General features: G+C 62.2%; 51 protein-coding genes (2 of these 51 running past the window's edge). 16 read left to right on the top strand and 35 right to left on the bottom strand.

Annotation, left to right across the window (positions count from 1 at the left end; all coding sequences use genetic code 11):
* The 13 genes from AOP79_RS06780 to rho form a co-directional block, all read right to left on the bottom strand.
* On the bottom strand, positions 1-661 hold the 5' portion of the coding sequence (locus tag AOP79_RS06780) for a F0F1 ATP synthase subunit gamma (RefSeq protein WP_062071821.1). The gene continues 230 nt to the left of window position 1, outside the view; 661 of the gene's 891 nt are visible here — the first part of the coding sequence; it begins with the start codon at positions 659-661; the stop codon falls past the left edge of the window.
* Between the two features lie 3 nt (positions 662-664).
* Positions 665-2,299 (bottom strand): F0F1 ATP synthase subunit alpha, encoded by a 1,635-nt coding sequence (gene atpA, locus AOP79_RS06775; RefSeq protein ID WP_062071819.1) that lies wholly within the window; start codon positions 2,297-2,299, stop codon positions 665-667.
* Between the two features lie 42 nt (positions 2,300-2,341).
* Entirely contained in the window at positions 2,342-3,154 is an 813-nt protein-coding gene (locus AOP79_RS06770) for a F0F1 ATP synthase subunit delta (protein ID WP_062071817.1), read from the bottom strand.
* Positions 3,155-3,160: 6 nt separating this feature from the next.
* On the bottom strand, positions 3,161-3,727 hold the full coding sequence (locus tag AOP79_RS06765; RefSeq protein ID WP_062071815.1) for a F0F1 ATP synthase subunit B: 567 nt from the start codon (positions 3,725-3,727) through the stop codon (positions 3,161-3,163).
* Between the two features lie 3 nt (positions 3,728-3,730).
* On the bottom strand, positions 3,731-3,961 hold the full coding sequence (gene atpE / locus AOP79_RS06760) for an ATP synthase F0 subunit C (RefSeq protein WP_061961789.1): 231 nt from the start codon (positions 3,959-3,961) through the stop codon (positions 3,731-3,733).
* 68 nt (positions 3,962-4,029) lie between these two features.
* Positions 4,030-4,896, bottom strand: a complete 867-nt coding sequence (atpB, locus tag AOP79_RS06755; RefSeq protein ID WP_236683296.1) for a F0F1 ATP synthase subunit A — start codon at positions 4,894-4,896, stop codon at positions 4,030-4,032.
* Between the two features lie 92 nt (positions 4,897-4,988).
* Entirely contained in the window at positions 4,989-5,399 is a 411-nt protein-coding gene (locus tag AOP79_RS06750; protein ID WP_062071813.1) for a Cg1360 family ATP-synthase-associated protein, read from the bottom strand.
* On the bottom strand, positions 5,399-6,652 hold the full coding sequence (locus AOP79_RS06745; RefSeq protein ID WP_082093435.1) for an MraY family glycosyltransferase: 1,254 nt from the start codon (positions 6,650-6,652) through the stop codon (positions 5,399-5,401). Before AOP79_RS06745 ends, AOP79_RS06750 begins: the two co-directional genes overlap by 1 nt.
* Positions 6,649-7,311: an L-threonylcarbamoyladenylate synthase gene (locus AOP79_RS06740; protein ID WP_152648054.1), complete on the bottom strand. Its 663-nt coding sequence runs from the start codon at positions 7,309-7,311 to the stop codon at positions 6,649-6,651. The genes AOP79_RS06745 and AOP79_RS06740 overlap by 4 nt, the downstream gene beginning before the upstream one ends.
* Positions 7,312-7,326: 15 nt before the next feature.
* Positions 7,327-8,226 carry a peptide chain release factor N(5)-glutamine methyltransferase gene (gene prmC, locus AOP79_RS06735; RefSeq protein WP_062071808.1) on the bottom strand — a complete coding sequence of 300 codons (900 nt, stop codon included), beginning with the start codon at positions 8,224-8,226 and terminating at the stop codon, positions 7,327-7,329.
* Between the two features lies 1 nt (position 8,227).
* Positions 8,228-9,313 (bottom strand): peptide chain release factor 1, encoded by a 1,086-nt coding sequence (gene prfA / locus AOP79_RS06730; protein WP_062071806.1) that lies wholly within the window; start codon positions 9,311-9,313, stop codon positions 8,228-8,230.
* A 21-nt stretch (positions 9,314-9,334) separates the two neighbouring features.
* Positions 9,335-9,544, bottom strand: a complete 210-nt coding sequence (gene rpmE, locus AOP79_RS06725) for a 50S ribosomal protein L31 (RefSeq protein WP_062071804.1) — start codon at positions 9,542-9,544, stop codon at positions 9,335-9,337.
* Positions 9,545-9,847: 303 nt separating this feature from the next.
* On the bottom strand, positions 9,848-11,830 hold the full coding sequence (rho, locus tag AOP79_RS06720) for a transcription termination factor Rho (RefSeq protein ID WP_062071801.1): 1,983 nt from the start codon (positions 11,828-11,830) through the stop codon (positions 9,848-9,850).
* Positions 11,831-12,125: 295 nt separating this feature from the next.
* On the opposite strand from rho, the gene AOP79_RS06715 reads away from it, so the two are divergent.
* From AOP79_RS06715 to AOP79_RS06705, 3 genes are all read left to right on the top strand, one after another.
* Positions 12,126-12,569 carry a DUF6325 family protein gene (locus AOP79_RS06715; RefSeq protein ID WP_062071798.1) on the top strand — a complete coding sequence of 148 codons (444 nt, stop codon included), beginning with the start codon at positions 12,126-12,128 and terminating at the stop codon, positions 12,567-12,569.
* A gap of 1 nt (position 12,570) precedes the next feature.
* Positions 12,571-12,885, top strand: a complete 315-nt coding sequence (locus AOP79_RS06710; protein ID WP_062071796.1) for an SHOCT domain-containing protein — start codon at positions 12,571-12,573, stop codon at positions 12,883-12,885.
* A 178-nt stretch (positions 12,886-13,063) separates the two neighbouring features.
* The gene (locus AOP79_RS06705; protein WP_062071793.1) at positions 13,064-14,260 is read left to right on the top strand and encodes an ROK family transcriptional regulator; all 1,197 of its coding nucleotides are present in this window, start codon (positions 13,064-13,066) and stop codon (positions 14,258-14,260) included.
* 219 nt (positions 14,261-14,479) lie between these two features.
* On the opposite strand, the gene AOP79_RS06700 is transcribed toward AOP79_RS06705, so the two are convergent.
* From AOP79_RS06700 to AOP79_RS06690, 3 genes are all read right to left on the bottom strand, one after another.
* Positions 14,480-15,481 (bottom strand): sugar phosphate isomerase/epimerase family protein, encoded by a 1,002-nt coding sequence (locus AOP79_RS06700; RefSeq protein WP_062071791.1) that lies wholly within the window; start codon positions 15,479-15,481, stop codon positions 14,480-14,482.
* Positions 15,482-15,512: 31 nt separating this feature from the next.
* Positions 15,513-16,679, bottom strand: coding sequence for a Gfo/Idh/MocA family protein (locus AOP79_RS06695; protein WP_236683294.1), 1,167 nt, complete (start codon positions 16,677-16,679; stop codon positions 15,513-15,515).
* 95 nt (positions 16,680-16,774) lie between these two features.
* Entirely contained in the window at positions 16,775-17,839 is a 1,065-nt protein-coding gene (locus AOP79_RS06690; protein WP_062072004.1) for a substrate-binding domain-containing protein, read from the bottom strand.
* A gap of 317 nt (positions 17,840-18,156) precedes the next feature.
* Here AOP79_RS06690 and AOP79_RS06685 point away from each other — a divergent pair, with 317 nt between their 5' ends.
* Positions 18,157-19,677, top strand: a complete 1,521-nt coding sequence (locus tag AOP79_RS06685) for a sugar ABC transporter ATP-binding protein (RefSeq protein WP_236683285.1) — start codon at positions 18,157-18,159, stop codon at positions 19,675-19,677.
* Complete coding sequence (locus tag AOP79_RS06680; protein ID WP_062071788.1) at positions 19,674-20,726, top strand: ABC transporter permease; 1,053 nt, start codon at positions 19,674-19,676, stop codon at positions 20,724-20,726. The genes AOP79_RS06685 and AOP79_RS06680 overlap by 4 nt, the downstream gene beginning before the upstream one ends.
* 76 nt (positions 20,727-20,802) lie before the next feature.
* On the opposite strand, the gene AOP79_RS06675 is transcribed toward AOP79_RS06680, so the two are convergent.
* Positions 20,803-22,398 (bottom strand): MFS transporter, encoded by a 1,596-nt coding sequence (locus tag AOP79_RS06675; protein WP_161794237.1) that lies wholly within the window; start codon positions 22,396-22,398, stop codon positions 20,803-20,805.
* A 143-nt stretch (positions 22,399-22,541) separates the two neighbouring features.
* Between AOP79_RS06675 and AOP79_RS06670 the strand changes: the two genes are divergently transcribed.
* From AOP79_RS06670 to AOP79_RS06655, 4 genes are all read left to right on the top strand, one after another.
* Entirely contained in the window at positions 22,542-23,255 is a 714-nt protein-coding gene (locus AOP79_RS06670; RefSeq protein WP_062071784.1) for a trimeric intracellular cation channel family protein, read from the top strand.
* Positions 23,256-23,459: 204 nt separating this feature from the next.
* On the top strand, positions 23,460-25,145 hold the full coding sequence (locus AOP79_RS06665) for an MFS transporter (protein WP_062071782.1): 1,686 nt from the start codon (positions 23,460-23,462) through the stop codon (positions 25,143-25,145).
* A 28-nt stretch (positions 25,146-25,173) separates the two neighbouring features.
* On the top strand, positions 25,174-26,784 hold the full coding sequence (locus AOP79_RS06660) for an amidohydrolase (RefSeq protein WP_062071779.1): 1,611 nt from the start codon (positions 25,174-25,176) through the stop codon (positions 26,782-26,784).
* Positions 26,785-26,848: 64 nt separating this feature from the next.
* Positions 26,849-28,462 (top strand): amidohydrolase, encoded by a 1,614-nt coding sequence (locus AOP79_RS06655; RefSeq protein ID WP_062071776.1) that lies wholly within the window; start codon positions 26,849-26,851, stop codon positions 28,460-28,462.
* Between the two features lie 37 nt (positions 28,463-28,499).
* Here AOP79_RS06655 and AOP79_RS06650 read toward each other — a convergent pair whose 3' ends face one another.
* The 7 genes from AOP79_RS06650 to AOP79_RS06620 all read right to left on the bottom strand — a co-directional run bounded on the left by AOP79_RS06650 (position 28,500) and on the right by AOP79_RS06620 (position 37,122).
* Positions 28,500-30,500: an ABC transporter ATP-binding protein gene (locus tag AOP79_RS06650; RefSeq protein WP_304512070.1), complete on the bottom strand. Its 2,001-nt coding sequence runs from the start codon at positions 30,498-30,500 to the stop codon at positions 28,500-28,502.
* The gene (locus tag AOP79_RS06645) at positions 30,497-32,284 is read right to left on the bottom strand and encodes an ABC transporter ATP-binding protein (protein ID WP_062071774.1); all 1,788 of its coding nucleotides are present in this window, start codon (positions 32,282-32,284) and stop codon (positions 30,497-30,499) included. Before AOP79_RS06645 ends, AOP79_RS06650 begins: the two co-directional genes overlap by 4 nt.
* A 168-nt stretch (positions 32,285-32,452) precedes the next feature.
* The gene (locus AOP79_RS06640) at positions 32,453-33,046 is read right to left on the bottom strand and encodes a GNAT family N-acetyltransferase (protein WP_062071772.1); all 594 of its coding nucleotides are present in this window, start codon (positions 33,044-33,046) and stop codon (positions 32,453-32,455) included.
* 25 nt (positions 33,047-33,071) lie between these two features.
* Positions 33,072-33,767 (bottom strand): ThuA domain-containing protein, encoded by a 696-nt coding sequence (locus AOP79_RS06635; RefSeq protein WP_369401064.1) that lies wholly within the window; start codon positions 33,765-33,767, stop codon positions 33,072-33,074.
* A gap of 81 nt (positions 33,768-33,848) precedes the next feature.
* Positions 33,849-34,748, bottom strand: coding sequence for a homoserine kinase (thrB, locus tag AOP79_RS06630; protein WP_236683283.1), 900 nt, complete (start codon positions 34,746-34,748; stop codon positions 33,849-33,851).
* A 29-nt stretch (positions 34,749-34,777) separates the two neighbouring features.
* Positions 34,778-35,836 (bottom strand): threonine synthase, encoded by a 1,059-nt coding sequence (gene thrC / locus AOP79_RS06625; RefSeq protein ID WP_062071767.1) that lies wholly within the window; start codon positions 35,834-35,836, stop codon positions 34,778-34,780.
* Positions 35,836-37,122, bottom strand: a complete 1,287-nt coding sequence (locus tag AOP79_RS06620; RefSeq protein WP_201774441.1) for a homoserine dehydrogenase — start codon at positions 37,120-37,122, stop codon at positions 35,836-35,838. Before AOP79_RS06620 ends, thrC begins: the two co-directional genes overlap by 1 nt.
* 176 nt (positions 37,123-37,298) lie before the next feature.
* Between AOP79_RS06620 and AOP79_RS06615 the strand changes: the two genes are divergently transcribed.
* On the top strand, positions 37,299-37,853 hold the full coding sequence (locus AOP79_RS06615; RefSeq protein ID WP_062071763.1) for an arsenate-mycothiol transferase ArsC: 555 nt from the start codon (positions 37,299-37,301) through the stop codon (positions 37,851-37,853).
* Between the two features lie 96 nt (positions 37,854-37,949).
* Here the strand turns inward: AOP79_RS06615 and AOP79_RS06610 are convergent, their stop codons facing one another.
* The 8 genes from AOP79_RS06610 to AOP79_RS06575 all read right to left on the bottom strand — a co-directional run bounded on the left by AOP79_RS06610 (position 37,950) and on the right by AOP79_RS06575 (position 47,970).
* On the bottom strand, positions 37,950-38,183 hold the full coding sequence (locus AOP79_RS06610; protein WP_062071761.1) for a hypothetical protein: 234 nt from the start codon (positions 38,181-38,183) through the stop codon (positions 37,950-37,952).
* Positions 38,184-38,314: 131 nt separating this feature from the next.
* Positions 38,315-39,652: a diaminopimelate decarboxylase gene (gene lysA, locus AOP79_RS06605; protein ID WP_062071759.1), complete on the bottom strand. Its 1,338-nt coding sequence runs from the start codon at positions 39,650-39,652 to the stop codon at positions 38,315-38,317.
* A 6-nt stretch (positions 39,653-39,658) separates the two neighbouring features.
* Complete coding sequence (gene argS, locus AOP79_RS06600; protein WP_062071998.1) at positions 39,659-41,335, bottom strand: arginine--tRNA ligase; 1,677 nt, start codon at positions 41,333-41,335, stop codon at positions 39,659-39,661.
* Between the two features lie 89 nt (positions 41,336-41,424).
* Entirely contained in the window at positions 41,425-42,663 is a 1,239-nt protein-coding gene (locus AOP79_RS06595) for an AGE family epimerase/isomerase (protein WP_201774440.1), read from the bottom strand.
* A gap of 129 nt (positions 42,664-42,792) precedes the next feature.
* Positions 42,793-44,769, bottom strand: coding sequence for a right-handed parallel beta-helix repeat-containing protein (locus AOP79_RS06590; protein ID WP_062071996.1), 1,977 nt, complete (start codon positions 44,767-44,769; stop codon positions 42,793-42,795).
* 69 nt (positions 44,770-44,838) lie between these two features.
* Complete coding sequence (locus tag AOP79_RS06585; protein ID WP_082093431.1) at positions 44,839-45,723, bottom strand: carbohydrate ABC transporter permease; 885 nt, start codon at positions 45,721-45,723, stop codon at positions 44,839-44,841.
* Between the two features lie 4 nt (positions 45,724-45,727).
* Positions 45,728-46,633: a carbohydrate ABC transporter permease gene (locus AOP79_RS06580; protein WP_062071755.1), complete on the bottom strand. Its 906-nt coding sequence runs from the start codon at positions 46,631-46,633 to the stop codon at positions 45,728-45,730.
* Entirely contained in the window at positions 46,630-47,970 is a 1,341-nt protein-coding gene (locus tag AOP79_RS06575; protein ID WP_062071753.1) for an ABC transporter substrate-binding protein, read from the bottom strand. Before AOP79_RS06575 ends, AOP79_RS06580 begins: the two co-directional genes overlap by 4 nt.
* Before the next feature lie 206 nt (positions 47,971-48,176).
* On the opposite strand from AOP79_RS06575, the gene AOP79_RS06570 reads away from it, so the two are divergent.
* A complete protein-coding gene (locus AOP79_RS06570) occupies positions 48,177-49,199 on the top strand; it encodes a LacI family DNA-binding transcriptional regulator (protein ID WP_062071751.1) in 1,023 nt (340 codons plus the stop codon).
* Positions 49,200-49,214: 15 nt separating this feature from the next.
* Here the strand turns inward: AOP79_RS06570 and AOP79_RS06565 are convergent, their stop codons facing one another.
* The 3 genes from AOP79_RS06565 to AOP79_RS06555 form a co-directional block, all read right to left on the bottom strand.
* Complete coding sequence (locus AOP79_RS06565; protein WP_152648043.1) at positions 49,215-49,589, bottom strand: MmcQ/YjbR family DNA-binding protein; 375 nt, start codon at positions 49,587-49,589, stop codon at positions 49,215-49,217.
* Positions 49,590-49,656: 67 nt separating this feature from the next.
* Entirely contained in the window at positions 49,657-50,415 is a 759-nt protein-coding gene (locus tag AOP79_RS06560; protein ID WP_062071746.1) for an MBL fold metallo-hydrolase, read from the bottom strand.
* Between the two features lie 35 nt (positions 50,416-50,450).
* Entirely contained in the window at positions 50,451-51,464 is a 1,014-nt protein-coding gene (locus tag AOP79_RS06555; RefSeq protein ID WP_062071743.1) for a LacI family DNA-binding transcriptional regulator, read from the bottom strand.
* A gap of 192 nt (positions 51,465-51,656) precedes the next feature.
* Between AOP79_RS06555 and AOP79_RS06550 the strand changes: the two genes are divergently transcribed.
* The 5 genes from AOP79_RS06550 to rhaI form a co-directional block, all read left to right on the top strand.
* Positions 51,657-53,183 carry a sugar ABC transporter ATP-binding protein gene (locus tag AOP79_RS06550; RefSeq protein ID WP_062071741.1) on the top strand — a complete coding sequence of 509 codons (1,527 nt, stop codon included), beginning with the start codon at positions 51,657-51,659 and terminating at the stop codon, positions 53,181-53,183.
* A complete protein-coding gene (locus AOP79_RS06545) occupies positions 53,180-54,274 on the top strand; it encodes an ABC transporter permease (RefSeq protein ID WP_082093430.1) in 1,095 nt (364 codons plus the stop codon). Before AOP79_RS06550 ends, AOP79_RS06545 begins: the two co-directional genes overlap by 4 nt.
* Positions 54,267-55,388 carry an ABC transporter permease gene (locus AOP79_RS06540; RefSeq protein WP_236683282.1) on the top strand — a complete coding sequence of 374 codons (1,122 nt, stop codon included), beginning with the start codon at positions 54,267-54,269 and terminating at the stop codon, positions 55,386-55,388. Before AOP79_RS06545 ends, AOP79_RS06540 begins: the two co-directional genes overlap by 8 nt.
* Entirely contained in the window at positions 55,385-56,437 is a 1,053-nt protein-coding gene (gene rhaS / locus AOP79_RS06535; protein ID WP_062071740.1) for a rhamnose ABC transporter substrate-binding protein, read from the top strand. Before AOP79_RS06540 ends, rhaS begins: the two co-directional genes overlap by 4 nt.
* A gap of 139 nt (positions 56,438-56,576) precedes the next feature.
* A protein-coding gene (gene rhaI, locus AOP79_RS06530) for an L-rhamnose isomerase (protein WP_062071737.1) crosses the window boundary here: on the top strand, positions 56,577-57,671 show its 5' portion. The gene runs 72 nt beyond the window's last position; 1,095 of the gene's 1,167 nt are visible here — the first part of the coding sequence; the start codon lies at positions 56,577-56,579; its stop codon lies beyond the right edge, outside the window.

The raw sequence follows: 57,671 nt of genomic DNA, 5'->3' as shown, positions 1-57,671 counted from the left end.
CCTCTTCTGCGCCAGGCTCGAAGTCGTAGAGAGGCTCCACATCTTCGTCCGGCTCTGCCACGCCCTCAACAACTTCGAGGGGCAGTAGCCGGATGACGCGAGCTTCCTGCGAGACCATCGAAGTGAAGTGCGTGTAGACCACATGCACTTCACTGATGGCGTCTTCGCCATCTGACACATACGCCTTATACAGAGCGCGAGCGATCTCTTGTGCCGTGCCGAACTGAGGTGAGTCAGACTCACCCTGCCACGACGATGCGACCTCACGCTTACGGAACGAGTAGTACGAAGCGGCGCGACGGCCGAGTGCGTACGACACCACCGACTTGCCTTCGTTCTTCAACCGCTCGGTGAGGCGCTCAGCCTCACGCAGAGCGTTCGCCGAGTAGGCGCCCGCCATGCCGCGGTCCGCACTGATGACAAGAACCGCAACGCGGTCCGTGTCGGTGCGCTCGTTCGTCAGCGGGTGATCGACCTTCGAGTGCACTGCTACTGCACTGATGGCACGAGTGATCGCGTGCGCATAGGGCGCGGCTGCGGTCACACGGTCGCGAGCCTTACCAATGCGTGAAGCCGCGATCAGCTCCATCGCACGGAAGATCTTCTTAAGCGACTGTGTTGACCGGATCCGTTGCCGGTAAACGCGCTGCTGTCCACCCATCGGCTACTTCTTCTTCTTCGCGACGATCTGCTCTTGCGAGACCTGAGCGCCGCCACCACCATCGATGGAGGCGTCGGTGGTCAACTCGGTACCTTCAGTTGACAGGAACGTCGAGACAAAGTCGTCGACCTCGGTGTGCAGCGTCTCTTCAGCCTCGTCCGACAGCTTGCCGGTCTCGACAATGTCGGACAGCACGGAGGTGTTGCGACGTAGGTGATCGATCAGCTCACGCTCGAAGCGCAGCACATCTGCCACCGGGATCTCATCGAGCTTGCCCTTGGTACCGGCCCACACCGAGACAACCTGCTCCTCGATGGGGTACGGGGTGTACTGAGGCTGCTTGAGCAGTTCCATGAGGCGGACACCACGAGTCAGCTGCTGGCGCGATGCTGCGTCGAGGTCGGATGCGAACATCGCGAATGCCTCAAGCGAGCGGTACTGCGCAAGGTCAATCTTGAGCGTTCCCGAGACTTTCTTCATGGCCTTGATCTGTGCAGAACCACCCACACGCGACACCGAGATACCCACGTCAATAGCGGGGCGCTGGTTTGCGTTGAAGAGGTCGGACTGAAGGAAGATCTGACCGTCGGTGATCGAGATCACGTTGGTCGGAATGTAGGCAGAGACGTCATTTGCCTTGGTCTCAATCACCGGCAGACCGGTCATCGATCCGGCGCCCATGTCGTCCGAGAGCTTTGCGCAACGCTCGAGCAGACGGGAGTGCAAGTAGAAGACGTCACCGGGGTATGCCTCACGGCCCGGCGGGCGGCGCAGGAGCAGCGACACGGCACGGTAAGCCTCAGCCTGCTTCGACAGGTCATCGAAAACAATGAGAACGTGCTTGCCGTCGTACATCCAGTGCTGACCGATGGCCGAGCCTGTGTACGGAGCGAGGTACTTGAAGCCTGCTGGGTCCGAGGCGGGAGCGGCGACGATCGTCGTGTACTCCAGTGCACCGGCCTCTTCCAGAGCGCCACGCACCGAGGCGATGGTGGAGCCCTTTTGACCGATGGCGACGTAGATGCAGCGGACCTGCTTGGTCGGGTCGCCGGTCTCCCAGTTTTCCTTCTGGTTGATGATGGTGTCGATCGCGATAGCGGTCTTACCCGTCTGACGGTCACCAATGATCAGCTGACGCTGACCGCGACCGATCGGAATCATCGCGTCGATCGACTTCAGGCCTGTCTGCAGCGGCTCGTGAACGGACTTGCGGTCCATCACGCCGGGGGCCTGGAGCTCAAGTGCACGGCGACCGTCGGTCTCCATGTCACCCAAACCATCGATGGGGTTACCCAGCGGGTCAACCACGCGGCCGAGGTAGCCATCGCCAACCTCAACCGAGAGAACCTCTCCGGTGCGGTGGACTGCCTGGCCCTCTTCGATACCGGTGAACTCACCGAGCACCACAACACCGATCTCGCGAACATCGAGGTTCAGGGCGAGGCCCAGCGTGCCGTCTTCAAAGCGAAGCAGCTCGTTTGCCATGCAGCCCGGCAAGCCCTCAACGTTGGCAATACCGTCAGCGGCCAGCGTGACGCGGCCCACTTCTTCGCGCACGATGCCGGAAGGCTCGTACGACTTTACGTAGCTGTCGAGCGCGTCCCTGATCTCATCGGGACTGATCGTCAACTCAGCCATGTCATATCTCCTGTCACTACCGCAGTGCGGTGGTCGTCTGTACTAGCCGACGAGTCGTCGTCGTGCGTCGTCGAGCTTGCTGAGAGTCGTGCCGTCCACAACTTCAGAGCCGACCTGAACTCGGATGCCGCCCAGAACTTCAGGTTCCACGGCGACGTTGATTTGCATATCCCGGCCGTATGCGCTGCTGAGGATCGTCGCGAGACGCTTCCGCTGCGCTGCCGACAATTCCACCGCGGAGGTCACGGACGCGACCATGCGGCCACGACGTTCTGCGGTGCGCTCGAGCAGTTCCTCGATCGCGGTCACCACGCGGCGGCCGCGCGGCACACCCACGACACGCGAAAGCAACGCGTGTGTGGTGGGGTGCAACTTGCCGCCGAGGGTGTCCTCGAGCAGCGCAAGACGCTGCTCCTTCGAAGCAGAGCGGTTGCCCATGGCTACAAGCAGATCGCGCTCGCTAGAGAGAATCCGTTCCACGCGGAACAGTTCCTCTTCAACGGTGTCGATCGTGCCTGCAGCTTCGGCATAGGCGAACAGCGCCGTCTCTCCGGCGTCCTCGATCGAGGAGGCCACATCGGCCTCTTCGGACCAACGTGCAGCAGCAAATGCCGCCACTACGTCGACCGCACGCTGATCGAGGTTGCCGAACAGTTGGGTGACCAGCGCAGCTTTGTCCTTGCCAGGACGAGCGGGATCGCTGAGCGCGCGGCGAAGCGAGCCCGACGAGTCGAGCGCGTCAACCACCATAAAGAGGTGCTCGGCGATCTGAATGCCGTCCTTGCCCGCAGCCGTCACTACAGGATCGAACTCCTGCAGCACGGCGTCGTGGGAAGCCTGACTGGTTCCACGCATTGGCGCCTACCCTTCCGCCTTCTGCTTGTTGTCGACCTGTGATTCGAGGTCGTTGAGGAAGCTATCGATGAGTCGCTGCTGACGAGCATCGTCTGCAAGGGACTCGCCCACGATGCGCGATGCGAGTTCCGTAGCGAGCGAACCCACCTCGGACCGCAACGACACGAGGGCCTGCTGACGCTCGGCTGCAACCTGCTTGTGCGCAGTTTCAACAATGCGCTTCGCATCGTCGCTCGCCTTGGAGTGGCTCTCTGACACGATGTCGCTGGCTTCGGAGCGTGCGTCCTCGCGGATGCGCGCTGCCTCGGCACGAGCCTCGGTCAACTGAGCGGTGTACTCCTCGAGCGCTGCAGCAGCCTCTGCCTGAGCCTCCTCGGCCTTCTTCAGACCACCCTCGATCAGTTCGGCGCGCTCATCCAGAACCTTCTGCATCTTGGGCAGCAGGAACTTCATGAACACGACGACGATGATCACAAAGATGATCGTCGACCACAGGATGTCGTACGGGGCTGGCACCAGAGGGTTCTGTGAAGACTCCTCTGCTGCGATGACCGCTTGGCTGAGTAGCGTCATGGCTTAGGTGAAGAGGAAGCCGGTGACCAGACCGAGCAGCGCGAGCACCTCGACGAACGCAACACCAATGAACATGGTGGCGCGCAGCTGGCCGGCGACCTCAGGCTGACGGGACATGCCTTCAATGGTCTTACCGATCAGGATGCCCAGGCCGATGCCGGGACCGGTTGCCGCGAGGCCGTAGCCGATGGTCGCGACGTTGCCCGAGACCTCCGCGAGAGTGGTGACGTCCACTGTGTTTCCTTCCTTATGTACGCCACCTGTGTGGTGACGCACGTGATGAATGGGGGTGTGTTGAGTGTTTAGTGCTCTTCTTCAATCGCCATGTTGATGTACACGGACGAAAGCATGACGAACACATATGCCTGCAGCGCTGCCACGAAGATCTCGAAGAGCGTGAAGGCGAAACCTGCAGCGAAGGTGACGGTGCTCATTGCCTTCATGGCACCGGAAGCTTCGAAGAAGAAGTACTGGGTCGCTGCGAAGCACAGCACCAGCAGAAGGTGGCCCGCCATCATGTTGGCGGCCAGTCGCAGCGCCAGCGTTGCTGGGCGCAGAATGAAAACCTGGAGGAACTCGATAGGCGTCAGCAGCAGGTAGATGCCCTTGGGGACTCCCGCTGGGAACAGGCTGAGCTTGAGGTATCCACCGAGTCCGTGGGTCTTGACGCCCACGCCGAGGTACAGGAAGTACACCCAGATTGCCATCACGATAGGCAGACCGATCAGCGATGTTCCGGCCATATTGATGAACGGGATCACACCGGTGATGTTGAAGGCAAGAATCGCGAAGAACAGCGTGGTGAGGAAAGGCAAGAAGCGCTTGGCGTTCTCCTTGTCCATGATCTGTTCAACGATCTGAACACGCACGAAGTCGAGCATCATCTCGAAGACGCCCTGTCCGCGGCCCGGAACAAGCTTTGCCTTCCGCACGACCAGCCACACCAGCAGCATCAACACCACTGCCGCGATCACACGAGCAAGCTCGATGCGGTTGAACTCGAAGATCGTGCCTTCGAACAGCAATGCCGGCGGGTAGAACTCGCTTACCGACGGGGGATGAAAGCCGTTCGAGCTGAAGAGCCATCCGAAGAACCCGTTCGACGAGCTGTCATCGGATGCAAGCTCGGAAGCGGCAGTCGTTGCCGCGCCCAGGGCTAGATTCGCCACAGAGTTTCTCCTGGTGTTGTTGCACGCGCGGGCGAAATGTGCCGAGCACGCCGGGGACCGTGATGCGTAGGAATCCTAACGCATCTCAAGTGCTAATTCGAACCACTGTCGACGTAGGGGATGCGTGCTTGGCGCACCACCCAGAAGTCGATAGCGAGAGTTCCTAGGACGCCAACAAGCATGAAGCCTGCAAACAGCCCTTTGTTAAAGCCTTCAATGTTCTGGAGGACGATGAGTGCGATCACAATGATCAACATCTTCACCAGCCATGATCCGCCAACATAGGCAGCCATGGTGGTCGCTGGCTTCTGGTGAGACATCACCATGGCGGCTTGAGTCGTCAGTCCAGCGAGAGCGGCGATGAGAACGCCGAGTTCCGCTGCAGCGAGTCCCGCCCATCCTGCGACGAGTGGGCCCACCACGGCTGCGGCGATCGCCAAGACGACGATGCCGACGATGGTGATGCGCATCGCGCGCTTGTAGGTGGTGTATTCCTCGTTCACTACTTCTCCTGTGCGGTGGTGGGTCTCGCCATGTCGTCAGCAGAGGCGTGGCCGTCGGCATCGTCCTCGGATTCCTCTGAGGTCTGGTGGCCGTGGAGCTGCCCCTCAGGGGTGATGCGTTGCAGCGGCTTGGCCTTGGTGCCAGCCGCACGATAGTAACCCGAGAGTCGCCGCCGCCATGCAGGTGAGAAGGTGATGACGAGCGTGATGACGGCGCCCACTCCGACAAGGAGCAGGGATGTCCGCGCGGGCAAGAACACCAAGGACACGGTTCCAAAGGACAGCAGCGCGGTCCACAGGTACATGACGGACACCGCCCAACGATGGGAGTGACCCGCACGGAGCAGCACGTGGTGCAGGTGGTGGGCATCCGGCATAAACGGACTCTTACCCTGCAAGAGGCGGCGTACGACTGCCAGCGTCATATCCAGCAACGGGATCGCCACCACCATCAGCGGCAACACGATAGGGATGAACGCAGGAACTGAAACGCGTTCCGAGACAATTTCAGGGTCAATCTGGCCGGTCACGATGATCGCGGCGCCCGCAATGGTCAAGCCCAGCGTCATCGCACCCGAGTCGCCCATGAAGATACGCGCTGGGTGGACGTTGTGCGGCAGGAATCCCAGACAGGCACCGACGAGCACTGCGAGGATCAGCGAGGCAAGCGATGAGTAGTCACCTGGACTTGCTGACCGTGCCAACACATAGGTGTACGTGAAGAACGCCGCTCCGCCGATCGCAATCATGCCTGCAGCGAGGCCATCAAGCCCGTCGACAAAGTTCACGGCATTCATCGCCACCACGACGACGATCACCGTCGCAGCGAGCGAAAGATACGGGCTACCGATCGTGAGGCCGGCGATAGGCACGGTCACGAGTTGAACCCCCGACCACGCCATGATCAGTGCCGCAAGGATCTGCCCGGCAAGCTTCGCCATCCAATCCAGGTCCCACACGTCATCGGCCATCCCCAGCGCACACACCAGTGCAGCGCCACCCAGCACGCCCCAGGCACCGTTGCTTGCTTCAAACACCGGTTCCAGGAACCTGGTATTGGAGGCGATCGCAATCGCCCCCGCGATTCCCCCCAAAATCGCTATTCCGCCGAGGCGAGCCATGGGTTTGCGATGCACATCGCGGGCGCGCACTGCGGTCACGGCGCCGACCTTGAACGACAAGTGCCGCATCGCTGGTGTCGCCGCGTAGGTGACAAGCGCGGCGATCACCATCAGGGTGAGATAGACCTTCACCCGATAGTCTCCCCCGGCAACTCGACAAAGGCCTCTGCGCCGACGGTGTCGACGAGCTCGGCTACGGACACGCCACCTTCACGCACGACGCGCAAGCCATCGGGGTGGGTTGCATCAACAATGGTCGACGCGGTACCTCCCGGACTCTCGCCACCGTCAAGGTAGACAGCGACCGAGGCGCCCAACTGCTCCTCAGCGGCCGATGCTGAAGTCGCCGCCGGCTGTCCAGTCAAGTTGGCACTCGTGACCGCCAGAGGCCCCGTACGGTTCAACAGCGCCAGCGCGGCCGGATGATCAGGCATACGCAACGCGACAGTTCCGTGAGTCTCGCCAAGATCCCATGCCAGGGAAGGCTGCGAATGGACGATGACGGTCAGTGCGCCCGGCCAGAACTTCTCCATCAGAGCACGCGCGGTCCCAGGAATATCCATCCCTAGTCCGTCGACCGTGCGCAACTGTGGGATCAACACCGGTGGTGGCATCTGGCGACCTCGCCCCTTGGCGGCGAGCACCGCAGCCACGGCCTTGGCCTGGAAAGCATCGGCGCCAACGCCGTAAACCGTGTCCGTCGGCAACACAATGACTGCGCCCCGATTCACGGCATCAACAGCGGCATCAAGACTTGGACCCCAATGGGAGGAGTCGGTGCACTGGAGAATCACGGCAACAGTCTGTCAGACCCCGTCGCGAGTCACCACGAGCATGCGGTCACGATCGGTCAAATCCTTAAGCGTCTGCGCACCCCGCCAGAACTCTGAACGCTCGACATGCGCACGCATTGCGTCACCTTGCAAGTCTCCATGCTCCATCACCAACGTCCCGCCAATGCGCAAGAGCGTGGCTGCTTCGTCCACAATGGCACGCGGCACCTCAAGACCGTCATCTCCCAGGCCATACAACGCCTGTGGCGGGTCGTAGTCGCGTACTTCAGGGTCACGAGGCTGAGCATCCGTCGGGATGTACGGAGGGTTACTGACCACCACGTCGGCACAGCGTTCAAAGTGGTGCAAGCATCGGCGCGCATCCCCCAACACCGTGTGCACACGAGAGCGGACGTCGGGCGACATCATCCGCACGTTCAGGCGCAAGTACACCATCGCGGCTTCGGACGCCTCCACCAGAGTGACCTCAGCGTGAGGAACCTCAGCTGCCACGGCAAGCCCAATTGCCCCCGAGCCCGCACACAGGTCCGTGACATAGACCTTGCCGTCGCGCCCAGGTGTCGCCGCACATGCAGCGTTGATGGCAACTTGCGCGACAGTCTCGCTCTCCGGTCGAGGCACAAAGACGCCAGGACCCACTTGGAGCGTCAGGCCACGAAAATAGGCCGTTCCGAGAATGTGTTGGAGAGGCTCACGAGCCTCACGACGCGTCACTCGCGCCTCAAGACGATCCAAGTCCAGAGGATCCTCTTCTGGCCAGTGGTCGTCACGCGCCGCAGCGGTACGTACTTCTGACGGCTCCCACCCAAAGGTATGAGCCATCAATGCCACGGCATCGGCATGCGGAGACGGGACCCCTGCATCCGACAGCCGCTGGGTGATGTCGCGCAGACGTGCGCCGAACGTGGGCAATCTAGTCCTCGTGCGCGGCGAGTCGCGCTTCTTCGTCCGCGTCGATGGCGGACTGGATCACGGGACCCAACTCTCCAGCGAGTACATGGTCAAGGTTGTAGGCCTTGTACCCGGTGCGGTGATCGGCAATACGGTTCTCAGGGTAGTTATAAGTGCGGATACGTTCGGAGCGGTCCACGGTGCGCACCTGGGACTTACGTAGATCCGATGCCTCAGCCATCGCGGCCTCGCGCTGCGCGGCAAGCAACCGTGCGCGCAGAATGCGCATCGCCGATTCCTTGTTCTGCAACTGGCTCTTCTCGTTTTGGCAACTCACCACAATGCCCGTGGGCTCGTGGGTCAAACGCACCGCAGAGTCCGTCGTATTGACCGACTGGCCACCAGGGCCCGATGAACGGTAGACGTCAACGCGCACATCGTTCATGTCGATCTCGACCTCATTCACTTCCTCGACCTCGGGGTACACCAAAACACCCGCTGCGGAAGTGTGAATACGGCCCTGAGACTCCGTCGCCGGCACACGCTGCACGCGGTGCACGCCTCCCTCGTATTTGAGGTGCGCCCAAACGCCATCCTCGGGCTCGGGGTTGCCCTTGTACTTCATCGCGACAGAGATGTCCTTGTAACCACCCATGTCGGTCTCGCTCGCCTCAAGGATCTCGGCCTTCCAGCCCTTGATCTCAGCGAACTTCAAATACATCTTCAGCAAGTCTCCAGCGAACAGCGCCGATTCCTCGCCGCCTTCACCAGACTTGATTTCCACGATCACATCGCGGGCATCGTCAGGGTCACGCGGAATCAGAATCCGGCGCAACTCCTCCGTCGCCTCATCAGCGGCTTCCTGCAAGGCAGGGATCTCATCAGCAAAATCAGGATCGGCCTCAGCCATCTCCTGAGCAGCCTCGAGATCGTCATGCGCTGTTGCCCACGCACGGTGGGCAGCAACGACGCGGCCTAGCTCCGCAAACCGACGCCCCAGCGTGCGAGAACGCCCCGCGTCAGCGTGGACTGCGGGGTCAGCAAGTTGGCGTTCAATGTCGGTGTACTCGTCCAGCAAAGGCTGGACGGCTGCGAAGGCTTCGGCCACGTCGTCGCTAAAAGGTTCCGGTTACTTCTTGTTGCCGTAGCGCTTCTCGAAGCGCGCAACACGGCCACCGGTGTCCATGATCTTCTGCTTGCCCGTGTAGAACGGGTGGCAAGCCGAGCAGACCTCGACGTGGATGGAGCCGTCCTTGACGGTCGAGTTCGTGGTGAACTCGTTGCCGCAGGTGCACGTGACAGTGGTGGCCACGTACTCGGGGTGAATGTCCTTCTTCATGATCTCCCTTAGAGATGCCTCCGGGTCCTTGCACGGATTTCGTGGTCGGTGAACCGGACGGTCAGCCCTCTATTGTGCCACGTACGACGGCTTCAGCGCGACTGTCAATTGTGCGACCGGCCGCGCCCCAGCATCGTCCGGCGACTATCGGGCGCTGGCGGTGCGTGAGTGCCCAATCCAGGCGGCAATGAGCAGTAAAACACCATCAGGGCGCTCCACCGCTGCGCGACGACTGCGTGGGGAACTCATCAGGGCCGAGACCGCCGTAATGGCAGTCCCGGCCCTGAAAGAGAAAACGTTGTACTACTTGGAGAGCGAGTCGTCCCCACCAGGCGTGGTCTTGGCGACCTGCATGAGGAACTCAGCGTTGGTCTTGTTCTCCTTGAGCTTGCCCAGCAGGAGTTCGATGGCCTGCTGCTGCTCGAGCGCGGTGAGCACGCGACGCAGCTTCCACATGACCTTGAGCTCATCGGGGCTCATGAGAATCTCCTCGCGGCGAGTACCCGATGCGTTCGCATCGACGGCCGGGAAGATGCGACGGTCCGCGAGCTGGCGGGAGAGCTTGAGCTCCATGTTTCCCGTGCCCTTGAACTCCTCGAAGATGACCTCGTCGGCCTTCGACCCGGTCTCCACCAGAGCGGTCGCGAGGATCGTCAACGAACCACCGTGCTCGATGTTTCGCGCAGCACCAAAGAAGCGCTTGGGCGGGTACAGCGCGGACGAGTCCACACCACCGGAGAGGATGCGGCCGGAGGCAGGTGCCGAGATGTTGTAGGCACGGCCCAGACGGGTGATGGAGTCGAGCAACACCACGACGTCCTGTCCCAGCTCAGTGAGACGCTTCGCGCGCTCAATTGCCAGCTCCGCGACTGCAGTGTGGTCGTCGGCGGGACGGTCGAAGGTCGAGGCAATGACCTCGCCCTTCACGGTGCGCTGCATGTCGGTGACTTCTTCAGGACGCTCGTCAACCAGCACCACCATGAGGTGAACCTCAGGGTTGTTCTCGCTGATGGCGTTAGCAATCGCCTGGAGAACCAGAGTCTTACCAGCTTTGGGAGGCGACACAATCAGGCCACGCTGCCCCTTACCGATAGGCGCCACCAAGTCCACGACACGGCCAGTGAACTCACGGGCATCGGTCTCGAGGTGGAGGCGCTGCTGAGGGTACAGCGGGGTGAGGTCACCAAAGACCGGACGGCCCTTGGCCTCTTCTGGGCTCACACCATTAACGGTGTCAACGCGAGCGAGCGCATTGAACTTCTGACGCTGTCCACGCTCACCTGGGCGGGGAGGACGGACGGCACCGGTCACGGCGTCACCCTTGCGCAGACCGTACTTGCGGATCTGGTTCATGGAGACGTAGACATCGGACTTGCCGGCGAGGTAGCCGGTGGTCCGGACGAAGGCGTAGTTGTCGAGCACATCGACGATGCCGCCGACGGGGCTCAACTCTTCGTCTTCGCGGACCTCGTCCTCGTCCTGACGGCCACCCTGCTGGTTGTTGTCGTTGCCACCGCGTTCATCACGGCCACGACCTCGCCCACGGCCACGACCACGGCGGCGTCGGCCACCGCGGTCGTCGTCATCGTTGTTGTTGCGGTCGTTGTTGTTGCGGTCGTTGTGATTGCGATCGTTGTTGCCCTGGCCGCCGTTGTTCTGGCCGCCCTTGCTGTTGCGATCGTTGTTGTTGCGGTCGTTGTTCTTCTGGCCGCCCTGCTGGCCTTGGCCATCGCCTGAGCGTTCGCCGTCGCGGGACCCGTCAGAGCCGGAGTCCTTCTTGGAGTCTCCATCTGACGATCCGCTTGCGAGCTGCACGGCCTCGGCAGCGCGACGAGCGCGCTCGCTCTGGTCTTCCGCGTTCTTGCCACCGTCGCTCTTGGCGCCGTCAGTGGGAGCCTCGCTGTTCTTGGCGTTGCGGCTCTGGCCGTTGCGCTGCGAGTTCCTGCCCTGGCCGCGGCCCTTGGCGGGTGCATCGGCACCTTCAGCGTCGGCAGGCTTGCTGTCCTGGGCGCCTGCGGACTCCGTAGGAGAACCGCTGTCGGCGGGGGTTTCGGAAGCCGATGCCTTGGTCGCCGCAGCATCTGCGCGGCGCGGAGCCTTCGCGGACTTAGCCGCGGGCTTGGAGGGAGCTACCCCTCCGTTACTGATGGCTTCAATGAGGTCGCTCTTGCGCATCTTTTTGACGCCGGAGACGCCAAGCTCGGATGCCAGTGCTTGGAGTTGCGGCAGTTTCATAGCGCTGAGGGCCGCGCTCTTATCCGCTGCGGCCGCTGTCGTGTCGGTCACGCTTATCCTTCCCTCGCACGAGCCAGGGTGGCTCTTGATTGAGTGCGAGAATCCCCCTCAAGCGCAGAGGGTGTGCGCGTACGCCATCGTCCGCAAACGCCTGAGTGCTGAGGGATTGAGATCCGCCGGGGCCTTGTGCCATCCGGGGGATGTAAACCCAGAGTAGCACCGCTCGGACACAGTCCAAAACACCCGTGGGAGCGCGGCGCGGTTGCCGCCGGTACCCCGGGGGAATAGCCTGCGATGTGACGGGGTCGCACTGGCCTCGCGCGACAACGAGAGGATGTGGCCGTCCATGACTATGGGACCCATCGAGATCGTGGTGCTTGGCTTCGAACATGGCCAGTTCAAGGGAGACATTGTCGCCCGCCTGAATGACCTTGTGGAAGCAGGCACCATCACTGTGATTGACGGCGTCTTTGTACGTCGCGACGGCGCCGATGATCTGACGTACCTGGAACTTGACCAGGTGAGCGACGATCCCGAGGCAGCACGTTTGGCCGAAGTCATGGATCGGGTCGACGGCCTCGTGTCGGAGGACGACGTTGAAGAGCTCGCAGCCGATCTCCCCGTGGGAGGCGCCGCGGCCATGTTGGTCTTTGAGCACACCTGGATGAAGCCTGTACGGGACGCACTCGAAGCCGCTGGAGGCGAACTGATCGACTCGATCCGGATTCCAGGCCCAGTGGTTCAGGAAGTCCTCGACGAAATCGCCGCGCTCGAGAGCGAGGAGAACTGATATGCCACGTCGCATTGGACGTCCAGGGCTCATCGGCACGATGGCCCGCACCGCAGTCATCTCTGGCACCGCCACCGCCGTCTCAGGGAATGTTGCCCGTCGCCAGGCCGGCCGCGCCCAGTCCCGACAGGAACAGGCCTACGTGGAACAGCAGCAGGCTCAAGCGCCCGCCCCACAGGTAGCCCAGTCCCCTACGCCCGCAGCCAGCGGCGGAACTGACCTCATGGAACAACTCGACAAGCTCGCCAACATGAAGGCGGCAGGAATCCTCTCTGATGCGGAATTCGCTGCAGCGAAAGCGAAGTTGCTCGGGTAACCATCATCCACATGATGTTCGCGTGCCATGCGTGGGGGCCACTTCGTCGGCGCTCACGTGTGGCGTGCGAACACCTGGCGCCGCCTGCACACCATGCTTACGCCGGGGAACGAACAAAAGTTGCACGGATTTGCGTTTTTTGCGCCATTGCGGCACGACCGTCCGATAGAATCGTCAAATGATCGACCCTCGCGGACAAGAAACACTCAGCGGGTCCGCGCAGTCGGAGATCTTTCAAATTCTCCGTGACGGAGTTCCGCGCACTCGCTCTGAACTAGCCACGCTCACAGGCCTGGCTCGCTCCACTGTGGCAGCACGCGTTGACGCGCTCCTCAACATCGGGCTCATCCGACCCGTCGCGGACGCCGCCTCGACCGGCGGCCGACCATCGCGCCAGTTCCAGTTCGATGGCACCCAGCACGGAGTGCTCGGCGTTGACATCGGCGCCACTCACGCCCACATCGGCGTGAGCGACCTTCAAGGAACACTGCTGGTCGATTCCGAAGTTTCCATTCCAGTGTCCGACGGACCTGAAGCAGTGCTCTCCTGGGTCATCGACGAGGGCCGAAAGCTCCTCGCGGACTATCCTGCGCCCGACTTTCTCCGTGCCGTAGGAGTTGGCCTTCCCGGGCCAGTCGAACACCGCACGGGACGCCCCATCGACCCGCCGATCATGCCCGGCTGGGACCGTTACGACGTCCCCGGCAAACTCACCGAGGCCTTTGGCGTCGCGACCCTGGTTGACAACGATGTGAACGTCATGGCCGTCGGTGAACGCAATGATCACTGGCCAGAAGTCAATGACATGCTGTTCGTGAAGGTGTCGTCAGGCATCGGAGCCGGCGTGATCGCGGGTGGACGTATGCACCGCGGGGCACAAGGCATCGCCGGGGACATCGGCCACATTTGGGTACCTGAAGCCGAGAACGTGCTGTGCCGCTGTGGTGCCATGGGCTGCCTAGAAGCAGTCGCCGCAGGGCCCGCGATCGCCAACACGCTGCACGAAGCTGGCCTCGACATAGAAACCCCACAAGACGTTGCCGCAGCCATCATGCGAGGCGACATTGAAGCGGTCCGTGCCGCGCGCGAAGCCGGACGCACCATCGCGCGCGTGCTGACCACTTGTGTGAGCTTGATCAATCCAGCTGTGATCGTTCTTGGCGGACCCATTGCGAACGCCGGAGACCACCTCCTGGCCGGAGTGCGCGAGATCATTTACACACGCGGTTCACCGCTTGCGACGAGCAGCTTGCAGATTGTGCGCTCGCGCGGCACCGATAAGGCAGCTGTCTCGGGTGCATCATCGATGGCTCGTCAGCACGCGCTCTCCGCCGAGAGCGTCGAGGACCTCATCGTCGAGACCCTGTCTGCCTAACAGCCGAGACCCTCGTCAGCCCCGACAGCGCTGTCGAGACACGTGCCACCGCGAGAAACGTGCCACCGCGAGACACATGCCACCGCAAGCCACTCGGGACCTGGCACCCTCCCGGGGTGCAAGCCCCACTCCCCGCTCAATGCAACATCGGCCCGCTCCCCCAGAGAGGAACGGGCCGATGTGATTGCGGCTTGTGACCGCGGATGTCACTGAGTCCAGTTAGTCCTTCGAGCTAAACGCAGCGTCAAACGCGGCGTCTGGCGCATCGAAGGCAAGACGGCGAACCATGTCCAGCGCCTCGGGAGCACCAACCAATCGATCCATGCCCGCGTCTTCCCACTCCACAGACAGAGGTCCCTGGTAGTTGATGGCGTTCAGCATCCGGAACGCGTCCTCCCAGGGCACGTCACCGTGTCCTGTCGAGATGAAGTCCCAGCCACGACGAGGGTCGGCCCATGGAAGGTGCGAGGACAGCCGGCCGTTGCGTCCATTGAGGCGCTTCTTGGTGTCCTTGCAGTGGACGTGGTAGATCCGGTCTTGGAAGTCCCATAGGAAACTCACCGGGTCGAGGTCCTGCCACACCATGTGGCTGGGGTCCCAGTTCAGACCGAAGGATTCCCGGTTACCCATGACTTCGAGGGTCTTCTTGGCCGTCCAGTAGTCGTAGGCAATCTCGCTGGGGTGCACTTCGAGCGCGAACCGCACTCCCTCTTCTTCGAACACATCCATGATGGGATTCCAGCGGTCCGCGAAGTCCTGGTAGCCAGCCTCAATCATGTCCTCGGGCACTGGCGGGAACATCGCGAGGGTCTTCCAGATCGACGATCCGGTAAAGCCCACCACGGTGGAGACACCCAGCCGCGAAGCCATGCGGGCGGTGTCCTTGATGACCTCGGCCGCACGCTGACGCACACCCTCGGGGTCTCCGTCTCCCCACACCTCGGGAGCCAGGATCTCCTGGTGGCGACGGTCGATCGGGTCGTCACAGACTGCCTGACCGGTGAGGTGGTTCGAGATCGCGACAATGGCGAGGCCGTGACGAGCCATCAAGTCCTTGCGGCCCTGAACGTACTCGGCGTCGTCCCATCGCGTCACGTCGAGGTGATCTCCCCAACACGCGAGTTCGAGGCCGTCATAACCCCACCCGGAGGCGAGTTCAGCGACTTCCTCCAAGGGTAGGTCGGCCCACTGGCCGGTGAACAAACTGATCTGTCGAGCCATGAGAATGCTCCTCAATCCTTGAATCGTGTCGTTACTGGGTCGCGGTCCACGCAGAGCCGCGTGCTGAGCTGCGTTCAACGGCGTCCAGCACTCGCTGTACCTGGTAGCCGTCATCAAACGTGGGGGTGGCCTGCTCGCCCGCGGCAATGGCTTGCACGAGGTCGCGGACCTGATGAGAGAAGCCATGCTCGTAGCCGAGACCGTGGCCCGGGGGCCACCACGCCTCGAGATACGGGTGCTCCGCTTCGGTCACAAAGATGCGGCGGAAACCCTGTTCGGTTGAAGGAGCAGTCGCGTCGTAGTACTCGATCACGTTCATGTCTTCGAAGTCGAAGGCGAGAGAGCCTTTGTCTCCCGAGACTTCGAGGCGCAACGCGTTCTTGCGTCCCGTAGCGAACCGGGTCGCTTCAAACAGCCCCAGTGCGCCTGAGTCGAAGCGTCCGTGGAACGCCGCGTAGTCGTCAACTGTGACAGGCCCAGTCTCCGTACCCGCCGATCCAGAGAGTCCCTGACCCTCAGCCAGCACTGGACGTTCCTTGACGAAGGTCTCCATCACGCCGGAGACCTCGGTCAGGTTCAAGCCGGTCACGAACTGGGCCAGGTCCACGGCGTGAGCGCCGATGTCGCCCAGCGCACCTGAACCGGCCTTGCTCTTATCAAGACGCCAGGTCAACGGCGAACCCGGGTCCGCCAGCCAGTCCTGCAAGTACTGAGCGCGGACTTGGCGGATCTGGCCTACAGCGCCTCGTTCCACCAGCTGGCGGGCAAAAGCCACGGCAGGGACACGGCGGTACGTAAAGCCGACCATGGCGACGATGCCGTTGGCACGGGCCGTGGCCGCAGCATCGGCCATTTCCTGGGCTTGCTCAACCGTGTTGGCAAGTGGCTTCTCACACAGCACGTGCTTCCCCGCGCGCAAGGCAGCAATCGCCATGTCGTGGTGTAGGTCGCCAGGTGTCACGATGTCGATGACGTCGATGTCATCGCGGGACAGGACGGCCTCAAAGTCTTCGCTGGCTTCTGCCCACCCCCACTTGGCAGCCAGCTGGGCGTTCTTTTCTGGATTGCGCCCGACCATCACAGCCATCTCGGGCTGCAGGTCGAGATCAAACACGCGGGGGGCGGTGCGCCACCCCTGGGAGTGTGTGGCGCCCATGAATCCGTTACCGATCATGGCGACACGCAAAGGGCTATTCATAGCGGGTCTCGCTTTCGTACGAAGGGAATCTGCCGCGGTGAGCGACGGCGGCCGCCCGTACCGTGAGGCACGGACAGCCGCCGTCTGCTACCGGCTTAGGACTCGAAGCCGTACTGGATGTAGTCGTCGACGTTGTCCATCGTCACGACGGGTGCGTCGAGGACGACACGGGTCGGGATTCCGGGCGAGACGAGGCTCTCCATGTCCTTGCCCTGTGCGAGCAGACGTGCCAGCGCAATGCCGTCAGCGGCCTGGGTCGAGGGGTAGATGACGGTGGCCTTGAGGACGGTGTCGTCGGCCTGGATGTCTTCCATGGCGTTCAGCGAACCAGCGCCACCCACCATGAAGAACTCGTCGCGGCCAGCCTCATCAATGGCGGCCAGGACGCCGATGCCCTGGTCGTCATCGTGGTTCCAGATTGCGTCGAACTCAGGGTTAGCACTCAGGAGCTGGGCCGTGACTTCCTGGCCGCCAGCGACGGTGAAGTCGGCAGCAACACGTGCGGCAACGGTGATGCCGCACTCCTCAAGTGCGTGGTTGAAGCCCTCAGTGCGGTCCTGGGTCAGAGGCAGGGAGTCAATTCCTGCGATCTCGCCCACGATGGCGGTCGAGGGGTCGTCGACGTTCTCGCAGATGTAACGGCCTGCGGAAACGCCCATGCCGTAGTTGTCACCAAGAACGGTGACGCGGGCTGCGTCGGTGGACGAGAATTCGCGGTCCACGTTGATGACCGGCACGCCGGCCTCCATTGCGCCAAGTGCAGCCTCGGTCAGCGCTGCGCCGTCCGTGGGGAGCAGGACGATGACGTCGACGCCTTCGTTGACGAAGGTCTCGACCTGGCTGATCTGCAGTGCTGCGTCGTTGGTACCTTCAGCGACACGAAGTTCGACGTCGTCGTAGCTTTCTGCTTCTGCAATGGCGGCCGAGTTAATGGCACCCAACCAGCCGTGGTCAGCTGCGGGACCAGAGAAGCCAATCACGACGGTCTCACCGGACTCGTCGCCCGAGGCATCAGCATCTGCCGATGTGCCCGCGTCGTCGGAGCCGCTGGAATCGTCGGAGCTGCTGTCTGAGCTGCAACCTGCGAGCAGTGCTACGGCTGCGACTGCCGCTGTGCCTGCGACAAGCATCCGCTTACGTGCGGTGCCAATGGTGTACATGAGTTCCTCCTGAAATGAATCACTGTCGTCGTTGCCAGAGATGAGGGTCACCCAATACCGAATTTCACAAGGTCGATTCGGCGGTCGATGTCCACACTGACAACGTCAACGTAACAGACTTAAACCTCGGTGAGCCATCTTTTGTACGTCGCTCGTCATAACGGTTTGGCAACGATGAGCGCGCTCTCTTAGGGTCAGATTGGGTCAATGCAGGAGGCGTAGGCCCTATTACCAGGGGCGTTAGTCCTGGGATTGTTGCCGCAGACACGAAATCCCAATTCTTCCCAGCGCCGTAACCGTCATGTTATGTTCGTCTCGTGATCAAAGACGACCACCCCGTGTCATTACTGGAGGTCCGGGGCCTCATCAAGTCCTTTGGAAGCGCCCGCGCACTGCAGGGCGTCACTCTCGACGTGCGCCCAGGGGAGGTGCACTGCGTTCTTGGGCAGAACGGCGCCGGCAAGTCCACCCTCATCAAAACCCTCTCAGGGGCCCACCAGCCTGACGAGGGCGACATCCTGTGGAACGGCGACAAGGTCACCATCGACCACCCCATCGCGGCTCTCGAGCTGGGCATCGCCACGATGTACCAGGAACTCGACGTCGTTGAGGGCCTCTCTATTGCGGAGAACATCTTCCTCGGTCACGAGCTCGACAAAGGAGGTGTCCTGCAGCGCCGCGAAGCAAACAAGCGCACGCGCGCCCTCATGGATCGCCTGGGACACCCACAGTTAAGCCCCACGCGCGAAGTCGGGACACTCTCCCCCGCCAACCAGCAGATCGTCTCGATGGCTCGCGCTCTCTCCCACGACATCAAGTTGATGATCATGGATGAGCCTTCCGCCGTCCTCGACACCGAGGAGGTCGACAACCTCTTCCGTGTGGTCGAGGAGCTGACCAAGGAAGGCATCGCCGTCATCTACATCTCTCACCGCCTCGAGGAGATCGAGCGAATCGGTGACCGCATCACCGTGCTGAAGGACGGCAAGTCCGTCGCGTCAAGCATCGCCGTCTCGGATACCCCCACACGGGAACTGATCTCGCTGATGACAGGCCGCGACGTGGAAAACGTCTTCCCGCCAGCACCCGGCGTCCCCGACGATGCCCCAGTAGTCCTAGAAGTAAAGGACCTCGCACTGGGAAGCCACTTCAGCGACGTATCCCTCTCGATCCGGGCTGGCGAAGTCGTCGGCATCGCAGGCCTCGTAGGGTCCGGGCGGTCCGAAATCATGGAAACGATTGCCGGCCACCGCAAGGCAACTGCAGGCACCGTCTCAGTCAAGGGCACCAAGTTGCGCCCCGGATCAGTGCGCGATGCCGTCGATGCAGAAATGGGTCTCGCCCCAGAAGAACGCAAAAGCCAAGGGCTCATCCTCGATGAACCCATCTACCGCAACGCCACGCTCGCAAGTTTCGCGCGCTTCGCTCGCGGCCCCCTGCTCAACGAAGCAGCCGAACGCGACGCCACCGCAGAACAAATGCGTGCACTCGAGCTCCGCCCGGCAGAACCCAACCGCATCACGCGCACCCTGTCCGGCGGAAACCAGCAGAAGATCATGCTGGCACGCTGGCTCATCCACGGAACAGAAGTGCTGCTCCTCGACGAGCCCACCCGTGGCGTTGACGTCGGTGCCCGCGTCGAGATTTACACCCTGATTCGCAAACTCGCTGCTGCGGGCACCGCGATCCTCGTTGTCTCCAGTGAGATCGACGAGGTCCTCGGACTCGCAGACCGCGTCCTTGTTCTGGCCGATGGCCGTGTTCTAGATGAAAAGCCCACCTCCGAAATCGACGAGCACGGAGTGCTCGACCTCGTCATGAAGGGAAGCGCCGCATGAGCGAGCAGACCACCCCTAGCCCCACTACCACTGAGGAACCGGCAGCGCCGCCGGCCGCAACAGAAGCCGGCCCCAGCGCAGTCAGTCGCTTCTTCTCCAGCCCCGCCGGCCGGAGCATCGGCCTTGTCGTTGCCCTCCTCCTGCTTGTTGTCATCGGCACCGTGACCGCCGGCGAGAACTTCGCCAGCGTCGACAACATGCTCGTGATCCTCCGTCTGGCATCCATCACAGGCGTCGTAGCCATCGGAGTCACCTTCGTCATCACCGCCGGAGGCATCGACCTTTCAGTCGGATCGGTCCTCGGGCTCTCATCGGTGGTCGCGTCACTAGGAGCAATCCAGACGGCGGCCGATGGCTTCTGGCCCCTGATGGTGTTCGTCGCGATCGCCGTGGGTGTCCTTGCCGGACTGACCAACGGCTTCATCATTGCCTACGGCAAGGTCGTGGCTTTTATGGCGACGTTGGCCATGCTCGTGGCCGCACGCGGTCTCGCGGAGCTCATCTCGCAGCGGCAAACCCAGATCGTGACGAACGACGGATTCCTTGACTTCTTCCGTGGCGACCTGCTCGGGATTTCCTGGGTTGTCTGGATCTTCATCATCGTGACACTCATCGGCTGGTTCCTGCTCAATCGCACCACCTTTGGCCGCCGCACCGTCGCGATCGGCGGCAACGCGACGGCCGCTCGCCTTGCCGGTGTGAACGTCCGCCGTCACACCGTGTACCTGTACATGCTCGCCGGAGCGTGCGCTGGCATCGCCGGAACCATGATGCTCTCCCGCACCACCGCGGGTACGTCCACTCACGGTCTCCTCTTGGAGCTGGACGTCATCGCGGCCGTCGTCGTGGGTGGCACGCTCCTCATCGGTGGCCGCGGCACCATCGGAGGCACCGTGCTCGGTGTGCTCCTGTTCTCGACGCTCACCAACGTGTTCACGCAGAACAACTTGTCCTCGTCGGTCCAACTTGTCGCCAAGGGCATCATCATTGTCATCGCAGTACTCCTGCAGCAACGCTTTGCGAACCGTGAAGGGTCGCAATCACCCTAAGCGTTGTGTGTGCAACACCACCGAGGCCACCGGGACGCAGCACGCGTCCAGGTGGCCTTTGTGGTGTGAGGCCGAGTCAGTCCTTCTCAGAAGTGCCGGCGCCAGCGGCCGGCTTGGACTCCTTTGACTCCTTGGGGAGCAAGCGCATCACCAGCAGGATCGCAACAATAGGAACGATGGCGACGGTGAGGCTGGTCGCCTGCAGCGCCTGGGCAAAGGGTTCCCGAATGGCCTCCGTCACCTCGGCGGCCTGGTCCGGATCGAGGATCTGGCTACCGCCCGTACTTCCGGACTGCGCGGTGCCATCAGCTGCATCAAATGCACCACGGACCTCATCTGAATCAACACCAGCTGCCGCCATCTTTTCTGCACCGAACGCCTGCAAGAACATCGACGCGATCACTGAGAAGACCACCGGGCCCAGCGAGTAGAACGTCTGGCCGATTCCCGACTTCACACCGGCGATCGAACCACCTAGTTCCCGAGGTGCAAACGACATCATGAGGTTGGATTCGGGAGTCTGCGTGAAAGCATTCGACAGCGACAGCATGATGAATGCCACCACGACCAATGCCATAGACGAGTTCACACCCAGCGTGGCAAACAACACGCACGTCACGGTGCACACCGTCAGCCCGAACAGGAGACTCGTGCGGCTCCCGAACCGCGTGATGAGCCGTCCAGCCCAGCCTGCTGCGAACGCCTGAATGAGCGCAGCCGGGATCATTATGATCCCCAGCACGGCCGTCGAAGCATCTTGAACAACCACGAGGTAGTACGACACCAGAAGCGTGAAACCACCCGTCATGAAGTTGAACGTTGCACCGCCGGCCACACCCGCATTGAACGGACCCCGACTAAACAGCCGTAGATCCAGAGCGGGCTGCTCCACACGCCTCTCCACCATGACGAAACCCACGCCAGCAGCAAGGCCAATGCCGAGCGGAATCAATGAGTACGAGTTCACGCCCTCCTGCAGGCGCGAGATACCCAGAACGAGGCCGACCAAGGCGACCGCCGCGAGCGCAATCCCGGGCACATCGAAGCGACGCCCCTTGGCCACGGGAATGGGATCAATGAACTTCCAAGCAATTGCCCCAGAGATCAACGCCACCACCGCAAAGACCAAGAAGCCTGCGCGCCACCCCACGTTCGCCGCAATGAGACTCGCGATGGCGGGCATGGGTGCCGTACACGCGAAAGCGAGCGCCAGATACATGCCAATCGCACGGGGCCGCTGTTCAGCAGTAAACGACGCATTGACGATGGTCAGTGACAGGCCAAGCAGGAACGCGAACCCCACCCCGACGACCATGCGTGCGCCCACTAAGGCCGCAAAGTTGGGGGAAAGCGCCACGGCAACTTCACCCACCACAGTGATGAGTGCACCGACGATGAACATTTGCTTCTTGCCGCGAATATCTCCAAGCACCCCCGCACCCAGAATGACCGCAGCCAACATCAACGTCGCCAGCGACGCGATGAAGGCCGTTTGGGAACTATCGAGCCCCAGGTCCGCACGAATGAGAGAGATGTTTGCTGAAAACACCGCAGGGTCCGCACCAGTGATGGCGAAGCCCATGCCGCACCCCAGCAGTAAGAGCCACTGTCGAGCAGTGAACTTCGATGGCGCTGCCGCAGTACCCGATGGCACACTGCTCGTTTGACTCATAGTCCCTCCATGCATCCGCATTGTGCGCGATAGGTCTGACGCTACACGGCTGGCGCGGACAATCTCTGGTGAGCGACAGACACGCTCAACGCTGAAGCGTCGCTCCCCCGCCGTGTGGTGAGGCTTAGCCCTAGGCTGGCCGTGTGACAGAGCTCCCCGTCGTCCTCGACATTCCGCTCGCGATCAATCTCGCAGCGGTGTTCGTGGGCGCCCTGGTGGGTACCGTGCGCGCAGGAGAAGACCCCAAGGTCGATGTCGTCGGCATGTTCACTCTCGCGGCCGTACTCGGCTTTGGCGGCGGGCTCGTCCGCGACATCTTGCTCGGCAACCTACCCCCCGCGGCGTTCCGGGATGCGCGCTACCTCATCGCCGCCATGGTCGCGACACTCATTGGTGCGGTCGCGCTGTACTACGTGGCACGCATCCAACGGTTGCTGTGGTCCCTCGACACCCTCGCCATCGGACTGTTTGCATGCGTAGGCGCCAACGCCGCACTGATCGCGGGGCTCGGTCTACTGCCCTCAGCGCTCATCGGCGCGTGCGCCTCCATCGGAGGAGTGGTCCTCGCGGACATCTTGCAAGGCAAGCCATCCTCCATCGTCCACGTTGGCCCTCCCAACGCCATCGCCGGCTTTGGCGGCGCCGTCACCTACACGGCGCTGTACTCCGTCATCGATGACCCTTGGGTGACGATCATGGCCGTGCTCGTCACGCTCGGTCTGCGTCTGACAGGGCCAATCCTCAACCTCACGATTCCCCAGCCGCGCCGCCGCGCCTATGAACTTCGCCGCCGTCGGGACGAAGACCGCAGAAAGCTCCGCCGTGCTGAACGCAACCCGCGCAACCGCAACGCCTAACGCACGTTCCACACCGCATCGGCTCGCTAGCCAATGCGCGTCACCACCACCCGGGCATCGGCTCGCTAGCCAATGCGCGTCACCACCACCCGGGCAGGCGCACAACAATGCGCCGATGCGTGACTCACCGTTGCCCGCGCGCGTCAAGAACGCCGCTGGTAGCGTGACAAACATCAGTACCCCCCCCGATTCCAGGAGAGACGCATGGCATCCCAGGCAGGGGCCATTACGGCCAAACAAAAAGGAACCACGGCGGCCCTCGTCGCGCTGACAGCGGCTTCTTGTTTGCAGGTGGTCGACCCCACCGCGAACAGCATCGCAGTGGTCGACGCCGGAATTGAACTCGACATGGACGGCGCGCAACGCGCCTTTGCAGCATCCATCGGAACGCTCGCACTTGCGGCATTCATTCTTACGACCGGTGCTCTGGGCGACCGTCTAGGCCGACGCAAAGTCATGCTCAGTGGTCTGGTGATCGCCATGATCGGTGGAATCGTCACGGCCATCGCGCCCACCACCTTCATCTTCATGCTGGGGCGCGGTATCACGGGTATCGGCATCGCAGCAGCATTCGGACTCTCCTTCGCTCTACTGAGAGCGGTGATGCCAGACAACTTGCCCAAGGCAGTCGCCTTCTGGCTCGCCGGCCAAACCGCGGCAGCGCTGATCCTCGGTCTTGTGGTGGGCGTGCTCGCCGGAATCGACTGGCGCCTGGGCTATCTCCTGATGCCGTTCGTGGCAATCGTCGCGTTCCTCATGTGTATGAAGGGCCTACCGGAAGCTAAGGCGGATTCCAACGGGCCGTTCGACTACGTCGGATTGGCCGCGATCGCCATCGCGATGATCGGCATCATCTACGGCCTCTCCAACGCCGCAACGTATGGCTGGACCGCACCCGAGATGTACGTCCCCGTTGCTATCGGCCTCATCGCCATGGCGTTCTTCATCTGGTGGGAGGCTCGCATTGAGTTCCCCGCGTTCCCCGTCAAACTGTTCCGCGACCCCGAGCTCGCAGGTTCGGTTGCCACCGGCTTCTCGTTCAACATGTGGCAGGCAGTCATCACCATCATGCTGTCGATGTTCTGGCAGTACGTGCTGTTGTACGACGGCCTCCAGGTGTCGCTGGGTCTGATGCCTATGAGCCTTGCCATGGTTGCTGGTGCTACCGTCGCCGGCCGCATCCTGGCCAAGGGAATGCGTCCGTCGCGAGTCCTCATCATCGGTCACGTGTTGCTCATCAGCACGCTGCTGATCTTCGGCCTCACCAAGGAAACGTCGCCATACCTCTTCTTCATGGTCCTCATCATCATCGGTGGCTTTGCCCGGATGCTCAATGAGACCACCATGGGTCAGTACTTTGTGGGCAAGCCCCCGGCCTCCTTGACTGGTGCGATGGCATCGTCGAAGACGGCCATCGGCCAACTCAGTTTCGCCCTGGGTACTGCGCTGTCGACCACGTTCGTGTTCGGCCAGTACGGTCGCGGAATCGCTGAAGCTTTCTCCGACGCCAACGTGCAGCCTGAGCAGCAGGGTGTCTACACCGGAATGATTACCCAATACATCTCGGGTGGAGACATGTCCGAGTACGACTCGGGTGAGGTCGAGACCGTTATTGGCAAGGCCTCCGAGATCTTCACCGATGCCTTTGACGGCACCATGCTGATTTTCGCTGGGATCTTGGTCTTCTTCGCGATCATCTCCACGTTGTTCTTCGCCAAGGCAGACCGCATGAAGAAGGCGGGCACGTTGCCCGCAGGCCCTCTGACCGCTGAAGGCATTCCCGTCGCGCTGGTCGAGTCCTCCGGAGCAGATGCTCCAGTTGAATCCGCTGGTTCCGACGGCGCCAGCGACTCTCGAGACGCAGGGCCGGATACGCCCTCGACCAAGTAGCCGCAGTTTCTTCACAGAAAGGTACGCAATGTCTACACCCGAACTTGTCCTCGTCGGCGGCACGGTCGTGACGGTCGATGCCGCTGGCAGCACGGCTCAGGCCGTGGCAGTGACTGACGGCAAGATCAGCGCCGTTGGCACCAATGAAGAGATCCGGGCCCTCGCAGGCCCCGACACTGACGTTCTCGACCTTGACGGCAAGACCGTCACACCGGGCTTCATCGACCCGCACAGCCACGTGACTGCCGGCGCCCCGTACATCAAGCACGCGGCACTACACACCCCACCGGTGGGCGATACGCGCACGGTTGATGACATCATGCGCAAGCTCCGCGAAGCGAAGGAACGCAACAACACGCAACCTGGCGAGTGGATCCTTGGATGGGGCTACTACCCCGATGAGATGGACGATGGCGGTGGAATCACTGCAGAGATCATCGACTCAGAGTTCTCGGAGTACCGCGTTGCTCTGGTTCACATCTCGAACCACGGTGGCGTCGCCAATGGCCTGGTTCTCAAGGACCTGGGTTACGACGACACGACTGAGGACCCCGATGGCGGAACGATTATCCGCATTCCCGGCACTCAGAAGCCGACGGGTGAGGTCTGGGAACAGGCATTCTTCCCGCTGATGTTCTCGCTTCCGCCATTTGGTGAAGCTGAGTTGCGGGCAATGATGGATGAGTACGCTCGCTGGGGCTATGTGGCCGCTCAAGACGGCGCTGCTGACTGGAAGGCGGTGAAGGCTGTGCGCGAGAGCGCTGAAGCCAATCCGTTGCCCATCGACGTGAAGACGTTGGTCTTCTTCCCCGACCTTCAGACTGCAATTGACGATGGCATCATCGGCACCGAAGTCTCAGGACACACGGTTCAGGGCACCAAGTTGATCCTCGATGGTTCGCCTCAGGGACGCACTGCCAACGTCAGCGAGGAGTACCTCACGGGAGGTCCTTCTGGGGAGACTCACTGGCACGGCATCGCTGTTGTCGACCAGGAGGAGACCAATAAGGTCGTCGAACTCGCATACCGCAATAGCGTGCAGGTCTACGCCCACTGCAACGGTGACGCTGCCATCACTCAGCTTCTTGAGGCGCACCGTGCCGCGAAGGCTGCGGGCGCTACCCCTCCCGGACGCACCATCCCGATTCACTCGCAGGTGATGAAGCAAGAGCAGCTCGATGAATACGTCGCCGAGGGCTTTGAGCCGTCGATGTTCACCATCCACACATGGCTCTTCGGTGACACACACGTCAAGAACTTTGGCGAGAAGCGAGCCTTTGGCATCTCCCCGATGCGTTCCGCGATCGACAAAGGGCTACATCCGACGAACCACTCGGACTTCCCCGTCACGCCCCTGAACCCGCTGCAGTTGATATGGACTGCCGTGGAGCGACGTTCGACCGGCGGCGTCGTCATTGGTGCAGATGAGCGGGTGACACCGCTTGAAGCTCTGCGTGCACTGACGATCAACGCGGCCTACGAGTACCACGAAGAAGACTCGCGCGGCTCGATCGAGGTCGGCAAGCGCGCCGACTTTGCGGTGCTCGACGCTAACCCGTTGACTGTCGAGACCGCCGCGATCCAGAGCATCTCCGTCCTGCGCACCATCAAGGACGGCACCACCATTTACACGGCATAGAGCACTACCACAGGCCCCGAGTCAGCAACCCAGGAGCCGCAGTTTCTTCACGGAAAGGTACGCAATGTCTACACCCGAACTCGTCCTCGTCGGCGGCACGGTCGTGACGGTCGATTCCGACGCCACCACCGCGCAAGCCGTGGCTGTCACGGATGGCAGGATCAGCGCCGTCGGAACTGATGAAGAAATCCGTGCACTCGCGGCGTCCGACACTGAGGTGGTCGAACTCGCTGGCGCAACGGTGGTGCCCGGGTTCGTGGACCCGCACAGCCACGTTTCGATGGGTGCGCCGTACATCAAGCACGCTGCTCTACACACGCCGCCAGTGGGCAACGTTCGCACCGTGGACGACCTCATCGCGGCGTTGCACGCCAACCTCAAGAAGAACCAGACCCCTGAGGGTGAACTCCTCCTTGGGTGGGGCTACTACCCCGATAAGATGGACGATGACGGAGAAGTCACCGCTGACCTCCTCGACCGCGAGTTCCCGAACCACCCCGTGTACATCGTTCACGTGTCAGGCCACGGTGGCGTAGTCAACACCCGCGTACTCGAGAGCCACGGCTACGTCGAGGGAGTCGACGATCCCGAAGGTGGCACCATCGTCCGCTATCCCGGAACAACCAAGCCCAACGGTGTGCTGTGGGAGAACGCGTGGATTCCATTCGTCCTCGGACTCCTGGAAGCCACCGACGACGCGCTGATCGAGATGCTGAAGGAGTACGCGCGCTGGGGAGTCACCACCGTTCAAGATGGTGCGGCCTCCATCGAGCAGGTGAAGAACATCCGAACCCTCGCCGACACCTCAGGGATCCCCGTCGACGTGCGCTCGCTGGTGCTCTTCAACGAACTCAAGGACGCCATAGATGAAGGTCTTTTTGACAACGAGGAATCCAACGGCCACACCGTTCAAGGCGTGAAGCTGATTCTGGACGGTTCGCCCCAAGGCCGCACTGCGCACGTCACCGAGGAGTACCTCACAGGCGGACCCGGTGGTGAGACACACTGGCATGGCTTGACCGTCATCAACCAAGACGACGCCAACGCCCTGGTGACGCTGGCCTACAACCACGGGATCCAAGTCTTTGCTCACTGCAATGGCGACGGGGCCGTCGACGAACTCATCGCCGCGCATCGTGCCGCGAAAGACAACGGTGCAACACCTCCGGGACGGACCGTACCCATCCACTCGCAAGTGATGCGCCTAGACCAGTTAGATGACTACGTCGCTGAGGGCTTCGAGCCCTCAATGTTCACCATCCACACGTACATTTTTGGCGACACCCACATTCGCAACTTTGGCGAAGAGCGCGCCTTCGGAATCTCGCCCATGCGTTCGGCCATCGATCTGGGCCTCAAGCCAACGAACCATTCCGACTACCCCATCACTCCCATCAATCCTCTTGTACTCATGTGGACCGCGGTGAAGCGGATCTCGACTGGAGGAGTCGTCGTGGGCGAGGCTCAACGCGTGACCGCGTACGAGGCTCTCCAGGCGGCGACCATCAATGCGGCGTACGAACACCGCTGCGAAGATGACCGCGGCTCCATCGAGGTAGGGAAACTAGGCGATCTCGTCATCCTCGACGCCAACCCGCTCGAGGTTGACGCCGATGCCATCAAGGACATCAGCGTCGAGCGCACATTCAAGCGTGGCGTCACCGTCTACCAGGCATAAGAAGCGGATGCGCTCCAGCAGTCCGGAGCAGTGACTCCTAGGTGCGCGGGCGGTCCTCTACAGGCGGCGCGTCGTCACCCTCTGTAGTGCCGTCCACCGGCATCACAGGAGTTCCAGCCATGCGAGCATTGGCTGTCATCGTCGGCAACTCCCCCGTTGCTGGAGCGGGGTCGTCCACGTCGTCGATGGGGGCAGCGAACTGCGCCTCGTACAAACGTGAATACGCGCCCTTGGCAGCGATCAGTTCCTCGTGCGAGCCCTGCTCCACAATGTCACCGTGCTCCATCACCAGGATGAGATCAGCGTCACGAATGGTGGACAACCGGTGAGCGATCACGAAGCTCGTGCGGTCCTTACGCAGGTCCTCCATGGCGTGCTGCACGAGGAGTTCTGTGCGGGTGTCAACGGAACTCGTCGCCTCGTCCAAGATCAGCACACTGGGACGCGCAACGAACGCACGCGCAATGGTGATGAGCTGGCGTTCACCGACTGAGACGTTCGTGGCGTCATCGTCGATGACCGTCTCGTACCCGTCGGGAAGAGAGTGAACAAAACGGTCGACGTACGCAGCGCGAGCCGCGTCAAGGATCTCTTCCTCGGTGGCGTCGGGGCGTCCGTATGCGATGTTCTCGCGAATAGTGCCGCCAAAGAGCCACGCATCCTGCAGGACCATTCCCGTGCGCGAACGCAGGTCATCGCGGGTCATGTGTGCAATGTCCGTGCCGTCCAGCGTGATGCGTCCTCCGTCGAGTTCGTAGAAGCGCATGATCAGGTTGACGAGCGTGGTCTTGCCTGCGCCCGTAGGCCCAACGATCGCCACCGTCTTGCCTGGCTCCGCGGTCAGCGACAGGCCGGTGATGAGTGGCTTGTCTTGGTCGTAGGCGAACCGCACGTCCTCGAACTGCAGGCGCCCACGGAACTTCTCTGGAGTTTCCGCTGGCTCACGGTCCTCACTTTGATCGTCAGCATCCACGAACTCGAACACGCGCTCAGCACTTGCCACCCCCGACTGCAGCAGGTTGAACATCGAACCGAGTTGGCTCAGTGGTTGCTGGAACTGTCGCGAATACTGGATAAAGGCCTGGACGTCTCCGATGGGAAGTGATCCCCCAGCGACCATGATGCCGCCAACGACAGCGACAGCGACGTACACCAGGTTTCCCACAAACATCGCAGCAGGCATGATGATGCCGGAAATGAACTGGGCACCGAAGCTCGCCTTGTACAGTTCCTCGTTCTTGGTGTCGAACTCTTCTTGGGTCTTCGCTTGACGCCCAAACACCTTGACGAGTGCGTGCCCGCTGTACGTCTCCTCAATAGTGCCGTTGAGTTCACCGGTGTACTTCCACTGATCGACGAACTTCACCTGGGAGCGCTTGGCGACCTGCGCCACGATAACGATGGTGAGGGGGATCGATACCACCGCGATCAGAGCCAGAAGTGGCGAGATCCAGATCATCATGACAAGGACACCAATGACCGTGAGCACCGAAGTGAACAACTGACTCAGCGTCTGTTGCAGGGTCTGCGAAACGTTGTCGATGTCGTTTGTCACGCGGCTCAGGAGCTCGCCGCGAGTATGGCGGTCAAAGTAACTCAGCGGTAGGCTGTGGACCTTCTCCTCAACACGCTGGCGCAGTCGGTACACCGTGCGTTGAGTGACACCGTTGAGAATCCAGCCCTGCGCGAGGCCCAGGATCGCAGACACCACATAGATCGCGACGACTGCCCACAAGATCCTGTGGAGTGCCGCGAAGTCAATCCCCTCGCCTGTGACGAAACCCTCGTAGATGGTGGTGGTGGCGTTGCCGAGCACTTTGGGTCCGATGACTGACAGAGCCACCGACCCTGCGCCCAGGACCACGACCAGGTACACCAGCCCCTTCTCGGGCGCCAACTGAGCGAACAAACGCTTGAGGGAAGGACCAAAGTTCATGGCCTTCTCTGTAGGCATGCCGGCTGCAGGCCCGTGACCGGGTCCGCCGCCACGTGCAGGTGGGCGTGCTGTGGCGGTGGTGGACTTCGCGTTGTCGCTCACGATGCCTCCTCCGCTCGCAACTGGGTACTGACAATTTCTTGGTAGGTCTCCGAACTGACAAGGAGTTCGTCGTGAGTGCCGCGGGCGACGACCTCGCCGTCTTCGAGCACCAGAATCTGGTCTGCGTCCACGATCGACGAGACTCGCTGTGCCACCACGATGACAGTGGCATCCGAGGCAGCACGTTCGAGCGCAGCGCGAAGTCGCGCATCGGTTGCGGTGTCAAGGGCGCTAAACGAGTCGTCAAACATGAGGATCTGCGGCTTGCGCACCAGAGCGCGCGCGATCGAGAGACGCTGGCGCTGGCCGCCCGACACCGTGGTGCCGCCCTGAGCCACTGCAGTCTCGAGACCGTCCGGCATGGCACGGACAAACTCGTCACCTTGAGCCACGGTCAGTGCTTCCCAAAGTTCCTCGTCGGTCGCGTCCTCGGCGCCGTAGCGCAGATTGGATGCGACCGTGCCGGAGAACAGGTACGGGCGTTGTGGCACCAGGCCCATGCGCTTCCACAGTGCCTCGAGAACGGTGTCCCGCACATCTACCCCGTCGACGCGCACAGCGCCTGATGTCGCGTCGTAGAGACGTGGCACTAGGCCTACAAGCGTTGACTTGCCGGCTCCAGTAGATCCGATGATCGCTGTCGTGGTACCCGGCGTGGCAGTGAAGCTGACGTTCTTCAGCACCGGCTCTTCAGCACCTGGGTAGGCGAAGGTGACATCATCAAACTCCACCACTCCCGTGTTGCCGACATCGGCACGCGGATTGCTCGCCAGATGTACGGATGTCTCCGTGGCCAGCACCTCACTGATGCGGTCCGCGGAAACAGAGGCGCGAGGAATCATCACAAACAGGAACGTGGCCATCATCACAGCCATCAGGATTTGCACAATGTAGGTCAGGAAGGCGGTCAATGCGCCCACTTCCATTTGCCCGTTGTCGACTCGCTCCGCACCGAACCACAGCACGGCAACGGAAGAGATGTTCATCACGAGCATGACAATCGGGAACATCGACGCCATCAAGCGACCTGCTTTATAGGCGGACTCGGTCACCGCGGCGTTGGCGTCCGCGAAACGCTCCCGTTCCTGTGGCTCGCGAACGAAGGCGCGCACCACGCGGATTCCGGTGAGTTGCTCACGCATCACGCGGTTGATCGCATCGATGCGCTTTTGCATGCGCTGGAAGTGCGGAACCATGCGCCAAATGATCAGGATGACGGCGATCAGAAGCACGGGGATCGCCACCACCAGAATCCAGGCGAGCGCGACGTCCTGGTGGAGCGCCATGAACATTCCGCCGATGGCCATGAATGGCGCCGTCACGAGCAACGTGCAGCTCATGAGCACCAGCATCTGGACTTGCTGGACGTCGTTCGTGGAGCGAGTGATCAGGCTGGGAGCGCCAAAGAGCTGGACTTCGTTCTCGGAGTAGCTCCCGACCCGCGCGAAGATCTGGCCTCGCAGATCGCGCCCGACGGCCATCGCGACCTTGGCGCCAAAGTAGACGGCGGTGATGGAGCACGCGATTTGCAAGAACGAGAGGGCGAGCATGATGCCGCCGACGTTCCAGATGTATGGGACGTCACCGGTGACGACGCCGTTGTCGATGATGTCTGCATTCAGGCTCGGAAGGTACAGGTTGGCTATCGATGAACCAAGTTGGAACAGCACCACTCCCAGGAGCGGACGCCAGTACGGCTTGACTGAGGCGACAAGGAGACCCCAGAGCGTTCCCTCGCGGTGCTGAGTGGTACTGGTCTCGGCGCGTTCAGCCACCGCTGTCATCTGCTCTCCTCACAACTCGGGGACGTCGCACGACGTCCACGGGACGTGCGGCTCGCTCGCGGCAAGCATCGTCACCGTCTCACCTTAATACGATGCACTGGTGCACGTTTGTTTCAGAAGAACCGACGTAGACGTGCCGGAATTCCTCGAAGGAGGAAACTCGCAGAGTTAGACGGCCGATGCCTCGGTCGCGCGCGTAAACATCGCACCACCAGAATCAGGCACTACCGAGAAACCCACCTTGGGATAGAACGCCAATGCGCCTTCGTTGGCGGGATCAACGCCCAGGTGGATGCCAGAGACGCCATGCGACCGGAGAAGATCCACGGCTGCCTCGATGAGGGCTCGCCCGGCGCCACGACCTTGAGCTTCCGGAAGCAAGTCAATGTGCACATGCGCGGGGTACTCCCCCGTGAGCGGTGTCAGCATCCTGGAACGGTCCGTGGCGGCCCGGAGCAGTCGCTCATCGCCTTCGGTCACGATGGCGTGAGTGCTCGCGACCGATGGCCACCAGGTATCGCTGAACCACGCTTGGAACGCCTCCGTGTCCATCGTTCCCACGCAATAGCCCACCGCCCCATGGCCTTGATCCCACACCAACGCAAAGCAATCCGGACCGTCAAGGTACGGAGTCGCATAAACATCGGCGAGGACCGTGTCGTCGCCGTACACGCCCGTCGCGTCTTGACCGGCTGCGCCGGTCAGGCGGCAGATCCGCGCGATGGCGTCACGGTCAGCGTCGGTGGCAACACGAATACTCATGGCACTGACCCTACCGAGCGCCGCCTTAGCGGCTCGCCCAGTCGAAGCCCCGGCGAATCATGCCGGAGACCTCTGGGCGCTCCAGAACGTCAAGGGTGTGCCCCAGAGTTGTGGCGAAGATGCGTCCGGCGCCCCACTGACGGGTCCAGGCAACCGGCATCACCATCGACTCGTTCCATTCGTCGCCGTCGTCGGACTCAAGGGTGCACTCCAACAGCACGCGGTTGTGCGAATCTGTCAGAACCCAGTACTGCTCGGTCGTGATGTCGAAGTCGCTCAGTGCGTCAGTAATCGGGTGCTCTCGCCCTGCATCGGTCACACGCACGGTGTAGTCGCGGTAGGGCTCAAGGTCGGTGCGTCCACGGTTTTTTCCGGCATCCGGATGGGCGGCGAACTGAGCCCCGACGAGCTGAAGATAGCCCGTCGAATTGCGGAACGAATCAATGATTCCGCCGTGCCAGCCGGCAAGCCCGGCACCCGCTGCGACGGCCTCGCGCAGGCCCTCGATCTCGTCCACGGTGGCACTGCCCATGGTGACGGCTTGGACGATCAGGTCATATCGACCCATGGCCTCTGCATCCGAGTAGATCTCGGGGGTGTCCTCAACGTCGACGCCGAACCCCAACTGCTCCAGCACCGGCATATACATCTCGGTTGACGCTACTGGGTGGTGTCCGGACCAGCCGCCGCGGACAACCAGGCACTTCCTGCTCATCGTCATCCCTTCGCACCTTTGCGTGTTGGGTCAATCGTACTGGCTTCTCGCCATGAGGCGACCACCTCACAGAGGTGTGGCGAGCAGCTACAACCTGTGCACTGTGGCACCGGCAACTGGCTCACCCGAATGCACCACGCGCCAGTTCTCGCCACCAATTCCGCGGGCCCATTGCGGCATGCCGTCCTCGAGATCAACCGAGTGAAGATCACGGCCAATCACCAAGACAGAGGGCCCGGCTCCCGAGACGACGGCAGCCAGGCCCTTTTCACGAAGGTACGTCAACATCGACATGGCGGCAGGCATGGCTTCCGCACGGTAGTCCTGGTGGAGACGGTCCTCGGTGGCCGCGAAGAGGTAATCGGTCTGACCCGCGAGCGCAGCAACGAGCAATGCGGAGCGCCCAGCGTTGAAGGCTGCGTCAGCGTGCGGCACCTTGGCCGGCAAGACGGCGCGCGCCTGCGACGTGGGGAGCGTGGAACCGGGCACCAGTACGGCAGTCTCAAGGCCGTCGGCCATCTCGACGGCGATGGCGTGTGGAAGGGGGCCTTCCATCCAAGCCACCGTCACGCCGCCCCAAATGGCAGGTGCGGCGTTGTCGGGGTGGCCTTCGAATGACGTCGCAATCTGCAGTGCGACCTCGCGAGAGATCGCTTCCGGCTCCGCGATCAAGCCGCGTGCTGCCGAGATTCCGGCGACCACGGCCGCAGCCGATGACCCCAACCCTCGGCCGTGAGGGATGCGGTTGCGAGCAGTGATTTCAAGCCCGACCTGCGACGCGCCGACATGGTCCAGGGCGGCGCGCAGTGCGCGTACGACGAGGTGCGACTCGTCACGCGGGAGCGTATCTGCGCCCTCTCCTTCGATGTTCAATGTGACGCCGTTGGCGGCGACTGCTCTCACTTCGATCTCGTCGGAGACTCCAAGCGCCAGACCCATCGCGTCGAAGCCAGGGCCCAGATTGCCTGCCGTCGCGGGAACTGTCACCAGCACATGATCTGCGCCCACCCGCATTGCTACAGCCCCAATGCCTTCGCGGCGGCGGCCACGTCCACAGGGATAACTTCGGGGTTGACCTCGCGACCTTGAAGGGCAGTCGCGGTGTCCTTGAGTCCGTTGCCGGTCACGGTGCAGGTGATGGTCGCGCCCTCTGGCACTTCGCCAAGGGCCGATGCTGCAAGAAGCCCCGCGATGGGAGCGGCGGAAGCTGGCTCGACAAAGACGCCGACGTCCGCGGCAAGGCGGGCCTGAGCGTTGAGGATCTGCACGTCGGACACGGCGCGAATCCAGCCGCCCGATTCGTCACGAGCAGCAATGGCCTTGTCCCATGAGGCCGGCTTGCCGATACGGATTGCGGTGGCAACCGTCTCTGGATCCTTGATGGGACCACCGTGCACGAACGGTGCGGCGCCTTCCGCTTGCACGCCCCAGATGCGCGGGGTGCGAGTCGCCACGCCGGCCTCCGCGTACTCCTGGAAACCCATCCAGTATGCGGAGATGTTGCCTGCGTTGCCGACCGGCAGCATGTGAATATCTGGAGCGTCGCCGAGTTGGTCAACGATCTCGAACGCAGCGGTCTTTTGGCCCTGCAAGCGGTACGGGTTCACGGAGTTCACGAGTGCCACGGGGTAGTCCTCCGACAGCGAGCGCACAATGTCAAGGCACTCGTCGAAGTTGCCATCCACCTGGACCAGCTTGGCGCCGTGCACGATGGCCTGCGCCATTTTGCCTGCAGCGATCTTGCCCTCGGGAATCATGACTACGCAGTTGAGGCCTGCGTGAGCGGCGTAGGCAGCGGCCGATGCCGAGGTGTTGCCTGTAGACGCACACACGACCGTGTGGTCGCCGTCCTTGACGACCTGGGTCATTGCTGAGGTCATGCCACGGTCCTTGAAGGAGCCGGTGGGATTCATTCCCTCGTACTTGACGTACACCCTGGCGCCTACCTCTTCCGAGATGGACTTGGCGTAGATCAGCGGGGTGCCTCCCTCGCCCAGAGAAACGATCTGGTCTCCCTCATCGAAAGGCATTCGATCCAGGTATTCGCGGACAGCACCGCGCCACACGTGAGCCATTACTCTCCCTCAATCCTCAGGACTGACAGCACTTCTCCTACGGAGTCCATCTCGCGGACCTCGGCCACGGTGGCGCTCAGCGATGCCTCGCTGGCGCGGTGGGTCGAGATGATGAGCGACGCGAGTTCAGCATCGGGCACCTGCAGGACAGAGCCGATGCCGACTCCATTGCGTGCGAACGCGTCTGCCACGCGTGCCAGCACACCAGGCTTGTCGTGAACGCTCATACGGATGGCGTAGCGAGTCTGTGCCCCACCGATGGGCAGCAGCGGATGCTTGGCGTAATTGGACTCGCGCGGTCCGTGTCCGCCTCCGGCCGCATGGCGTGCGACAGACACGATGTCTCCCATGACAGCCGATGCGGTGGGGGCACCACCGGCGCCCTGGCCATAGAACATGAGTTCCCCTGCGGCTTCAGCCTCGATGAAGACAGCGTTGAATGCGCCGCGCACGGAGGCGAGGGGGTGAGCGTTGGGCACCAGAGCGGGGTAAACGCGCGCTGAGACACCTTCAGACGTCTGCTCCGCGATGGCCAGCAACTTGATGACGTGCCCGGTTTCTGCTGCGGCTTCAATGTCTGCAGCCGTAATCTCGGTGATGCCTTCGCAGTAAACGTCGTCGAGAGACACCCGCTGATGGAACGCCAGCGAAGCCAGGATCGCGGCCTTCGCGGCAGCGTCATGGCCGCCCACATCCGCCGTGGGGTCCGCTTCCGCGTATCCAAGGCGCTGAGCCTCCGCGACCACCTCGCCGTAGTCGAGGCCCTTCGTCGTCATCTCATCCAACACATAGTTGGTGGTGCCATTCACAATGCCCAGGATCCGAGTCACCGTGTCACCGGCGAGAGACTCCCGCACGGGGCGCACGAGCGGGATCGCGCCCGCCACAGCCGCCTCAAAGTACAGATCAGCACCCGAGGCGTCAGCGGCTTCGTAGAGTTCCGCGCCATGCGTCGCGAGGAGCGCCTTGTTCGCGGTCACCACACCCTTGCCTGCGTTCAGCGCCTGCAGGATCATGGTGCGCGCGGGCTCCAGGCCCCCCATCAACTCCACCACCACATCGGCCCTTTCAATCAGGGCATCGACGTCGCTGGTGAGAACGTCCGTGGGGACCACAGGGTCACGTGTCACAGACGTGTCGCGGACGTACACGCCAGCGATCTCAACATCTGCACCCACGCGGGCGCTGAGGTCGGTCTGCTGCTCGGTCAGGACACGCACCACTTGGGTGCCGACGGTCCCACATCCGAGGATGGCGATCTTCACGGGGCTACTGGAAGTTGACACGGCGAACACTCTATCGGAGGCCTCGCCCTTCCCAGCATCGGCCGGTTCTCACGACACGGCGCCCCGCAGTCGGACGTAGCCATGGCGAGAACTAGCGCGGGAAGCCCGGACGATGCTGGCTTGGCGATTCTCGCCTCCTGGCGTAGCGCTGGGGTCGTGTTCTAGGGTGAAGAGCCATGAACTCAACACCCCGCGTCACGATGGTGTGCACCGGCAACATTTGCCGCTCACCTGCCATGGAGTACGTCGCCCAGAATCTTTGGGGACCTTCTGCTGAGGTCACCAGCGCTGGAATCTACGCGGAAATCGGTATGGAAGTCCCGCTCCCCATGCTCAACGCGGCGGTCCGGCACGGCATCACCATCGGGCACCACCGGCCAGCCCAGTTGGATTACGCCACGCTGGCCGAGTCCGACCTTGTGCTGGTCGCCACGCAACAGCATGCACGGTGGGCCGAGCGCGAGTGGGGTGAGCGAGCACCGCACGTCTTTGGGCTCAAGGAGGCTGTCGCACTCTCCCGCCAGGCCGATGCCCCGGTGGGGGCCACGCCTCAAACGCGCCTGGAGAGCACGGCGTTTACTCTGGATGCCGTCCGGCTCGATGCGCCAGTGCCGCTGGAGAGTCTCGACGACCCGTATGGCGGAGACCAGGACATGTTCGATCGCGTCATGGACGAGATCGTCGATGACCTCGAGGAACTGACTGCGTGGGGCGGTCTCGCGGACCGATAAATCGAGCCGCGAGACCCTCCCCGCCGGACTGGCGCGGCACGACCTAGCGCGACACGACCTAGCGCGGCGACAGACGGTTGCTCAGAAAATTGCTAGTTACCTTGGGATTCCCGGAGGGGCTGGCGGGATCACCACGTTGTCGATGAGTTTGTCCTTCTCGTGGTTCTCGCGAGTGTCGCCGTCATCCTCGGGGGTGTCGTCATCAGGTAACACGGACGACGTTCCTTCGGTGCGCTCTTGCTCAACCTCGGTAGCAAGATCCTTCAGCGCCTCGGTCTTGTCGTGGGAGTCGGTATCTACGGAATTACTGGTGTTCGTGGAGTCAGTCATCGCATTCTCCTTCCCTGTGGAACGACGAAGGGAGTTTCGCCGTCAACACAGTGAACGCCACGGATGTCTGAGATCTTCCCAAGATGACCTCGCCGACTGAGGGTGAGGCGTGAAGCAACGGGCGCTCAGCGTCAGGCAGGTACGTCCCAGTCAAGCAAGTCTGCGATGGTGTCGCGGCGAACGAGCACTCGCGAGCGGCCATCGCGCACTGCCACCACAGCTGGACGCAGCGCGTTGTTGTACGTTGACGCCATCGAGCGCCCATAGGCGCCGGTTGCTGCCACAGCGAGCAGATCTCCGCGTGCTACATCTCCAGGCAGATCCACATCGCGAACGACGATGTCCCCCGACTCACAGTGTTTGCCGACCACACGAGACAGCGCCGGCTCAGCTTCCGAAGACCGCGAGGCCAGCGTTGCCGCGTACTCCGCGCCGTACATGATCGTGCGCGGATTGTCGCTCATGCCGCCATCGACAGCCACGTACTGGCGCGATCCGCCCTCGTCGAGCGACACCTGCTTCACGACCCCAACGTTGTAGAGCGTCATGCCTGCCGGCCCCGCGATTGCCCGTCCGGGTTCGATCGAGAAGTGCGGCCACGTACCGCCGTGGTCTTCCATCACCGAGGCAACCGCATCGGCAATGGCGACCGCGGCATCGGCCGGATCCAAGGATTCCGCGCCCTCGGTGTAGGCGATGGCGTAGCCACCACCCAGGTCAACCTCAGGGAGATCCGCGCCCGTAGCTGCCGTGAACTGCGCGCGCAGACGCAACATGCGATCAGCAGACTCCCGGAAGGCGTCGATCGAGAGGATCTGGCTTCCAATGTGCGTATGGATGCCGAGCAGATTGAGGTGCGGGGCGTCGTGACAGGCGTGCAGTGCCTCCAGTGCAGCGCCAGTCGCAAGCGAGAGACCAAACTTTTGGTCCTCGTGGCTGGTCGCGATGTACTCGTGACCGCCTGCATGTACGCCGGTAGTGACGCGCACCAAGACGGGAGCCTGCAATCCAAGTGATCCCGCTAACTCATTGAGAACGTCAACCTCCGTGAAGGAGTCGACAATGATGCGGCCCACCCCCACCTCGAGTGCCCGTGTCAACTCGTCAATCTGCTTGTTGTTGCCGTGCAAGCCAATGCGGTGTGCGGGCATGCCGCCACGCAACGCGACCTCCAGCTCACCAAGCGAGGCCACGTCCAGGCTGAGCCCGTCCTCATGCATCCACCCGGCCACCTGCGAACACAAGAAGGCCTTGGACGCATAGAACACGTCCATCTGGGCACCGTGACGCTGGAATGCCGCCGAGAAATGGCCGCGGAAAGCCGATGCGCGGGCACGGAAATCGGCCTCATCGACAACGTACAGAGGGGTCCCGTGCTCCGCAGCAAGGTCGCGCACGTCAAGGCCACCCACAGATAGCGCACCGTCGGAACCGCGCTCCACGGTCTGGGACCAAGGAGATGAGGTCATGTGCAACTACATCCTTTCGGGAGCGGACACACCGAGCAGCTGCAGGCCGTTTGCAAAGACCTGGCGCGTCGCATCGTTCAACCACAAGCGGGTGCGGTTCAGGTCCGTGATCTCTTCATCACCCTGCGGGGTAACACGAGTGCGGTCGTACCAGCCGTGATAGACGCCAGCGAGCTCCTCGAGGTAACGAGCGACGCGGTGCTGTTCACGGAACTCCACTGCCTGCGTGACGACGCGCGGGAACTCACCCAAGACGCCCAACAGCTTCGCTTCCCACTCGTGCGCCAGCAGACTCGCGTCAAAGCCATCTTCACGGCGGATGCCATACTCTGCCGCGTTGCGTGCCACTGAACATGCGCGCGCGTGTGCGTACTGGACGTAAAACACCGGATTGGCATTGGACTTGGTGGCCAGCAAATCAAGATCAATATCGATAGTGCTGTCTGCGCTCGAACGGGCAAGCGAATACCGGGCAGCATCAACACCCACAGCGTCGACAAGGTCTTCCATCGTGACAACCGTGCCAGCACGCTTAGACATCCGGACAGGTTCACCGTCCTTGACCAGGTTGACCATCTGACCGATGATGACCTCGACGATTTCGGGAGCAAAGCCCAGCGCAGCGGCAGCGGCCTTCAACCGGACGATGTAGCCGTGGTGGTCTGCACCCAGCAGGTACACGCACAGATCAGCACCACGCTCTGCCTTGTCACGGATGTATGCGATGTCACCCGCAATGTAAGCCGCGTTTCCATCCGACTTGATGACGACACGGTCCTTGTCGTCGCCGTGTTCGGTGGTGCGCAGCCACCAGGCACCCTCGGACTCGTACAGAGCGCCAGACTCCTTGAGTTCCTTGAGCGCCCGGTCAACCTTTCCGGACTTGTGTAGCTCGTCCTCGTGGAAGAACACATCAAACTCGACGCCAAAGTCACTCAGCGACTTCTTGATTTCGTTGAACATGAGGCGCACGCCACGCAGGCGGAAGAATTCGATGGCCTCGTCGCGAGGGAGCTCAAGCGGGTCAGGGTCCGCGTTCTCCATCGCCTCGATCATCACCTCGTTGGCGATGTCCTGAATGTATTGGCCGCCGTACCCGTTGTCGGGAGTCTCTTCCCCAGCCACCACCACATAGAGCGACTCCGCAAAATTGTCGATCTGCACGCCGTGGTCGTTGAAGTAGTACTCGCGCACCACAGTGGCGCCGTGGAACTCAAACAAGCGCGACAACGAGTCGCCCACCGCCGCCCAGCGCGTGCCACCAATGTGAATGGGGCCGGTGGGGTTGGCGGACACGAACTCGACATTGACGGTCTTGCCAGTCAGGGACTCGCCGCGACCGTAGTCCTCGCCATAGTCCACGATGCCGCGCGCCAACTCGCCCGCGGCCTCAGCAGCCAAGCAGATGTTGATGAAGCCCGGGCCCGCGACCTCAGCGGTAGCGATGCCGTCAATCTCAACAAGACGCTCCACAAGAGTGTCAGCAAACTCGCGCGGGTTGGTTCCGGCCTTCTTCGCCAGTTGCATCGCAATATTGGTCGACCAGTCGCCGTGCTCACGCTGGCGGGGTCGCTCCACGCGCAAGTCTTCAGGTACATCGAAAGGCGACAACTGAAAGTCGGAGTCGTCAATGCCCTCGAGGAGCGCGGTGCGGATCTGTGCGGAGAGTTCTTCAGGAGTCACCCCGCCAGTGTATCGGCGCAGGCCACCCGACACTGTTCGTCCGGAACTCAACGCCCCTGGGACTTCACCCGGCCTTGCGCGCGCACGACTCAGACTCCCCCACGCGCGCGAAGCGCGGCTGCAAACGAGGGTGTCAACGGCAACTCCGGGAGCAGCGCAGCTTGATACGCGTGATAGACATCCGGCTTGCCCGGCCACACTGTTCCAGCCGGGCGATTCTGTGGATCGAGTTCGTGAAACCACGACCCGCCCTCATGGTCGATCACACACTCATCGGCATACTGCCACCAGTGCGCGGCCGCATCACTGTACTGAGGCTCCCCCGTGGTCTTCTCCAGAGCAGCAGCCGTTGCGGTTGCCTCGGCCACGACCCAATGCATACGGTCACGCACGACCGGTGTGCCTTCCCAATCCGTCGTGTAGACAAATCCCACAGCTCCGTCTGCATCCCAACCATCGGCGACTGCCTGTTCGTACAGCGCTGTAGCCGCCACCTCGAAGCCCTCTGGAGCATCGGCCCCCAGGCTTTGGTCAATGGCAAGCAGCAAACGGGCCCACTCAAGTCCGTGCCCTACAGTTGCGCCGTAGGGTCGGAACGGGTGAGCTGGCTGTTCACGATGCAATTCCAGTTGCGGCTCCCACGACGAGTCGAAGTGCTCGGGGATACGCCAGTTGTTGCTCTTTGCCCACGCCACGACGTGCTCGCCGATGCGTCCCGCACGGAGGTGCCAACGGCGCTCACCCAGAACATCACCAGCCGCCAGGTATGCCTCGACTGTGTGCATGTTGGCGTTCACGCCACGGTAGGAGTCCAACTCGCTCCAGTCGGCATTCCATTCCTCGACCACCAGGCCGTGTTCCTCATCCCAGAAACGCTCGTCCGAGACTTTCAACGCAGCCGTGAGGAGTTCATCGGCGCCGTCGACCCCGGCCGCGAGCGCCGAGCTCGCGGCCAGGATCACAAAGGCGTGTCCGTAGGCCTGCTTGGTCGTCACCGTAGGTCCGTCTGCGCCAACGGCCGCGTACCAGCCACCGTTGGCGCCGTCGTGAAAGGTCTCAGCAAGACACCGCACGCCGTGAGTTGCCAAGTCACGCAGTTCCGACGCCGACGGGCCAGAGTTGTGCGGCTCCTCTTGCGCGAGGAGGCCAAGCGCCGCCACGTGAGTCATCCTGCAGGTGATCCACAGTTCAGTGCCCTTGCTCGCGTCGAGCGAACCATCGGCGTTGAGATAGCCGAAACCGTGCTCGTTGCGAGCCATTGCAACCCACGGCACCAACGATGCCCGCTGTTGCGTGAGGTACTCGGCGCTTCCTGGTGCATCACTCATACGTTCGTTCTCCATGTGGTGGCGGCTCCGTTACTGCACTGCGACACTTCACTGCGACACTGCACTGCGACTCGCGCGGCTCTGCATGGTGCACTGCCGCATGGTGCACTGCCGCATGCTGTCAGTGTGTCACCAGACGCGGTATTCCGCGGCACCTTCGCGCAGCTCAGCCAAGGGGCCTGCAGGGTAGGTGTCATCATGCGACTTTTCCACGCCGGTGAGATCGACATCGCACTCAGCAGATGTGCCGTCAGGGTTCTCGAACTCCGCGTCGGGATAGTACGCAGGGCGCAAATCCGTGCCGTGCGTGACAGGTCCTGTTGCGTCTGCGAAGCCTGCAGGCAGCGCGAACGTGAGATAGACGGCATCGCCACGCTCCTCGATCGCGAAGCCACACATCGAGTCTCCGCCGACCGACGTTGCACCAGTCTCGTGCTCGTATGCGTGAGCGCCAGAGGCATAGACGTTGCGCTCGATCTGTACGGGACGGCGCACGCCATGGAAGTGTTCGTGGTCGCTATTGCCAATGTTCAGGCTCTCGATGAACTTCTCCATCGAGGGCTCACAACCGTCGTATCCGGCCGTGCCGTAACTCGCTTGATCGTATTGGAACGTGCCCGGCGTATAGGCATCCGTCTTGTCCCCAGCCAAGAACACGTTCGCGATGAATCGATCGTCACCCCCACTTGTGCCCGCATATCCCGCTACTTGCGTGCTGTGAGGCACGTGGTACGGCGTCGGCCGCTCCATGACCGGCTCAAGGCGCACCGTTCCGGCAATGAGGTTGTTCACGTACGCGCCACCCTGGCAGACGACTTCAAGCGCCGCCGGGGAACCCAACACGTTGTGGTCGACCAGATGCGGACCGTGGGCAACCTCAATGAAGAGATCTCGCGTATTGCGATAGAGGAGGTTGCGCGACACACGGGTGCCCTGCGTCTGCCAGTCCAGCCAAATGCCGAGGGTGCAGTCGTTGATGCGGTTGTGCTCAATGACCGTGTCGACGGCGCCGTGAAACTTGATACCCGCAATCTCGTGGCCAAAGAACTCGCGCTTGAGGGCAATCCGTTCGATGTGGTTGTCCTCAATCGTGGAGAAGGCGCACCCGAGGTGCCCAACGATGCCGGCTTGGCCACAGTCAAAGATGTGGTTGCGGCGCACGATGTGAGAGCCGATGTTCTCGCGGTCCCAGCCGATTCGCAAAGCCGCGAAGACAGATTCAATTTGATAGATGTATCCGGGCTTGTCTTGGCGCTCGGAGGCACGGTGGTGGCCCGTGGATCCTTCCTTACCGAGCGAGATAGCGACGCACTTCGCGTCGTGGATCTCGTTGTCCTCGATAATCCACCCCTTGGCCCAGTTGGGACCGATCAGTCCGGGCTGGTCAGCGGTGGGAGGCGCCCACGGGGACGCGGCCTGCGCGAGCTCAAATCCGCGCACCGTGATGTAGTCAATGTGGTGCTCCACAGGGGCAAAGACTGAACGGCGAACGTTGATCTCGGTCAGGTGTGCGTTAGGGTCCGCATCGCCAAAGTTGGCCCAAATGGTGGTGCAGTCCTCGGCCACCTCAGCGAACCACGTACGTTCAGTCGCAGCAGCATCCGGGCGCGCGACACTGATGCCCGACCAGCCGTCGACGGCCTCAGCCTTGTCCACAGGGTGGAGCACCTCATCAACCGAGTCCGCCTCGTACAGGCTCTTGCCATCGAGGTACACATCACCAAGATGGCGCCGCGGAGAGTCGGGGCTTGGGTAGATTGCCCAGTCGCCTTCGACCTCGACAGCAAACGGGTTGAAATCACCAAAGACGGCAGCCGGGACTTGCGTGGTCCACGCACCCGAGCCCAGCGACGTCCAAGCCTCGACAACCTCGGAACCCTTAATGACGACTCGTTCACCAGGGGCCGCCGTGTACGTGATCCGGCGAGCCTCCCCACGCCCCGAACGCTGCGGCTTGACCCATTCGCGATACACACCCTCGTGAACCACGACGGTGTCTCCAGCATCGGCCTTCTGTGCAGCTCTTGAGATGGTCTTCCACGGCGCATCGGCCGTGCCAGGGTGGGAGTCGTTGCCGCTCGTCGCGACGTGATATTCGGAGACCATGGTGGTCACCTTGCCTTTCTTCACACTACTTCTGGGGGCGACTGCGGCAACCGCGTCACCCACCGATGTCTATTTTCCGAATCCCGCAGTCATACCGGCCAAGAGTTGGCGCCGTCCAAGGATGTACAACGCAATCACCGGCAGGCTCGACAGCACCACCGCAGCCACCACAGCAGGGACATTGATCGTGAAGAGTCCCTGATACGTCGTCAGTGCCAGTGGCAGGACGCGCTTGTCCTCACTCTGCGTCAAAATCAGCGGGAACAAGAACCCGTTCCACACATTCAGACCGCTATAGATGGCAACGGTTGCCAACGCAGGACGCGCCAGAGGTAGCGCAACCGTCAGCATCGCGCGCCACTCGCTAGCACCATCAAGGCGTGCCGCCTCAAACAACGACGGCGGAATGTCGCGCAGGAAGTTCACGAGAATCAGCACCGCAATAGGCAATCCGAACGCAGCAGAGGGCAGGATCACCGCGATCAAGGTGTCGTACAAACCCATCTCCACGATCAGCAGATACACCGGAATAATCGTGGCCTGGAGAGGAATCGCCAGCCCCAGCAGCAACACACTGAAGGTCGCCTTCGACACACCACGACCATTACGCGCGATGGCGTAGGCGGCCAAGAATGCGCAAGCGACAATCAAGACTGTCGCCACGATGGTGACGATCGCGGAGTTGGCCAAATAGCGCCAGAAGTCGTTCTCGAGCACTAACTGGTAGTTGTCCAGCGTGGGGTCCGAAGGCAGCGCCAACGGCTTATCGGTGAAAAACGTCGCCTGCGTCCTAAAGCTCGTGATGACGAGCCAATACAACGGCACGGCAACAACCGCGAGCCACACAAAGGACAAGACTCCACCAGCCACGTTGAGCCGCTTCTTCGAAGGCCGTGCGGGCTGACTACGAATGACCTTGATGGTCGAAGACTTCTTAGTACGGGTGTCAGCCATGCCGTCACTCGCCTTCCATTTGGCTCTCCATACGGGAGAATCCAGACAATCGGGTGATGGTGAGTGAGATCGTCATTCCCACCACCGCAAGGACGATGGCAATGGCCGAGGCCAGACCCATCTGGTTAGCAACGAATCCGGTCTGATACATCGCGAGCGGCAGGATGCGCGTTGCGTCGCCGGGACCACCCTGCGTCAGAATCCAGATCACATCGAAGTACGTCAACGCACCCACCATCATCAACATCGATGACGTCACGATCGTGTACTTCATCTGCGGAACCGTGATGGAGAAGAACTGCCGAACACGACCAGCCCCATCGAGTGCAGCTGCTTCATACATCGACTGCGAAATCTGACGGGCGCCACCTTGGTACAACAATGTGTGGAACGGGATGAACTGCCACGCGATGATCAGTGTCACCGTGATGAACGCCAAGTCCGGGTCCCCGAGCCAGTTCTGGTCAAGGAACGGGATTGCACCGCTGGCGAACAGCCCAAAGTTGGGGTCTAGCAGGTTGCGGAACGCGATTGCGATCGCGGCCGAGGACAGCAACAGCGGAACAAAGTAGATGACTGCCAAGATCTCGCGGTACCGCTCGTGCCCCGCGAGGAACACCCCGAGGAGCATCGCGATGGGAGTCTGAATGACCCACGACAGGATCATCAGGCCCAAGGTAAGCCAGATCGAATGGGCGATTGCGGGGTCGGAGAAGATCGTGACCCAGTTATCGAAGCCAACCCACTCGGGCGAGCCAAGGCCGTTCCAGCGCGTAAAGCTCAGTCCCAACGCGATGATCAACGGAACAATCGCGAAGAATCCGAAGAGCGCTAGAGCCGGCACACTCAATGAGGCCGGCGGGCCGAAGCGAGGCTTCGCTTCGGCCCGCTTGGTTGCGAGGACTGTCATCCCTGCTGCGCCACCTCATTGAGGTTGGCCGCGAACTCCTCAGGCGTGATCTGGAGAAGGAAGACCTGCTCCAAGTTGGTGAGCAGTGCGTCGGCCTGTGTGGCGTCAAGCGCCTGGTCCCACGAGAGCTGGAAGTTTCCAGCATCCTCGGAGATCGAGTAGACGAATTCATTCCACTCGGGGGCGTCTGTCTCCGCGATCTTGTCTTCAAGGCCTGAGATTGGCGGAACAGCACCAGTGTCCGTCAGGTCGTCGACGTACTGGTCGTCCATCACACCGTGCAGTAGCCAGTCCATCGCAGTGGCCTTTTCATCCTCAGCCGAGTCTGCGGTGATCGAGAAGTATGAGGACAGGTTTCCCGTCACGTTGGTGGGGTCGCCAGCGCCACCCTCAACCTCGGGGAACGTCGTCCACGTCAGGTCACCGGCCTCAACGAAGTCTGCAGCGGCGGTGGAATACGTGCCCGAGTAGGCCCAAGCACCCTGGAGCTGCATCGCGGCCTTGCCCGTGTAGACGAGTGCCTCAGCAGCGCCCTGGTTGGCGTCGACGGCCGAGTAGCCGTCAACAAAGCCACCTGCCTCAACAAGGTCCTGGATCATCGATGCGGCCTCAATGATGGCGGGGTCTTCCCAGGCGCCAGGCTCACCGGCGACAACGGCGTCGAAGACCTCAGGGCCACCGATGCGGTCCGTCAGATACGCGATCCACATGAGGTAGGGCCACTTACTTGCTCCTCCAATGGAGATGGGCGCAACGCCCGCCTCTTTGAGAACAGGCACGGCGGCCATCAGCTCGTCCCAAGTGGTGGGTGCGGCCACGCCGGCCTCGTCGAGCACGGCCTGGTTCATGTAGAACACGACGGGCTGCACACCATTGATGGGAAGTGCGTAGATCTCGTCGTTGACCGTTCCACCTGCAAGGACTGCAGGGAAGATGCGGTCACGCAGTTCAGGCTCAGCATCAAGGGCAGACTGAAGAGATTCAACGGCGCCTTCCTTCACGTACTCTGCAAGGCCACCGCCACCCCAGCCAGAGAAGACTGTGGGGCCCTCGCCGGCGCTGACGGCGGTACGGAGTTTCTGCTTGAACGGGTCGTTCTCGAAGGTTTGCATCTCGAGGGTGCCGTTGCCGGTTTCATTCCATGCGGCGATCGATGCGTCCAGCACGGATTCCGTGCCCGCGGTGACCCACACGGTAGCGGCGCCTGCTGTGGCTTCACCGCCGGCTCCCGCGCTGGTGTCAGTGTCGGCGTCGTCGCCGCTGCTGCACGCCGCCAGTGTGAGCGCGAGGCCGCTCACCGCTGCCACTGCTCCTAGGCTCTTCTTGGCCTTCATCATCTGTACTGCTCCTCACATCGTCGTGAAATCGAGTCGGAACGCAAGCAAACTTTCGAAAGTTTCGCCGCAAGTTTGCGCAACGTTGTTTGCAATGTACGATGTGGGCATTGAGCATGTCAAGCCGAACCAAAGGGGGATCACAATGTCGTGGCCAACTCGTGACCTACCAGGTATCGCCCCATCACCGCGCCGGAAAGGACCCGCGCATGTCGTCCGAAACCGCTGAGCGGCGTCGCCCCACGCTGAAAGACATCGCCGAACAAGCAGGCGTTTCCGTACCCACTGTCTCCAAAGTCGTCAAAGGGCGCGCCGACGTCAGTTCCGAAACTCGTGCGCGAATCAACGCAATTTTGCGCGAGCACGGATATGTTTCCCGCAGTGGGCACACAGAGCCCGAGCAACGCAGCATTGTGGTCTCCTTCGACGCACTCGACAACGCGAACAACCTCGCATTGCTGCGCGGCGTCCTCGAACACGCCCATCACTCAGGAGTGCACGTCGTCACCAAATTGACCCCGAGCCACTCCGAAGGCGACTGGGTCCACGCCCTCGTCGGACCTGCACACCATGGCGTCATTCTCGTCACGTCAACGGTCGACCAAGAACAACGCCAGGCCCTCGCGGACGCCAACGTGCCGCTTGTGGTCATCGACCCGGTCAACACCCCAGCCGAGGGCATTCCCTCTGTGGGCGTCAACAGCTTTACCGGCGGCTACTCAGCGACCAAACATCTCATTGACCTCGGCCACCGGCGCATCGCGTTCATCGGTGGACGTGCCAGCGAATGCGCCGATGCCCGGCGCGCCGGCTACTACTTCGCCTTGCGCGAGGCAGAGATCTCGGTGCCACCTGAATACGACCAGCCGGGCAACTTCATGTTTGAAGACGGTCAGGCGGCTGCGCGAAGGCTCCTCGACCTCCCCCAGCCGCCCACGGCGATCTTCGCGTCCAACGACCTTGAAGCGCTCGGTGTACTCGATGTCGCGCACATGCGTGCTGTCCGTGTGCCTGGCGAACTATCCGTCGTCGGCTTCGATGACAGCATGCAAGCAATCTCCGCGGCTCCGCACCTCACCACAGTGCGCCAGCCCTTCGACGAGATCGGAGCGACAGCGGCGCGTTTGCTCTTGCAATCGATCGCCAATGAGCCGCTGTCAAGTCAACGCCTCGAACTGGCAACTCAACTGATCGTCCGCGACTCGACTGCGCCGCCGGCCACAACGAATTAGCGACTCTGTAGCGAACTAGAGGTTCAGCTCCGCTTGCACATACTTGGGCAGGCCTGCTTTGACGATCTCAAACGCGACCACAAGCGCCTCGACCACCACCTCTCGCGGGATGAGCTCGTCGTCAAGCGCGATGGACACCCATAGCCGCTTGTTGGTGTAGTAGCCAGGGCTAATGCCGTCATACTCCTGCACCAGAGCAAGGTTGTTGTCGGGATCACCTTTGAGGGTCAGTATGGGCCGCCCGCCGGGGTCAGTACCGACCCGCCCAAAGTGCTTGCCGGCAACCTGCAGGGTTTGGGCACCCCACTCGGGATAGGGCACGACCTCCGTGCCCGGCAAGGTAGCAATCGTCTCGAGGATCCAGGGGTCTACGTTCGGCAACGTCGTCATGGTGAGGACGTTACGCGCCCGGACTGACACTCGCCGTCGCTACGGCCGCAACTGCTGGGCCCGCACCTTACGGAATCTCGATGCGCTCCCCGCGCTCGACGAGCGTGAGGCGCTCCTCCTGGTGGTGGTCCGCGAACCACGCGATGAGATCCTGCCGTGGCTGGCGGAAGTGTTCCCAGTCTTCAATGTGGACCGGGACTACCGCGGCATCGGGCCACAGATCGCCGATGCTGGCCACGCGCTCTGCGTCGACAGTCAACAGCACATTTCCAAGACGTTCGATGCCCGCTCCACCGGCAAACACCAGGGCAATAGCAACATCCGGGAAGCGTTCTGCCACCGTCGCGGCCACGCCTACTTCGGAGTTATCACCGGAGATGTAGACCGTAGGAGAGCCTGGCGATTCGAGGACAAAGCCCGTCACTTCGCCCAGGTGAGGAGCGACATCGTCCGGGCCGTGCTGAGCCGGCACGGCTGTCACCGTGACATTCTCACCACCACCCAAGAGCTCCGTGCTCTCCCAGGGCTCGAGACCGCGAGCGCGACCAAGGCGCTGGGCTCCAGAGGGAGTGGTGAGCACCTGCTGAACCTGCGGAAGAATCGCACGGCCAGCCATGTCGAGGTTGTCATCATGCTCATCGTGGCTGAGGAGCACCGCGTCGAGGGGCCACAGGTCTTGAGGGTCGAGCGCGGGGCCGGCCAGTTTAGTGAGGTTGCCGTAGTTGCCGGGCGGGTCAAAGGTGGGGTCCGTCAAGAGTCGCTGCCCCGCATACTCGATGACCACGGTAGGTCCGCCAACAAGGGTCAACCCGACTGAATGCTCCATATGCTCAGTCAAGCACTCTTCACCGCAAAACCTCGCTACTGGGCCGTCGAAGACGCGCGGACCACGAGCTCTGGCTGGAACAGAACGTGTTCACGCACGGCTCCGTCTGCGGCGTCACGCTCTTTCATGAGCAGTTCTACAGCAGTAGAGCCGATGCGTTCACGGGGCTGCCGTACGGACGTGATGGGGACGACGGCGGCCGCCGCAAAACTGATGTCGTCGTAGCCGACCATGACGACATCTCCCGGGATCGTGACTCGACCGGCGCCTGTCAGCATCGACTGCTGCAAGCCAATGGCCAACAGGTCGTTAGCAGCGAATACTGCATCGCATTTACCCTCCGCTACCAGCTCCTGAATACGGGCGCCCGCGGCCATTCCCTGCTCAAGACTCAAGCTGGTCGTTTCCAAGATGTCGAGACTCGCCCCATCCACTGCGTCGACTGCCTCCTGAGCGCCAGCGAGACGATCCCGCGCCTGAGCAATCGCCAACGGTCCCCCCACGAACACGATGCGGCGACGGCCTTGGTCCAGGATGTGCTGGGCCGCCGTCTTCCCGCCAACCACATCATCGACGGCAACGGACGCAACAGAGGAATCCGCAGTCCCTCGGTCGACCAGCACCACGGGGATCCCGCGTTCTCGCAACCGTGCCACGCGATCTGCAGCGTCGTCACTCGGGACAAGCAGGACTCCTGCCACGCGTTGGCGCTCGAACTGGTCGAGGTGGGCGGCCTCCCGCTCGTGCGAGTCATCGGAGTTGGCCAACAACACCGTATGTCCAGTGAGGGCGGCCTGTCGCTCGGCACCGCGTGCGACGTCAGCGAAGAAGGGGTTCCCGATGTCGAGGACCAGGAGCGCAATCTGCGTCGATTGGCCAGCGCGCAACTGTCGCGCGGCATCGTTGGGGACATAGCCAAGTTCAGCGATGGCGGCGTTTACGCGGTCGATTGTGTCGGCACGCACGCTCTCGGGGCGGTTGAGGACGTTGGAAACCGTGCCCACTGAGACACCTGCGCGCTTGGCGACTTCCTTGACACTGACTCCCACGGGTCCTCCTTTAACCTTCCGGTGATCTTGTCACACCTGGATCGCCCGTGTCCGGATACCAGTGGGCACGAAGACCATCATATTGAATCGTTACATTCCCGCAATCAGAACCTTTTGACAACCACCGCGAACCTCCTTTATCGTGAACCCACTTGAATCGTTTCATCAACGGCGACTGAAACTGGAGTGTCAATGTCGACGCACGTCCCCACCAGTCAGAGCACCCCCGCTCTGCTGCTCGAAGGAGTCTCAAAATCCTTCGGATCTGTGGTCGCTCTCAAGAGCGGCTCACTACGCATGGAGTCCCACTCCATCCACGCACTAATCGGTGAAAACGGTGCCGGAAAGTCAACCCTCGTCAAGATCATTGCCGGAGTTCACCAACGCGACGCAGGCACGCTGGAGTTCGCTGGCGAGAGCGTCGACTTCAGCAACACCGCGCAGTCCAAGGATGCCGGGATCGCCGTGATCTACCAGGAGCCCACGCTCTTCCCCGATCTCTCCGTCACTGAGAACATCTTCATGGGCCGCCAGCCCACGAAGGGCTTCCGAGGCATCGATCGGCGAGCCATGCGTAGCCAAGTCAAAGAACTCTTCAGCCAGCTCGGAGTCAACCTCGACCCCGACCGCCCCACGCGCGGGCTCTCGATCGCGGATCAGCAGATCGTGGAAATCGCCAAGGCGATCTCCCTCGACGCCCGCGTCCTCATCATGGACGAGCCCACCGCAGCCCTCTCTGGAGTCGAGGTCGAGCGCCTGTTCAAAGTCGCACGGTCACTGCGCGACGAAGGCCGAGCACTCCTGTTCATCTCGCACCGCTTCGACGAAGTCTTTGACCTGTGCGACACGGTGACGATCATGCGCGACGGCGAGTACGTCGCAACCACGCCCATCGAAGACACCAGCGTCGACGACCTCGTCCGGCAAATGGTCGGCCGCGACGTCAGCACGCTCTTCCCCAAGGAGCCCGCAGAGATAGGTGACGAGGTTCTCGTCGTCGACGGGCTCAACCAACGCGGCCTCTTTCATGACGTGTCGTTTTCCGTCCGATCCGGCGAGATCGTCGCGCTCGCTGGCCTCGTTGGCGCGGGCCGCAGCGAAATCGCGCGAGCCGTCTTTGGTGTCGATGACTACGAGTCAGGCAGCGTTTCCGTCAACGGAACTCAGTTGCGCAAGCACAATCCTGCAGCGGCCATGAATGCCGGGATCGCACTCGTCCCCGAGGACCGCCGCAATCAAGGCGTCATCCTGGAGTCCTCCGTAGCGCGCAACACCACGCTTGCCATTCGCCGCGCGCTGACCCGCTGGGGCTTGCTCTGGCCCGCCGCGGAGAACAAAGCTGCGGCCACATGGGCATCACGACTCGAGGTGAAGACCAGCGCGCTTGATGCTCAAGTCGGCACGCTGAGCGGTGGAAACCAGCAGAAGGTCGTACTCGCCAAATGGCTTGCCACAGACCCCAAGGTCCTGATTGTCGACGAGCCCACACGCGGCATCGACATCGGCACCAAGTCTGAGGTTCACCGCGACCTTTCCAAGCTTGCGGGCCAGGGCCTCGCGATCATCATGATTTCCTCGGAACTGCCCGAGGTGCTGGGAATGGCCGACAGGGTCCTCGTGGTCCACGAAGGCCGCATCACAGCAGAGATTGACCGCGCTGACGCGACACCCGAATCGGTCATGTTCGCTGCGACCCACTCGAAGGAGGTCGCAGCATGAGCGACAGCAGCTCCACCAGCATCCTGGCCCAGTCCAATGTGCTCGCCCGCCTGGGCCGCATCGGCAAGGCTCGTGAAATTGGCGTCCTGGCGGCGCTGTTCGCAGTGATCGCTATCACCACGATTCAGAACCCGAACTTCCTGTTCTCAAGCGATGGCTTCCGGGACCTCCTCGTCACACCCGCGATCCTCATGATCGTCGCGGTAGGGCAGGCGGTCGTCATCATCACTCGGAACGTGGACCTCTCGGTCGGCTCCGTCGTGGGACTGAGCGCCTACCTCACGGGTCGCGTCTTTATTGACTTCTCCTGGCTGCCATGGCCCACGGTCTTCCTCATCGGAATAGCCTTCGGTGCGCTCCTGGGTCTCATCAACGGTTGCCTGGTCGCCTTTGCGCGCGTCCCGTCGCTCGTCATTACGTTGGGCACGCTGTATGCGTACCGCGGCATCAACGTGATGTGGACAGGGTCCGACCGCATCAACGCCTCAGACATGCCAGCCGACTTCCTCGCCCTCGGAACCAAGTCATGGTTCTCGATCCCTGTGATCACGGTGATCGCACTTGTGGTTCTCGCCATCGCTGGCTGGTACATGTATACCCAGCGAGGTGGCCGAGAGTTCTATGCCATCGGCTCCGACCCCGATGCCGCGAACCTGTACGGGCTGCAGGTCAAGCGCCGCATCCTGACAGCCTTTGTGGTCTCGGGCGCGCTGGCGGGCCTGGCTGGCGTCCTCTACGCCGCTCGCTACGGCACCGTTAACTCGCAGGTGGGCTCGGGACTCGAGCTTGAAGCGGTGGGTGCAGCGGTCATCGGCGGCGTTGCCATCTTCGGTGGCTCCGGCTCCGTGTTCGGTGCCGCCATCGGCGCTTATCTCCTGCTGACCATCAACCGCGCACTGCCCGTCCTCGGCGTCGAAGACTTCTGGCAGCGAGCCGTGGTGGGTGTCCTCATCATCGGCGCCATTGTGCTGGACAAGGTCGCAGCCAACCGCCAAGAGCGACGGCTCCTTGACCTACGAGATACCGAACACGACACCGGCGGCCCGCCGCCACCCGGCGACAAGGAAGAGAAGGAGGCGCACCGTGTCTAACGCCGTCGCCGAGCGGACCACTGTCCGCACCTACAAGAACTACTCACGCCCCTGGTGGCAGCGGGCCTTCCTCACCCGTGAGATGGCCATCGTTGCTGCAGTCATCGCGGTCTACATCGTCGCCGCCATCATGGTGCCCAACTTTGCGGCCCCTATCACCCTGACGTATTTGATGCTCGATATCGCCGCGATCCTGCTCATCGCCCTGCCGATGACCATGATCATCATCACGGGCGAGATCGACCTATCCGTCGCATCCGTGGTCGGCCTATCAAGCGTTGCCTTTGGAACGCTGTACCAAGCTGGCTGGCCCATTCCGCTGGCGATGCTCGCAGCACTGGTCGCCGGTGCCATCGCAGGATTCATCAATGGGTTCCTCGTCACCGTGGTCGGCCTTCCTTCGCTGGCGGTCACGATCGGTACGCTCGCCCTGTTCCGCGGCCTCGCTGTCGGAATCCTTGGAACCACTGCGGTCACAGGATTCCCGGACACGTGGACGGACCTTGCGACGTCGAAGATCCCAGGCACGCCGATCCCGAGCGTCATGGTCCTCTTTGTGGTTCTCGCCATCATCTTTGCGCTGGTCCTGCACGCTACGCCTTTCGGCCGCGGCGTCTTCGCCATCGGCCAGTCCTCGGAAGCCGCACGGTTCTCCGGCGTCCGCGTCGAGCGCACCAAGCTCATGCTCTTCGTGGCTTCGGGAACCATCGCGGCCTTGGCAGGCATCTACTACACCCTGCGCTACGGAAGCGCCCGAGGTGACAATGCCACGGGCTTGGAGCTCAGCGTCATCGCCGCGGTGCTCCTCGGTGGCGTCTCCATCTTCGGTGGACGCGGCGCACTGCACGGTGTGATTGCCGGTGTCTTCCTCATCGGCATCCTCGCCAGTGCGCTGCGTCTGGCCAATGTCACGTCCGATGTCATCAACATCATCACCGGAACACTCCTCGTGATCTCGGTGATCTCCCCCAGTCTTCTCGCCTGGGCACGCTCCGCACGAGCGCGCCAACGAGGGCGCAGAGAATCCGCAGGCGGCACCCCGGCCGTCACCGCGGCGAACCAAGCAAGCCCCGATGCCCCCGCATCGGCAACTCAAGAAAAGGAAGCACAATGACGTCTTCACGCACACTCCGCAAGGGGTCGCTGGCAGCTCTCGCGCTGTCCGCCGCTCTTGTCGTGACCGGCTGCTCGAGCGACTCGGACACCGAGTCCTCCTCGACAGCAGGCGGTTCCGAGGGCGGCTCCGATGCCAACCTCGCCATCACCTTCCTGCCCAAGAACTTGGGTAACGCCTACTTCGACACCTCCGATGCCGGTGGTGAAGAAGCCATCGAAGAGTTCGGTGGAACCTACGCCGAGGTCGGCCCTGCCGAGGCAGCACCCGATGCTCAGGTGAGCTACATCAACACCCTCACCCAGCAGGGCGTGGGCGGTATCGCGGTCTCCGCGAACGACCCCGAAGCCATCTGCGACGCCCTCAACGAGGCTCGCGACAATGGCGTGAAGGTCGTCACGTTCGACTCCGACACGAACACCGACTGCCGCGACATCTTCATCAACCAGGCCACCTCCGAGGGTATTGCCCAGGTACAGGTCGACATGATTGCCGAGCAGATTGGTGATGAGGGCCAGATCGCGATCCTCTCCGCAACGGCCAACGCGACCAACCAGAACGCCTGGATCGAGCTCATGGAAGGCATGCTCGCGGAAGACCACCCGAACATCGAACTCGTTGACGTCGTGTACGGCGACGACGACGACCAGACCTCGTTCGACAAGACTGCGGCACTGCTGCAGACCTACCCCGACCTCAAGGGCATTGTGTCCCCGACCACCGTCGGCATTGCTGCTGCAGCACGCTACCTCTCGACCTCCGAGTACAAGGGTGAAGTCGCGATCACTGGCTTGGGCACCCCGAACCAGATGCGCTCGTACATCGAAGACGGCACCTCGGAAGCATTCGCACTGTGGAACCCGGGCGACCTGGGCTACCTCGCTGCCTACGCCAACAAGGCCCTGATCGAGGGCACGATCACCGGAGCTGAGGGCGACACCTTCGACGCCGGCAAGCTCGGCGAGTACACCGTTGACGCCGATGGCGTGGTCCTTTTGGGCGACCCCTACGTGTTCGACGCAGACAACATCGGCGACTTCGACTTCTAAGTCGCCAGGCGCTTGTTGGGGCCCGGCATACCTCCTAGCCGGGCCCCAACGGGCAGCCCCTCTCCCCAACTTTGACATCACGCTCATCACCCCGTAAAGTCAGTTTTGAATCGTTTCAATCTGGAAGGACAACGACGTCATGACCACGTTTGACGCCATCGCACCTCGGCTCGCCGAACAAGCCATCGAGCTCCCCTCGTGGGCCTTCGGCAACTCCGGAACGCGATTCCGCGTCTTCGGCACCCCCGGCACGCCACGCGACCCATTCGAGAAGATCGCGGACGCCGCCCAGGTGCACAAGTTCACGGGACTAGCACCCTCGGTGGCCCTGCACATCCCGTGGGACAAGGTCGACGACTACTCCGAGTTGCGCCAGCACGCCGAAGACCACGGCGTCGCCCTGGGCACCATCAACTCCAACACCTTCCAGGAAGAGGACTACAAGTTCGGCTCCCTGGCCCACCGCGACGACCGCATCCGCCGCAAGGCCATCGATCACCACCTCGAGTGCATCGACATCATGGATGCGACCGGCTCTCGTGACCTCAAGATTTGGCTGGCCGACGGCACCAACTACGCCGGTCAGGACGACATGCGCGGCCGCCAGGACCGCGTGCACGAATCACTCCAAGAGATCTACGCCCGGCTCGGCGAACAGCAGCGCCTGGTGCTCGAATACAAGATCTTTGAGCCTGCGTTCTATCACATGGACGTCCCCGACTGGGGAACCAGCTACGCCCAGGTCGCAGCCCTCGGCGATCGCGCGACCGTCTGCCTCGACACCGGCCACCACGCCCCGAGCACCAACATCGAATTCATCGTCATGCAGTTGCTCCGCCTGGGCAAACTGGGTTCATTCGACTTCAACTCCCGCAACTATGCGGACGACGACCTCATCGTCGGAGCAGCCGATCCGTTCCAACTGTTCCGCATCATCGTCGAGGTCATTCGTGGTGGTGGCTACGGCACCGATGGCGATACCGCCTTCATGCTCGACCAGTGCCACAACATCGAGGACAAGATCCCTGGCCAGATTCGCTCCGTGCTCAACGTCCAGGAAATGACTGCTCGTGCCCTCCTCGTCGACCGTGATGCCCTCGACGCCGCACAGGCCGCAGGAGACGTGTTGGGCGCCCACGGCATTTTGATGGACGCCTTCTACACCGATGTCCGCGGCGACCTGGCAACCTGGCGCGAGTCCCGCGGACTTCCCGCAGACCCCATGTCCGCTTTC

This window comes from Demequina sediminicola (assembly GCF_000975055.1).
Lineage (GTDB): Bacteria > Actinomycetota > Actinomycetes > Actinomycetales > Demequinaceae > Demequina > Demequina sediminicola.
Note: the sequence above shows the minus strand (reverse complement) of the source record. Positions and strands in the feature narration are given on the sequence as shown.

What these genes read in the sequence shown, in the direction of transcription:
- AOP79_RS06715 (WP_062071798.1), top strand. Translation starts at nt 12,126, where the DNA reads ATGACTATGGGACCCATCGAGATCGTGGTGCTTGGCTTCGAACATGGC.
- lysA (WP_062071759.1), bottom strand. Translation starts at nt 39,652, where the DNA reads ATGACCTCATCTCCTTGGTCCCAGACCGTGGAGCGCGGTTCCGACGGT.
- AOP79_RS06645 (WP_062071774.1), bottom strand. Translation starts at nt 32,284, where the DNA reads ATGACAGCGGTGGCTGAACGCGCCGAGACCAGTACCACTCAGCACCGC.
- rpmE (WP_062071804.1), bottom strand. Translation starts at nt 9,544, where the DNA reads ATGAAGAAGGACATTCACCCCGAGTACGTGGCCACCACTGTCACGTGC.
- AOP79_RS06770 (WP_062071817.1), bottom strand. Translation starts at nt 3,154, where the DNA reads ATGCGTGGAACCAGTCAGGCTTCCCACGACGCCGTGCTGCAGGAGTTC.
- AOP79_RS06595 (WP_201774440.1), bottom strand. Translation starts at nt 42,663, where the DNA reads ATGAGTGATGCACCAGGAAGCGCCGAGTACCTCACGCAACAGCGGGCA.
- AOP79_RS06575 (WP_062071753.1), bottom strand. Translation starts at nt 47,970, where the DNA reads ATGATGAAGGCCAAGAAGAGCCTAGGAGCAGTGGCAGCGGTGAGCGGC.
- AOP79_RS06570 (WP_062071751.1), top strand. Translation starts at nt 48,177, where the DNA reads ATGTCGTCCGAAACCGCTGAGCGGCGTCGCCCCACGCTGAAAGACATC.
- AOP79_RS06655 (WP_062071776.1), top strand. Translation starts at nt 26,849, where the DNA reads ATGTCTACACCCGAACTCGTCCTCGTCGGCGGCACGGTCGTGACGGTC.
- AOP79_RS06640 (WP_062071772.1), bottom strand. Translation starts at nt 33,046, where the DNA reads ATGAGTATTCGTGTTGCCACCGACGCTGACCGTGACGCCATCGCGCGG.
- AOP79_RS06615 (WP_062071763.1), top strand. Translation starts at nt 37,299, where the DNA reads ATGAACTCAACACCCCGCGTCACGATGGTGTGCACCGGCAACATTTGC.
- AOP79_RS06690 (WP_062072004.1), bottom strand. Translation starts at nt 17,839, where the DNA reads ATGTACACCATTGGCACCGCACGTAAGCGGATGCTTGTCGCAGGCACA.
- AOP79_RS06590 (WP_062071996.1), bottom strand. Translation starts at nt 44,769, where the DNA reads ATGGTCTCCGAATATCACGTCGCGACGAGCGGCAACGACTCCCACCCT.
- AOP79_RS06550 (WP_062071741.1), top strand. Translation starts at nt 51,657, where the DNA reads ATGTCGACGCACGTCCCCACCAGTCAGAGCACCCCCGCTCTGCTGCTC.
- AOP79_RS06700 (WP_062071791.1), bottom strand. Translation starts at nt 15,481, where the DNA reads ATGGCTCGACAGATCAGTTTGTTCACCGGCCAGTGGGCCGACCTACCC.
- AOP79_RS06705 (WP_062071793.1), top strand. Translation starts at nt 13,064, where the DNA reads ATGATCGACCCTCGCGGACAAGAAACACTCAGCGGGTCCGCGCAGTCG.
- AOP79_RS06675 (WP_161794237.1), bottom strand. Translation starts at nt 22,398, where the DNA reads ATGAGTCAAACGAGCAGTGTGCCATCGGGTACTGCGGCAGCGCCATCG.
- AOP79_RS06710 (WP_062071796.1), top strand. Translation starts at nt 12,571, where the DNA reads ATGCCACGTCGCATTGGACGTCCAGGGCTCATCGGCACGATGGCCCGC.
- atpA (WP_062071819.1), bottom strand. Translation starts at nt 2,299, where the DNA reads ATGGCTGAGTTGACGATCAGTCCCGATGAGATCAGGGACGCGCTCGAC.
- AOP79_RS06610 (WP_062071761.1), bottom strand. Translation starts at nt 38,183, where the DNA reads ATGACTGACTCCACGAACACCAGTAATTCCGTAGATACCGACTCCCAC.
- AOP79_RS06565 (WP_152648043.1), bottom strand. Translation starts at nt 49,589, where the DNA reads ATGACGACGTTGCCGAACGTAGACCCCTGGATCCTCGAGACGATTGCT.
- AOP79_RS06560 (WP_062071746.1), bottom strand. Translation starts at nt 50,415, where the DNA reads ATGGAGCATTCAGTCGGGTTGACCCTTGTTGGCGGACCTACCGTGGTC.
- AOP79_RS06695 (WP_236683294.1), bottom strand. Translation starts at nt 16,679, where the DNA reads ATGAATAGCCCTTTGCGTGTCGCCATGATCGGTAACGGATTCATGGGC.
- AOP79_RS06635 (WP_369401064.1), bottom strand. Translation starts at nt 33,767, where the DNA reads ATGACGATGAGCAGGAAGTGCCTGGTTGTCCGCGGCGGCTGGTCCGGA.
- AOP79_RS06660 (WP_062071779.1), top strand. Translation starts at nt 25,174, where the DNA reads ATGTCTACACCCGAACTTGTCCTCGTCGGCGGCACGGTCGTGACGGTC.
- thrC (WP_062071767.1), bottom strand. Translation starts at nt 35,836, where the DNA reads ATGGCTCACGTGTGGCGCGGTGCTGTCCGCGAATACCTGGATCGAATG.
- rhaS (WP_062071740.1), top strand. Translation starts at nt 55,385, where the DNA reads ATGACGTCTTCACGCACACTCCGCAAGGGGTCGCTGGCAGCTCTCGCG.
- AOP79_RS06665 (WP_062071782.1), top strand. Translation starts at nt 23,460, where the DNA reads ATGGCATCCCAGGCAGGGGCCATTACGGCCAAACAAAAAGGAACCACG.
- AOP79_RS06765 (WP_062071815.1), bottom strand. Translation starts at nt 3,727, where the DNA reads ATGACGCTACTCAGCCAAGCGGTCATCGCAGCAGAGGAGTCTTCACAG.
- AOP79_RS06585 (WP_082093431.1), bottom strand. Translation starts at nt 45,723, where the DNA reads ATGGCTGACACCCGTACTAAGAAGTCTTCGACCATCAAGGTCATTCGT.
- AOP79_RS06580 (WP_062071755.1), bottom strand. Translation starts at nt 46,633, where the DNA reads ATGACAGTCCTCGCAACCAAGCGGGCCGAAGCGAAGCCTCGCTTCGGC.
- AOP79_RS06680 (WP_062071788.1), top strand. Translation starts at nt 19,674, where the DNA reads ATGAGCGAGCAGACCACCCCTAGCCCCACTACCACTGAGGAACCGGCA.
- AOP79_RS06545 (WP_082093430.1), top strand. Translation starts at nt 53,180, where the DNA reads ATGAGCGACAGCAGCTCCACCAGCATCCTGGCCCAGTCCAATGTGCTC.